Annotated in this window: 48 protein-coding genes, 1 tRNA gene and 2 pseudogenes (2 of these 51 running past the window's edge); 28 read left to right on the plus strand and 23 right to left on the minus strand. The window is 69.2% G+C overall.

Annotation, left to right across the window (positions count from 1 at the left end):
* Positions 1-901 carry the 5' portion of a BCCT family transporter gene (locus tag NHL60_RS10200; protein WP_253442914.1) on the minus strand. It extends 728 nt beyond the left edge of the window, so the window shows 901 of its 1,629 coding nt (coding positions 1-901); its start codon is at positions 899-901; its stop codon lies off the left edge, out of view.
* A gap of 213 nt (positions 902-1,114) precedes the next feature.
* On the opposite strand from NHL60_RS10200, the gene NHL60_RS10205 reads away from it, so the two are divergent.
* Positions 1,115-1,191, plus strand: a tRNA-Pro gene (locus NHL60_RS10205).
* Between the two features lie 471 nt (positions 1,192-1,662).
* Positions 1,663-2,880: an IS256 family transposase gene (locus NHL60_RS10210; RefSeq protein ID WP_253442917.1), complete on the plus strand. Its 1,218-nt coding sequence runs from the start codon at positions 1,663-1,665 to the stop codon at positions 2,878-2,880.
* A gap of 54 nt (positions 2,881-2,934) precedes the next feature.
* Here NHL60_RS10210 and NHL60_RS10215 read toward each other — a convergent pair whose 3' ends face one another.
* Entirely contained in the window at positions 2,935-3,225 is a 291-nt protein-coding gene (locus tag NHL60_RS10215) for a DUF2628 domain-containing protein (protein ID WP_253442919.1), read from the minus strand.
* A 247-nt stretch (positions 3,226-3,472) separates the two neighbouring features.
* On the opposite strand from NHL60_RS10215, the gene NHL60_RS10220 reads away from it, so the two are divergent.
* Positions 3,473-4,150, plus strand: a complete 678-nt coding sequence (locus NHL60_RS10220) for a L,D-transpeptidase (RefSeq protein ID WP_253442922.1) — start codon at positions 3,473-3,475, stop codon at positions 4,148-4,150.
* Between the two features lie 9 nt (positions 4,151-4,159).
* On the opposite strand, the gene NHL60_RS10225 is transcribed toward NHL60_RS10220, so the two are convergent.
* The 3 genes from NHL60_RS10225 to NHL60_RS10235 all read right to left on the minus strand — a co-directional run bounded on the left by NHL60_RS10225 (position 4,160) and on the right by NHL60_RS10235 (position 7,578).
* Positions 4,160-4,630 carry a hypothetical protein gene (locus tag NHL60_RS10225; protein ID WP_253442925.1) on the minus strand — a complete coding sequence of 157 codons (471 nt, stop codon included), beginning with the start codon at positions 4,628-4,630 and terminating at the stop codon, positions 4,160-4,162.
* A gap of 149 nt (positions 4,631-4,779) precedes the next feature.
* Positions 4,780-6,198, minus strand: a complete 1,419-nt coding sequence (gene rmuC, locus NHL60_RS10230; RefSeq protein WP_253442928.1) for a DNA recombination protein RmuC — start codon at positions 6,196-6,198, stop codon at positions 4,780-4,782.
* A gap of 267 nt (positions 6,199-6,465) precedes the next feature.
* Positions 6,466-7,578, minus strand: a complete 1,113-nt coding sequence (locus NHL60_RS10235) for a transposase (protein WP_253442930.1) — start codon at positions 7,576-7,578, stop codon at positions 6,466-6,468.
* Between the two features lie 224 nt (positions 7,579-7,802).
* Between NHL60_RS10235 and NHL60_RS10240 the strand changes: the two genes are divergently transcribed.
* The gene (locus tag NHL60_RS10240; RefSeq protein WP_253442933.1) at positions 7,803-8,414 is read left to right on the plus strand and encodes a superoxide dismutase; all 612 of its coding nucleotides are present in this window, start codon (positions 7,803-7,805) and stop codon (positions 8,412-8,414) included.
* Positions 8,415-8,527: 113 nt separating this feature from the next.
* Here NHL60_RS10240 and NHL60_RS10245 read toward each other — a convergent pair whose 3' ends face one another.
* The 4 genes from NHL60_RS10245 to NHL60_RS10260 form a co-directional block, all read right to left on the minus strand.
* Positions 8,528-9,406 (minus strand): hypothetical protein, encoded by an 879-nt coding sequence (locus tag NHL60_RS10245; RefSeq protein WP_253442936.1) that lies wholly within the window; start codon positions 9,404-9,406, stop codon positions 8,528-8,530.
* Positions 9,407-9,525: 119 nt separating this feature from the next.
* Positions 9,526-10,761, minus strand: coding sequence for a hypothetical protein (locus tag NHL60_RS10250; RefSeq protein WP_253442938.1), 1,236 nt, complete (start codon positions 10,759-10,761; stop codon positions 9,526-9,528).
* Complete coding sequence (locus tag NHL60_RS10255; protein ID WP_367399357.1) at positions 10,758-11,384, minus strand: hypothetical protein; 627 nt, start codon at positions 11,382-11,384, stop codon at positions 10,758-10,760. Before NHL60_RS10255 ends, NHL60_RS10250 begins: the two co-directional genes overlap by 4 nt.
* A gap of 38 nt (positions 11,385-11,422) precedes the next feature.
* Positions 11,423-15,097 carry an ATP-binding protein gene (locus NHL60_RS10260; protein WP_253442957.1) on the minus strand — a complete coding sequence of 1,225 codons (3,675 nt, stop codon included), beginning with the start codon at positions 15,095-15,097 and terminating at the stop codon, positions 11,423-11,425.
* Between the two features lie 544 nt (positions 15,098-15,641).
* On the opposite strand from NHL60_RS10260, the gene NHL60_RS10265 reads away from it, so the two are divergent.
* The gene (locus NHL60_RS10265; protein ID WP_253442959.1) at positions 15,642-16,601 is read left to right on the plus strand and encodes a zinc metalloprotease HtpX; all 960 of its coding nucleotides are present in this window, start codon (positions 15,642-15,644) and stop codon (positions 16,599-16,601) included.
* A gap of 86 nt (positions 16,602-16,687) precedes the next feature.
* Here NHL60_RS10265 and NHL60_RS10270 read toward each other — a convergent pair whose 3' ends face one another.
* Complete coding sequence (locus tag NHL60_RS10270) at positions 16,688-17,161, minus strand: hypothetical protein (RefSeq protein WP_253442961.1); 474 nt, start codon at positions 17,159-17,161, stop codon at positions 16,688-16,690.
* Positions 17,162-17,296: 135 nt separating this feature from the next.
* On the opposite strand from NHL60_RS10270, the gene nfo reads away from it, so the two are divergent.
* The 5 genes and pseudogenes from nfo to NHL60_RS10295 all read left to right on the plus strand — a co-directional run bounded on the left by nfo (position 17,297) and on the right by NHL60_RS10295 (position 21,319).
* Positions 17,297-18,145 (plus strand): deoxyribonuclease IV, encoded by an 849-nt coding sequence (gene nfo, locus NHL60_RS10275; protein ID WP_253442969.1) that lies wholly within the window; start codon positions 17,297-17,299, stop codon positions 18,143-18,145.
* A gap of 62 nt (positions 18,146-18,207) precedes the next feature.
* Positions 18,208-18,549, plus strand: a pseudogene (locus NHL60_RS19585) (N-acetyltransferase family protein); the annotation flags it as partial.
* 69 nt (positions 18,550-18,618) lie between these two features.
* A pseudogene (locus NHL60_RS10285) lies at positions 18,619-19,509 on the plus strand (TRAP transporter substrate-binding protein); the annotation flags it as partial.
* A 62-nt stretch (positions 19,510-19,571) separates the two neighbouring features.
* Positions 19,572-20,060 (plus strand): TRAP transporter small permease, encoded by a 489-nt coding sequence (locus NHL60_RS10290; protein WP_253452128.1) that lies wholly within the window; start codon positions 19,572-19,574, stop codon positions 20,058-20,060.
* Positions 20,057-21,319, plus strand: coding sequence for a TRAP transporter large permease (locus tag NHL60_RS10295; RefSeq protein WP_253442970.1), 1,263 nt, complete (start codon positions 20,057-20,059; stop codon positions 21,317-21,319). The genes NHL60_RS10290 and NHL60_RS10295 overlap by 4 nt, the downstream gene beginning before the upstream one ends.
* 7 nt (positions 21,320-21,326) lie before the next feature.
* Here the strand turns inward: NHL60_RS10295 and NHL60_RS10300 are convergent, their stop codons facing one another.
* On the minus strand, positions 21,327-22,706 hold the full coding sequence (locus tag NHL60_RS10300; protein ID WP_253442972.1) for an FAD-binding oxidoreductase: 1,380 nt from the start codon (positions 22,704-22,706) through the stop codon (positions 21,327-21,329).
* Between the two features lie 138 nt (positions 22,707-22,844).
* Here NHL60_RS10300 and NHL60_RS10305 point away from each other — a divergent pair, with 138 nt between their 5' ends.
* Positions 22,845-23,063 (plus strand): hypothetical protein, encoded by a 219-nt coding sequence (locus NHL60_RS10305; RefSeq protein WP_253442974.1) that lies wholly within the window; start codon positions 22,845-22,847, stop codon positions 23,061-23,063.
* Between the two features lies 1 nt (position 23,064).
* Here NHL60_RS10305 and NHL60_RS10310 read toward each other — a convergent pair whose 3' ends face one another.
* The 3 genes from NHL60_RS10310 to NHL60_RS10320 form a co-directional block, all read right to left on the minus strand.
* Entirely contained in the window at positions 23,065-23,670 is a 606-nt protein-coding gene (locus NHL60_RS10310) for a DUF938 domain-containing protein (RefSeq protein ID WP_253442976.1), read from the minus strand.
* A 9-nt stretch (positions 23,671-23,679) separates the two neighbouring features.
* A complete protein-coding gene (gene rluF, locus NHL60_RS10315; RefSeq protein ID WP_253442986.1) occupies positions 23,680-24,819 on the minus strand; it encodes a 23S rRNA pseudouridine(2604) synthase RluF in 1,140 nt (379 codons plus the stop codon).
* Positions 24,820-24,920: 101 nt separating this feature from the next.
* Positions 24,921-25,379: a YchJ family protein gene (locus tag NHL60_RS10320; protein ID WP_253442988.1), complete on the minus strand. Its 459-nt coding sequence runs from the start codon at positions 25,377-25,379 to the stop codon at positions 24,921-24,923.
* 60 nt (positions 25,380-25,439) lie between these two features.
* On the opposite strand from NHL60_RS10320, the gene NHL60_RS10325 reads away from it, so the two are divergent.
* The 8 genes from NHL60_RS10325 (at position 25,440) to NHL60_RS10360 (ending at position 33,949) form a co-directional block, all read left to right on the plus strand.
* Positions 25,440-25,799: a DUF6482 family protein gene (locus tag NHL60_RS10325; RefSeq protein WP_253442990.1), complete on the plus strand. Its 360-nt coding sequence runs from the start codon at positions 25,440-25,442 to the stop codon at positions 25,797-25,799.
* A gap of 99 nt (positions 25,800-25,898) precedes the next feature.
* The gene (locus NHL60_RS10330; protein WP_253442992.1) at positions 25,899-28,667 is read left to right on the plus strand and encodes a cation-transporting P-type ATPase; all 2,769 of its coding nucleotides are present in this window, start codon (positions 25,899-25,901) and stop codon (positions 28,665-28,667) included.
* Positions 28,667-29,197 carry a Na+/H+ antiporter subunit E gene (locus NHL60_RS10335; protein ID WP_253442996.1) on the plus strand — a complete coding sequence of 177 codons (531 nt, stop codon included), beginning with the start codon at positions 28,667-28,669 and terminating at the stop codon, positions 29,195-29,197. Before NHL60_RS10330 ends, NHL60_RS10335 begins: the two co-directional genes overlap by 1 nt.
* The gene (locus NHL60_RS10340; RefSeq protein WP_253442997.1) at positions 29,197-29,487 is read left to right on the plus strand and encodes a monovalent cation/H+ antiporter complex subunit F; all 291 of its coding nucleotides are present in this window, start codon (positions 29,197-29,199) and stop codon (positions 29,485-29,487) included. Before NHL60_RS10335 ends, NHL60_RS10340 begins: the two co-directional genes overlap by 1 nt.
* On the plus strand, positions 29,480-29,824 hold the full coding sequence (gene mnhG / locus NHL60_RS10345) for a monovalent cation/H(+) antiporter subunit G (protein WP_253442999.1): 345 nt from the start codon (positions 29,480-29,482) through the stop codon (positions 29,822-29,824). The genes NHL60_RS10340 and mnhG overlap by 8 nt, the downstream gene beginning before the upstream one ends.
* A complete protein-coding gene (locus tag NHL60_RS10350) occupies positions 29,821-30,747 on the plus strand; it encodes a hydrogenase subunit MbhD domain-containing protein (protein ID WP_253443001.1) in 927 nt (308 codons plus the stop codon). The genes mnhG and NHL60_RS10350 overlap by 4 nt, the downstream gene beginning before the upstream one ends.
* Complete coding sequence (locus NHL60_RS10355) at positions 30,744-31,028, plus strand: NADH-quinone oxidoreductase subunit K (protein ID WP_253443003.1); 285 nt, start codon at positions 30,744-30,746, stop codon at positions 31,026-31,028. Before NHL60_RS10350 ends, NHL60_RS10355 begins: the two co-directional genes overlap by 4 nt.
* Positions 31,025-33,949, plus strand: a complete 2,925-nt coding sequence (locus tag NHL60_RS10360; RefSeq protein WP_253443005.1) for a proton-conducting transporter membrane subunit — start codon at positions 31,025-31,027, stop codon at positions 33,947-33,949. Before NHL60_RS10355 ends, NHL60_RS10360 begins: the two co-directional genes overlap by 4 nt.
* Before the next feature lie 21 nt (positions 33,950-33,970).
* On the opposite strand, the gene hrpB is transcribed toward NHL60_RS10360, so the two are convergent.
* Positions 33,971-36,409 carry an ATP-dependent helicase HrpB gene (hrpB, locus tag NHL60_RS10365; RefSeq protein ID WP_253443007.1) on the minus strand — a complete coding sequence of 813 codons (2,439 nt, stop codon included), beginning with the start codon at positions 36,407-36,409 and terminating at the stop codon, positions 33,971-33,973.
* 79 nt (positions 36,410-36,488) lie between these two features.
* Here hrpB and NHL60_RS10370 point away from each other — a divergent pair, with 79 nt between their 5' ends.
* The 4 genes from NHL60_RS10370 to NHL60_RS10385 all read left to right on the plus strand — a co-directional run bounded on the left by NHL60_RS10370 (position 36,489) and on the right by NHL60_RS10385 (position 39,388).
* A complete protein-coding gene (locus NHL60_RS10370; protein ID WP_253443008.1) occupies positions 36,489-37,505 on the plus strand; it encodes an ArsJ-associated glyceraldehyde-3-phosphate dehydrogenase in 1,017 nt (338 codons plus the stop codon).
* On the plus strand, positions 37,502-38,719 hold the full coding sequence (arsJ, locus tag NHL60_RS10375) for an organoarsenical effux MFS transporter ArsJ (RefSeq protein ID WP_253443010.1): 1,218 nt from the start codon (positions 37,502-37,504) through the stop codon (positions 38,717-38,719). Before NHL60_RS10370 ends, arsJ begins: the two co-directional genes overlap by 4 nt.
* A 72-nt stretch (positions 38,720-38,791) precedes the next feature.
* Positions 38,792-39,073, plus strand: coding sequence for a type II toxin-antitoxin system RelE/ParE family toxin (locus NHL60_RS10380; RefSeq protein WP_253443012.1), 282 nt, complete (start codon positions 38,792-38,794; stop codon positions 39,071-39,073).
* Between the two features lie 18 nt (positions 39,074-39,091).
* Positions 39,092-39,388 (plus strand): HigA family addiction module antitoxin, encoded by a 297-nt coding sequence (locus tag NHL60_RS10385; RefSeq protein WP_253443014.1) that lies wholly within the window; start codon positions 39,092-39,094, stop codon positions 39,386-39,388.
* Here the strand turns inward: NHL60_RS10385 and NHL60_RS10390 are convergent.
* Entirely contained in the window at positions 39,369-40,043 is a 675-nt protein-coding gene (locus tag NHL60_RS10390) for a TetR/AcrR family transcriptional regulator (protein WP_253443016.1), read from the minus strand. The genes NHL60_RS10385 and NHL60_RS10390 overlap by 20 nt on opposite strands.
* A gap of 247 nt (positions 40,044-40,290) precedes the next feature.
* Here NHL60_RS10390 and xdhA point away from each other — a divergent pair, with 247 nt between their 5' ends.
* From xdhA to guaD, 4 genes are all read left to right on the plus strand, one after another.
* On the plus strand, positions 40,291-41,772 hold the full coding sequence (xdhA, locus tag NHL60_RS10395; protein WP_253443018.1) for a xanthine dehydrogenase small subunit: 1,482 nt from the start codon (positions 40,291-40,293) through the stop codon (positions 41,770-41,772).
* Positions 41,756-44,311 (plus strand): xanthine dehydrogenase molybdopterin binding subunit, encoded by a 2,556-nt coding sequence (gene xdhB, locus NHL60_RS10400; RefSeq protein WP_253443020.1) that lies wholly within the window; start codon positions 41,756-41,758, stop codon positions 44,309-44,311. Before xdhA ends, xdhB begins: the two co-directional genes overlap by 17 nt.
* The gene (gene xdhC, locus NHL60_RS10405; RefSeq protein ID WP_253443021.1) at positions 44,308-45,195 is read left to right on the plus strand and encodes a xanthine dehydrogenase accessory protein XdhC; all 888 of its coding nucleotides are present in this window, start codon (positions 44,308-44,310) and stop codon (positions 45,193-45,195) included. Before xdhB ends, xdhC begins: the two co-directional genes overlap by 4 nt.
* An 85-nt stretch (positions 45,196-45,280) precedes the next feature.
* Positions 45,281-46,600: a guanine deaminase gene (gene guaD / locus NHL60_RS10410; protein WP_253443022.1), complete on the plus strand. Its 1,320-nt coding sequence runs from the start codon at positions 45,281-45,283 to the stop codon at positions 46,598-46,600.
* Positions 46,601-46,606: 6 nt separating this feature from the next.
* Here the strand turns inward: guaD and NHL60_RS10415 are convergent, their stop codons facing one another.
* The gene (locus NHL60_RS10415) at positions 46,607-47,209 is read right to left on the minus strand and encodes a sulfite oxidase heme-binding subunit YedZ (protein WP_253443024.1); all 603 of its coding nucleotides are present in this window, start codon (positions 47,207-47,209) and stop codon (positions 46,607-46,609) included.
* Positions 47,210-47,226: 17 nt separating this feature from the next.
* Positions 47,227-48,192 carry a protein-methionine-sulfoxide reductase catalytic subunit MsrP gene (msrP, locus tag NHL60_RS10420; protein WP_253443026.1) on the minus strand — a complete coding sequence of 322 codons (966 nt, stop codon included), beginning with the start codon at positions 48,190-48,192 and terminating at the stop codon, positions 47,227-47,229.
* A gap of 232 nt (positions 48,193-48,424) precedes the next feature.
* Here msrP and NHL60_RS10425 point away from each other — a divergent pair, with 232 nt between their 5' ends.
* Entirely contained in the window at positions 48,425-49,414 is a 990-nt protein-coding gene (locus NHL60_RS10425; protein WP_253443028.1) for a cytochrome-c peroxidase, read from the plus strand.
* Between the two features lie 103 nt (positions 49,415-49,517).
* Here the strand turns inward: NHL60_RS10425 and NHL60_RS10430 are convergent, their stop codons facing one another.
* The 5 genes from NHL60_RS10430 to NHL60_RS10450 all read right to left on the minus strand — a co-directional run.
* The gene (locus NHL60_RS10430; RefSeq protein ID WP_253443030.1) at positions 49,518-50,513 is read right to left on the minus strand and encodes an adenosine deaminase; all 996 of its coding nucleotides are present in this window, start codon (positions 50,511-50,513) and stop codon (positions 49,518-49,520) included.
* Positions 50,514-50,585: 72 nt separating this feature from the next.
* On the minus strand, positions 50,586-52,307 hold the full coding sequence (gene cydC, locus NHL60_RS10435; protein WP_253443034.1) for a thiol reductant ABC exporter subunit CydC: 1,722 nt from the start codon (positions 52,305-52,307) through the stop codon (positions 50,586-50,588).
* Positions 52,291-53,985 carry a thiol reductant ABC exporter subunit CydD gene (gene cydD / locus NHL60_RS10440; protein ID WP_253443037.1) on the minus strand — a complete coding sequence of 565 codons (1,695 nt, stop codon included), beginning with the start codon at positions 53,983-53,985 and terminating at the stop codon, positions 52,291-52,293. The genes cydC and cydD overlap by 17 nt, the downstream gene beginning before the upstream one ends.
* 3 nt (positions 53,986-53,988) lie before the next feature.
* Positions 53,989-54,990, minus strand: a complete 1,002-nt coding sequence (gene cydB, locus NHL60_RS10445) for a cytochrome d ubiquinol oxidase subunit II (RefSeq protein ID WP_253443040.1) — start codon at positions 54,988-54,990, stop codon at positions 53,989-53,991.
* A gap of 3 nt (positions 54,991-54,993) precedes the next feature.
* Positions 54,994-55,672 carry the final stretch of a cytochrome ubiquinol oxidase subunit I gene (locus tag NHL60_RS10450; protein ID WP_253443043.1) on the minus strand. It continues 734 nt past the right edge of the window, so only the last 679 of its 1,413 coding nucleotides appear in the window; its start codon lies off the right edge, out of view; it ends in the stop codon at positions 54,994-54,996.

Raw genomic sequence — 55,672 nt, forward strand, 5'->3', positions numbered from 1 at the left:
TCAGGTTCTGGATGTAATCCCCCGCCGACTCCACGGTGATGGCGACCAGATACTGGGTGGGGCCGAACAGCAGCAGGAACACCACCACCGCGATGCTCAGCCAGAAGTTGGCCTCGGAGAGCAGACGCACCCCCCTCTTGACCCCGGAGACCACCGACAGGGTCGCCACCGTCATGATCGCCGCGGTCACCGTCAGCTGCAGCCAGGTGGAACTGGGCCATCCGAACAGCGCCCCCAGCCCCGCGTTCATCTGCTGTACGCCGAGCCCCAGGGTGGTGGCGATACCGAAGACGGTACCGAACACCGCCAGCACGTCCACCGCATCCCCCAGACGCCCCTCGACCCGCTTGCCCAGCAAAGGCTGCAGCGCCGAGCGAATCGTCAGCGGCAGGTTCCAGCGGTAGGAAAAGTAGGCCAGCACCAGAGCCACAAACGAGAAGATCGCCCAGCCGTTGAGCCCCCAGTGAAAATAGGTCAGGCGCATCGCTACCCGCGCCGCATCCGGCGTCATCCCCTCGGCGATAAAGGGGTTATCCTGAAACTGCAGGATCGGCTGGGCCACCGCCCAGAACAGGATCCCCACCCCGGTGCCGGCGGCAAACAGCATCGACACCCAGGAGAAGAAGGTGAACTCCGGCTGCTCGAAGTCGCCCCCCAGGCGCACGTTCTTGTAGCGCCCCACGCCTAGCCACACCATGAAGAGCAGCAGGAAGGCCACCAGCAGCACGTAGTACCACTCCAGGAAGGGGTCCAGCACCAGGCGTGCCGCCGCCAGGCCGTGGGCCAACCGCTCGGTGTAGAAGGCCCCGTAGATCAGGGATATTGCCACCACCACCACTGTCACCAGGGTGATGCGGGGATTCATGCCCTTGAGCGGCCCGCGCTCCGCCTGTCCGTACATGCCGAGATCCTTGTTGCCTGAGGCTGGATGGGTGTCGCGGACGCGCCGCCACTAGCCCATGATAGAGCAAAGCCCGCAGGACTTCAGAGGCGAGCCGAGCCAACCACCTGAAAAAGAAGTGCAAAAGGGGCTTTTCATTCGCCTGCGAACGCGCTAGTATACGCCTCGTCCTAAGGGGAGAGGCCAAACGGTCAGGAACCCGAAAGACAGAGTCGGAGCGTGGCGCAGCTTGGTAGCGCGTTGCAATGGGGTTGCAAAGGTCGCAGGTTCGAATCCTGTCGCTCCGACCACTTATTCAAGACAAAACAGCCGCTTACGGGTCATGCCGGGCGGCTGTTTTGCTGTGCACTCAATACTTTCCCAAAACGTGCAGGCGTTTTTGGCGCTATCACGCGCAACGAACGGAGGCCGGCGATTGCCGGCCTTTTTAAAGCATCACAAATAGCGGCTTAGGGTCATCACTGAGCGGTCGTTTTTCGTTGTGTGCCAATAGAAAACCACGGTGATCCTTGTGGGTTCCTGCTGTCAGATGACAAGCCTCCGCTCAGCCAACTATCCGGCGGAGGTTTGACTATTCACCCGCATTCCGCCCTTTGATGAAGATCGCTATCGCTCCGTCGGGATTCGATGCCGAGACGGTACCCACATGTTCAGGTAACGTCCCGGGAAGAGGTGTAATTCAGACGGGAGGATGAGGTCACCATGGGCCTTCGATAAAGTTGCAAGTCGCCAAACACGCAACCAACCGAAGGAACCCCACGATGACCAACAAGAGCATGGCACTGACGGAGCTGCTTGAAAAGCGAGCGGTGGCACCGGACTTCCTGCGTGAGACGCTGGCCTTCATGCTCCAGGAGCTGATGGAGCACGAGGTGGCCGAGCTGTGCGGGGCCGATCGCCACGAGCGCTCCGAGGAGCGGGTCAACCGGCGCAATGGCTACCGGGAGCGGCCGTTGGAGACGCGTATGGGCCGAGTGGATCTCAAGGTCCCCAAGCTCCGCCAGGGCAGCTACTTCCCCGGCTTCCTCGAGCCGCGGCGGATGAGCGAGCAAGCGCTCACGGCGGTGGTGCAGGAGGCCTACGTGCAGGGCATCTCCACTCGTAAGGTCGACGAGCTGGTCCAGGCCATGGGGATGACCGGGATCTCCAAGTCGCAGGTCTCCCGACTGTGCGCCTCGATCGATGAGCGCGTCCAAAGCTTCCTGGAGCGGCCGCTGGAGGGGCACTGGCCCTACGTATGGCTCGACGCGACCTATATCAAGAGTCGAGAGCACGGCCCGGTAGCGAGCCAGGCGGTGGTGGTGGCCACGGTGGTGAATCAGGACGGCTACCGTGAGGTGCTGGGCCTCTCCGCAGGTCCGGCTGAGACGGAGGGCTTCTGGACGGCGTTCCTACGCTCGCTGGTGGCCCGGGGGCTGAAGGGCACTCGCCTGGTCATCTCCGACGCTCACGAGGGGCTGAAAAAGGCGATCGCGACGGTACTGACTGGGGCGGGCTGGCAACGCTGTCGAGTGCACTTCATGCGCAACGTGCTCTCGCAGGTCCCTAAGGCCCACCAGCCAGCGATCTCGGCGGCGGTGCGCACGGCCTTTGCCCAGCCGGATCAAGCCGCAGCGACGCGCCAGTGGCGGCAGGTGGCCGACAGCCTGCGTGAGCGTTTCGCCAAGGCGGCGGACTGCATGGATAGCGCCGAGGAGGACGTGCTGGCGTTCATGGCCTTCCCGAAAGATCACTGGCCGAAGTTGGCGTCCACGAACTGCTTGGAGCGGCTGAACAAGGAGATCAAACGGCGCAGCAACGTCGTCGGGATCTTCCCCAACAACGCGTCGGTGACGCGCCTGGTCGGAGCGGTACTGCTGGAGCAGAACGATGAATGGCAAGTCAGCCGCCGGTACCTGAGCCTGGAGAGCCTGGCCCCGGTGCTCAAGGAGCCGACTGAGGCAGGCGCCGAACAATTGATTCACGAGGAGGCGGCGTAACAGTCAGCGAAGGCCGCGGTGGCCTCACCCGCTGTTACACCACTTGACGGGACACTACCCATGTTCATAGCCACGGCTGGAGAGATGCTTCTCACGCCAGCGGTTGCCGTTGATACCGCAGGCAACATAGATCCCCAACGAGATTAGCGTCGCCAGCAGGCCTATAGCGCTTTCTACGGGGAACATAGCCAACACTATCACGGCAACAAGCAGGCCCGCACCCAGGCCCCACATCTTCTTGACCAAGGCCCAGATGGGGCCGAAGAAGAACCCGGGCCATGACCAGCCCTGCTTGACGGCTTCATGTCGACCTTCGGGGTACTGGTAGATCTTAAACTCTTTCATGAGAACCTCCCTGGACGGCAGGACACAGCGCTCCCGCAGTGCCCCCTGCCATATTACAGCTCTCCGCTACGCTTAGCGGTTGAGCCATGTGTCGAGTTTGCTGGCTTTTCACAGGCCCTCTCCGCATCATTCAGTTTCTCTTCTGCTTTTTGGTAGCGTTAATGGAATGTATCGTAAGCCCCTGCCGGCCGGGACCGGGGCGTGGTAGATTCCCCCATCATCGCTCACAGCCGACCCTGATACCCCCATGCCGCCGCCCAAGCCCTCCCGCTACCTCAAGCTGTTCGCCCTCACTTCCCTGGCCCTGCTGCTGGCCGCCGGCCCTGCCAGCGCCTCGCTGATCGACTCGCCGGAGCCGCCGTCGAGCCCCGTGACGAGCTCGCCTGGCCAGCACTTCCTGGAGGATGTAAAGACGGGGATCAGCCTGCTGCCGGTGGAGGACGGGGTGGTCTGGCTGCATATCAGCGTGAAGGATCGCCGCCTCTCCGTGGTGCGCGGCCGGCACGTGATCCACGAGATCCCCCACTTCGCCATCGGCATCAACGGCGCCGAGAATCTGCGTACCCGCGGCAGCGCCATGACGCCGAAGGGAGAGTTCCGCGTCGAGCGGATCAACCCCAGAAGCCAGTATGCTACCTTCATCGGCATCAACTACCCGAACCCGCGGGTAGCGGATCAGGCCCTGGCGGAGGGGCTGATCACTCCGGAGGAGGCGGAGCAGATTCGCCGCCACTACCAGCGCCACCGCCTCTCCTACCCCAACACCTCCCTCGGGGGCCATATCGGCATCCACGGCCTGGGGAACCGCGATCCCTTCCTCAACCAGCGGGTCGACTGGACCGAGGGGTGTCTGGCCGTGGAGAACGATCAGGTCCGCGCCCTCGCCTCCCTGGTGGGGGTCGACACCCCGATACTGATCCAGTAGCGCCTGGGCTCAGCCTGCCGCGGCGTGAGTCACCGCATGCAGGCGCCCGGCACTCTCCTCCAGCTCCTGGACGACGCCCTCCATCACGGCGATTCTCGCGTCCAGGTAGTCCTGGGCCTCATCGTCGCTGGCGTGCCTTCGATCCAGCACGGCCTGGCTTCTGCTGCTTTTCAGCGCAGTGGCCATGGCGCGCAGCACATCGGCAATACGATGCACCTGGGCGGCGTTCTCCAGCTCGGCATCGGCAGCATGGCGGAAGAAGATCGGCACCACGCTGTCGTCGGCATCGAAGGCGATGGCATCGCGCAGTGCGATGATCGGAGAGTCGTAGCCGCAGCCGGCATCGCTGCCGTTGCCGGCGCTGTCGCGCACCACGTGGCCGGCATGGTCGAGGATGCGCCACTCGAAGGGCTCATCGCCGTAGACTTCGATGCAGCCGGCCTCATAGGGGCGGTCGATGCGGTGCTGGATGTTCATCATGGGTTCCCTCCTGGGTAACAACTAAGGCGCCGCTGGCTGTCGCGGCGCCGCTCGATCAGGCTGCCTCCATCATACGCCCTCTGGGGCGCCGGGACCTTGACCTGGGGACTTACACCAGCGTGAACGGCTCGATATCACAGCAAATTCCATCATAGATCGGTATCAAAAGCGGTGGCGTCACCGGCCGAGGCTCCCACCTCCAGCCTGGCACGCTCGACGATCTCGGTCGGCAGCTCTTTCTTTACTGCCACCCCCAGTTCCTTGAACTCGTTGGCCTGCTTGACCAGATTGCCACGGCCGTTCACCAGCTGCCCCAGCGCCCTGTCGTAACTCTCCCGGGCGCCATCGAGCTTCCTGCCCACGTCCTGCATGCTCTCCAGGAAGGTGGCCAGCTTGTGGTAGAAGCGCTCCGCCCGCCTGGCCAGTTCGGCGCTGTGGCGGCTCTGGTTCTCGAAGCGCCACAGCTGGGCGACGATGTTCAAGCTGGTCAGCAGGGTGGTGGGGGTGGCCACCAGGACGCTGCGCTCGATGGCCCGCTGATAGAGGGTGGCGTCGTGGCGCAGCGCCTCGATATAGGCCGACTCCACCGGGATGAACATCACCACCACCTCCGGGGAGTTGAGGCCCGGCAGGTCATAGTAGTGCTTGTCGGCCAGCTCCTCGATGCGCGCGCCCACCGCCCGGGCGTGGTCGGCCAGTGCCCGCTGGCGGGTCAGCTCATCCTCGGCGTTGACGTACTCCAGGTAGGCGGCCAGCGACGTCTTGGCGTCGATCACCAGGTGGCGCCCCTGGGGCAGGTAGACCAGCGCATCCGGGCGCCGCTTGCCCTCCTCCGTGGCGAAGCTCTTTTCGCGCACATAGTCTTCACCGGGGCGCAGGCCGGCGCTGTCGAGGACATTCTCCAGCATCAGCTCGCCCCAGTTGCCCTGCACCTTCTTCTGGCCCTTGAGCGCCTCGGTGAGCCGGGCGGCCTGGTCGGTGATGTCGCGGTTGAGCTGCTGGAGGTGCTTGAGCTCGGTGGTGAGACTCGCCCGCTGGGCGGTCTCCTGGGTGTGAAGAGCCTCGACCTTCTCGCGAAAGCCCTTGATCTCGTTCTGGAAGGGCTGCAGCAGCGTCTGCAGGTTGCGCTCGGAGAGCGACGAGAAGGCCCGGCCCTTCTGCTCCAGCAGCTCGTTGGCCAGGTTCTCGAACTCCACCTTGAGCTGCTGCTTGCTCTCCTCCATCCACGCCAGCTGGCGGCGAAAGCTCGCCTCCTTCTCCTCCAGTCGGGTGGCGAGCTCGCCGTGGCTCTGCCGGAGGGCATAGTAGTCGTCACGCAGCCGCGACAGGGCCTGGGCCTGCTCCCGAACGGCCTCCCGCTGGGTCTCCACCTCGCCCTCCGCCACCTGCAGCGCCACCATCTGCTCCCGGGCCTCCAGCTGATGGGCATGGAGGGCGTCGCGGGTCGCCTCGAGCTCGCGGCGGGCCGTGCCGAGCCGCCGGGACTGCAGCAGGCAGAGCACAAGCACAAGGGCCAGCGAACCGGCAAACAGCGACAGGGCAGTGGCGACAGGCGGCGCGGCGAACATGACGACTCTCCTGGTGGTTGGCGGCCTGCTTGAGGGCGCGCAGCGGGCATGGCAAGCCGTGAGTCACCATACCGAAGCGCCCCGGGATGGTATATAACCTGTTGACATCCTCCCCACCCTTCAGCGCTGGCGCGCTTCAGGATGAGGATTCCCAGGTCGTCACCTTCCTGGTTCCTGCTTCACTGTCCGTTGCCTCAATGCCTTAGCATTGTCGGTCTTACACAAACTCCACAGGCGTCGCTTCCCGAGTGCCCCTCGGTAGTCGCTTCAACTGTCGGCACCGGCCAATAGCGCAGCGCCAGCTTGTAGGATATTGCGGGCGGCGTTGATGTCCCGGTCGATGCCCTGGGTGCCGCATCCCGGACAATCCCAGACGCGCACATCAAGCGGTAGCGCTTCCAGCACATACCCGCAACCATGGCAGCGTTTGCTGCTGGGATACCAGCGGTCGATCTGGATGAATTGACGCCCTGCCCATTCAGCTTTGTAGGCCAATTGCCGGGCAAGCTCGCCCCAGCCAGCATCGCTGATAGCTTTGGAAAGACGCCGGTTCTTGACCATATGTTTCACCGCGAGGCTTTCAAGACAGATCACTTGGTTCTCGTTAACGATCTGCCGGGTGAGTTTATGGAGATGGTCAAGGCGGGTATCGGCGATTTTCGCGTGGCACCGCGCCACTTTCTGTCTGGCCGCGGCGCGATTGGCCGAGCCTTTCTTTTTGCGAGACAGCTTTCGCTGTGCCCGCGCCAGCTTACGCTCGTAGCGTGCCGTATGGCGCGGGTTGTTGACCTTGGTACCATCGCTGGTCACGAACAAGTCTTTCAGCCCGAGGTCAATACCGATCATCTTGGGTGTGACCGTTAAGGTATCCGTTTCCACCTTGCACAGGCAACTGATGAAATAACGACCGGCACAATCTTTAGAAACGGTAACGGTGCTGGGTGCCGAAGGCAGCGATTGACTCCAGCGGATGTTGAGCGGTTCGCGGCACTTGGCCAGCGTGAGCTGGCCATCACGATACGCAAACGCCGAGCTGGCAAAGGTGGCTGACTGGCGGTGCTTTTTGGATTTAAAGCGGGGATACCGCGCGCGCTTGGCAAAGAAGTTCTTGAAGGCGGTCTGCTGGTGACGCAGGCATTGCTGCAACGGCACCGAACTGACCTCCGCCAGAAACGCGGTATCCGGCTGCTTTTTCAGCTGCGTGAGAAACGCGCTGGCGTCGGTGTAGCCAATCTTCTCCTGGCGTTCGTAAAAGGCATCCGTGCGATAGCGAAGCACGGCATTCCACACAAACCGGACGCACCCGAATGTCCGCGCCAGCAGGGCTTCCTGCTCAGGCGTCGGATAGAAACGGTATTTGTAGGCGCGTTGGGTTTGCATAGGTTACAGGATAGGGTGTCTTTTGTAAGACCTCAAGCACCCATAAGGCACCCTGCCGGGTGCCGCGCTTGTATCCCCTCCCTTCGCGCTTCGCGACTCAGGAAGAGGTTTTACGCGCTTTTGGATAACGATTGTGATTTGTCACCTCGCCCCGCCTCTGCCATCATGGCGGGTGCAAACGAGGAACGCTTTTCTCGGCAATCAGAAAAACAGGAGGTTTGATCATGCCGCATACCCTGCCCGATCTTCCGTACGCCTACGATGCCCTCGAGCCGCATATCGATGCGCTCACCATGGAGATTCACCACTCCCGGCACCATCAGACCTACGTCAACAACCTCAACGCCGCCCTCGAGGGTACTGGCCTTGAGGAGGTGCCGGTCGACGAGCTGCTGGCCGACCTGGACAAGGTCCCGGCCGACAAGCGTCAGGCGGTCATCAACAACGGCGGCGGCCACTCCAACCACACCATGTTCTGGCAGATGATGTCACCCAACGGCGGCGGTGCGCCCAAGGGCAAGGTGGCCGAGGCCATCGACAGCGAGCTGGGCGGCTTCGACGCCTTCAAGGACGCCTTCACCAAGGCGGCCCTGGGTCGCTTCGGCAGCGGCTGGGCCTGGCTCTCCGTCACCCCGCAGAAGACGCTGGTGGTGGAGAACTCCCTGAACCAGGACAGCCCGATCTCCAACGGCAACACCCCGGTGCTGGGCCTGGACGTCTGGGAGCACGCCTACTACCTCAAGTTCCAGAACAAGCGCCCGGACTACATCGCCGAGTTCTTCAACGTGATCGACTGGGACGAGGTCGAGCGTCGCTACCAGGCCGCCACTGCCTGATAGCCGCCGGCTTAGAGCCAGCAGGCGGCCCGCCGCCCGCTGGCACTACCCCAACGCCGCACCTCCGGGTGCGGCGTTGTCGTTTCCGGGGCTCCTCTCGGGACAGAGGCACCTCAGGACAGGGGCACCGGCTCCAGCGCCGCCAGGTCGCCGAACCACTGCTGGCGCAGGCCGCGCTGCTCCCCCAGCAGGAGCTCAAGATAACCCGCCAATGGGTGCCCCTCGGCAAGCCCGGCGGCGTGGTCGCGCAGGGCCGGGTGATAGTCCTGCTGCCCCGGCGGCTGGTGCTCGCCGTTGGCGTGGCGACCAAGAAACGCCAGGGGCGGCAGCAGCAGGTGGGTGGCGCCGCTCTCCAGGGCGAGGCCCACGCCCCGGGCGTCGAAGTCGCCGAGATAGAGATGCGGCCGCCCGCTGGCGGCCCAGTCGAGGGCCAGGTCGGCGAAGCCGCCGCCGTAATGCCTGTCGCCCCGATAGAGGAGCAGCGGCCGCGCCCAGCTTGCCAGGGCCGGAAGCTCGCCGGGCAGCGCATAGAAGCTGTCGAGGTTCTCGACCTGCACCAGGGCATCGAAGGCGGCGAGATCAAGCCGGCGCCGGTCCAGGTCGAGCACCTCCCGCGCATCACCGGCAATGCCCGGCCGCGGGGCACCGGCGGGCAGGCTGGCCAGCACCCGATGCGCCCGGGGCTTCGCGCGGCCGCCCTTCTCCTCGCGGTTGCCGTGGCGGGCCTGCTCGAGAGAACTCATGCCGCCGAGGTTCACGGCAAGCGGGGCCTCCCCGGCAAGCATAAGGGCCTCGTCGATCTGCGCCAGCAGCTCGCGGTCGAGGCGCAGCCAGGCGTGGGAGAGGCGCGGGCCGGGGTCGAGATGGTGCTCGTCGAGCCAGGCGACGATCTCGTCGACCGCCCTGCCCCGGCGTTTCTCCACCATGGGCTCGCGGCGGAGCCTTTCGACGGCGCCGCGAAGCAGGCGGCGGGCGCTTGTGGTCAGGTGCATGGGGTCTCCTCGCTATATCGGGCGCCTGCGGCGCCATCGCGCAGGATCTGCGCTCCTGCATTTAATCAGCAGGCCTCCCGCCCGTGGGAGCGCGATCTGTCGGCGATCGAGGCCGTCCGTCAGGCCAGCTGCAGCACCACATCGTGGATCAGGTAGAGCTGGTTGTAGGGGCCGGCCTGGCTCTCCTGCTGGCGCAGGCGGAAGGCGCGCTGCTCGCTCCTGGGCAGGCCCTGGTACTCGGCGATGACCTGGAAGAGCCAGATCTCCGGGCTCCAGTCGTGGCCGGCCGCCTCCAGGTACTCGAGGGCGCTTCGGGGCTCGCCGCCGAGATCCACCACGCCGAGGTAGAAGCGCTCCACGTCCTCCTTGAGGGCCTGCTGGCGGGCGGCCACCAGGGTATCGTCCTGGAGCGCGGCGGCCCCGGCGGCGGTAACGGGCTCCGGGCGATGGGCGGGCCTCGGCAGGCGGTGGAGCAGCTCGGTGAGCGTCCGGGCGTCGGCGTCGCGGTCGAGCGCCAGGGCCCCTGCGGCGTGCAGAGGAGCGGCGCGGTTGACCAGCCCCGGCACCTCGCCGCGCATGGCGTAGTTGCCCGGCACGAAGCCCGGATGCTCGCGCAGGAAGCCAGCCATGCCGGCCACCAGACGGCTGCGCGCCTGCTGTTGGCGAAAGCGCGCCATCAGCTCGACCAGGCGCCGCTGCACCTCGCGCAGGCTGGTGAAGTGCTGGGTGAGCTGCTGCTGCAGGCCGCTGACCAGCAGCTTGCGCAGGGCGCCGTCGCTGCCCACCAGGTCGATCAGCTCATCGAAGTCGATCAGTGAGAGGCCGTCGAGGAGGCGCTCGATCTGCTTCTGGGCGCGCTCGTTCTCGCGGATCTTGTCGCCTAGGCGGCTGACGAAGCCGAAGTCGCTGTTCAGCCGCCGCCACAGGCTGTCGATGGCGTCGGCGAAGCGCCCGTTGAGGTCGTCGACCTCCTGGCGCAGGCGCAAGAGCTGCTGCTCCTGGCGCCAGTACTCCCCGGCGTCTCGCGCCTCCCGGTAGCTCTGCACCAGGCTGCGCAGGAGCTCCAGGGTCTCGGCCACGTCGGCGTTGACGTGGCGACGGGTCTCGTCGGCGAGCATCTCGGCGATCAGCTCGCGCACCTTGGGGGCGAGCTTCACCCCGCCCTGCTCGTCGGGGCGCCACAGGATCCGCGCCGCCAGCAGGCGGTTGAGGGCCGTGGTGCTGAGCCCCTCCAGGGGCACCTCCTCCCGGGCATAGCCCGCCATCAGCGCCTCGGCGTGCTTGCCGAGCAGCGCCAGGCGCTCGACCCCGGTGCTCACCAGGCGACTCTCCAGGGCGTGGGGGTCGGCGCTCACAGCAGGCTCTCCTGGGCGGCCGGCGCCTGGTCGTCCACGGGCAGGTTCTCCTCGTCGCGGATGAAACGCACCAGGTCGATCAGATAGTCGATCTTGCCGGTCACCACGAAGTACTGGCGGTCGGCGTGGGGCTGGACCAGGTAGCCGTGCTCGCGCAGGCGCTTGAAGACCTGCTTGAGCTGGGCATCGAGCTGGTCGCTCTGGGAGCCGAAGAAGGGGTCGGTGGCCAGCCGCTCGAGGCGCTCGCGCAGGCCCTGGTTGTCCTCGCAGCGGGAGCTGAAGTCGGCGGGCTTGAGCACGTCCCCCGGGGCGGCCAGGCCGTCGCGGCCCAGGGCCTCCTGCACCAGCTGCAGCCACTCCAGCAGCGGCAGCAGGCTGCCCACCGTCTCGGCCAGCTGGCGAGAGAGCTGCTCCCGAGCGCCCTCGTCCAGGGCGCGCCAGGCCAGGAAGTGGACGCTGCCGTCGGCGTTGCTGGCGAGCCGCCGGTTGAGGGGCCTCAGGTAGGCGTCGATCCGCTCCCGGGTCGCCTCCTCCTGGAGGTGGCGGAAGGCCGCCTCGTCGCTCACCGCGCAGATGAAGCCGCCGGCCAGCAGCTTCTCCAGCAGAGGCCCCAGCTCCACCAGGGAGCGCTCGGCCTGGATCTCACTCATCGATGCTTCGCTCATGAGGCCACCTCCTCGGCGCGGGCCTGGAGGCGCTGGGCCAGGCGGCTCAGCCGCGGCTCGATGCGCTTGAGACGGCGCTTCTCAGGATGTTGCTCGTCGCGGTCGATCAGGTAGCGGTTGTGGAACAGCAGCAGCACGTCCGACTCCGGGTTGGGGAAGGCGCCGACGATATGGATGCGGTTGTTGTCGCAGGCGTCGAAGAGCTTCTCGACGTTGTGGTAGGCCAGGGTGCCGATCTCGTCGATGGGCCAGTGGATCGCCACCTGCGCCTGGCCGCGCAGCAGCCGGGTGAAGGCGAGCAGGAACTTGCAGAGGATCAGGTAGGCCATGCCGTGGCTGGAGGACTCCAGCAGCTGGCGGTCGTTCTTGATCACCAGGTCCGTGCCCCCCTCGTTGAGGTGCAGCTCCAGGCGCAGCAGGCTCTCGAAGCTGTACTGCTGGTCGCTGCGCAGGAGCTCCACCACGTCGGCCAGGGCGTCGAGGTAGTCGTCGCCGGGCAGCGGCCGGCCGGAGTCGCGCCACTCCCGGTAGCGCTGGGCGAAGCGCTTGAGCGGCTCCCAGAAGCCCAGCTCGTCGATGGTGGACTGGATCCTCACCTCGGCGCGGCCGATCCCCTCGAGCCTCAGGTCGTCGGCCACCTCGTCGGAGAGGCGCCGGCTCTGGGCGTTGATGCGCCGGTTGAGGTCACGGAAGACGGTGAAGAACTTGTCGAGGTCGTCGGAGAGGTTGCGCCCCTCCTGGAGGAGCTGCTGCTGCTGGCCCTCGAGGAGCGTCAGCATGCCGGCCAGCACGCCGAGCAGCCGTCGGGGGCTGGGGTCCTCGAGCCGGCCGCGCTCCGCCTCCAGGGTAGCCTGGAAGTCGGCGCTGGCGCCCTTGATGAGGTCGGACTCCACCTTCTCGCAGCCGCGACGCAGCTCATCGAGGCGCCTGGCGTGGTCGCTCAGGGCCTGGCGCACCCGCTCGATGCGCTCCTCGGCGTCTCCCGGCGCCTCGGCCAGAGGCGCCGGGGCGTCGTCGAGGGGCAACGCCTCCAGCTTGGCGAGCAGCGGGGCCAGGGTCTCGAGGCGCTGCTGCTCGACGCCGCGCTTCGCCTTGAGCTCGCCCACCGCCGCCTGATGCTCACGACGAGCGGCCTGGAACTGCTGCTTCAGGGTCTCGCGCTGGCGCTCGGCGGCCTGGAGCTCCCGGGAGAGCTCGGCCTCCCGGGCCACCAGGCGGGGCTTGCGCTCGCCCCACTCCACCCGCATAAAGCGGCGATACTCATCCAGCTGATCCTGGCGATCGGCCGTCTGGCGAATGCGCTGCTCCAGCGCCTTGAGGCGCCGCCGGGTCTCGCCCAGGCTGACGGTATCCACCCCCTGCTCGGCCAGCTCGCGGTCGTAGGCGGCCTCCAGCTCCTCGCGCTGGCGGCGGTGCTCCTCCTTGAGCTCGGCCAGCTGGCCGCGGTGCCGGGCGATCTGCTGGTCGAAGCCGTCGATACGGCCCTGGAAGTCGGCGGCGAGCTCCAGGCGCTGGGCACGATGGGTATCGGCCAGGGCCTCCAGGGCCTGCTGCTGCTCGTCGCGCAGCGCCTGCTGCAGCGCCTGCTGCTCCTCCAGGGCCTCCCGGGCGGTAGCCTGGCGGGCCTGGCGGGCGGCGTCGTGGCGCTGCTGACACTGGCTGCGGGCCTGGAGGGCGTAGTCCACCTCCTCGGCGGCGCGGCGCCGCGCCGCCCGGGCCCGCTCGAGCCGGGCATCGGCCTCCTGCACCCTGTCGTGGCGCGCCTTGAGGGCCTTCTCGGCGGCCTTCTCGCCCTCCTCCGCCTGGGCCAGCGCCTGGTCGGCGGCCTCGATCTCGGCCAGCAGGCTCGCCTCGTCCTGGGCGTGATCGGGCAGCGCGATGGCGGAAAGGTCCAGCGCCAGGCCGAAGAGGTCCTCGCTGGCGTCGTCGTTGAACTGGGGGGCGAGGTCGCGGCGCTCCAGGAGCTCCGGGGCGAGCACCTTGCCGAGCCCCTGCTCCCAGCCGGGACGGTGGTGGCGCAGGAAGTGGCGCAGGCTGCCCTGGGCGGGGTCGCGCTGGACCCGCAGCTCCTCCAGGCGCCCGCGGACCCGGGAGAGCTGGGTGCGGGCCAGTTCCAGGTCGCGCTCGGCGAGCTCACGGGACTTGCGGCACTCGTCGAGCTCACCGCGCAGGGTCTCCAGCGTGCCGGCGGCCGCGCTCTGCTCGCTCTGGGCCTGGTCGACCCGGGCCTGGGCCTGCTCGGCCTCCCGGGCCTCCTCCGGGGTCGGCCCCGAGTGGGCGAGCCGGGCCTTCAGCTCGGAGAGCCGGGCGGTGCCCTCCTCCAGGCGGCTGCGGTAGCCGTCATCCAGGGCCTGGCGGCGGGCCTGGTAGTCGGCCTCCAGGCGGCGCTCCTCCTCGCTTCTGGCCTCGCGGCAGGCCTCCTTCTCCTCGCCGAGGGCGTCGATCAGCGCCTGGGTCTCCTCGCCCTGGCGCTCCAGCAGGTCGCCAAGCTCCACTAGCCGGGCATCCAGGCGGGCCTTGCTCGCCTGGGCCACCTGCTGCAGCTGCTCGAGGTGCTCGCGCATCTGCTGCTGCTGCTCGCGCCACTGGGGCAGCGCCTTGAGGTCGCGCTCGAGCCCCGGCATGTCGGCCTCCTCGAAGGCCTCGAACTGGCGCTGCAGGTCATCAAGCACCCGGCGAGCCTGGTCGAGCTCGCTGTCGAGCTCGCTGATCCGGGCGTTGAGCTCGCCCCGGGCCTCCTCGTGGGCCTGCTCCCGGGCCTGGAAGTCGCGCTGGCGCTCGCCCAGCCGCGCCTCGAGGTCGGCCGACTCCCGCTCGGCACGGTGGCGGTCGGCCTCGAGCTGGGGCCTGAGCTGCCAGAGCCTGGCCTCCAGGTCGGCGATCTCGCCGTCGAGGCGCTGTAGGGCCTCGACGGCGTGCTGCAGGGGCTCCAGGCGCATGGACTGGCGCATGCGGGCGATCCACTCCCGGGCCTTGGTGTTGCGGATGCGGGTCACCGGCAGCTCGACCCCATCCTCCTCGAAGATCGCCGCCAGCATGGTCTTGAGGGTGTCCATCTTGCCCTCCTTGGCGTGCACCGCCGAGACCAGTTTCTCCATGTGGCGAATGCGCTGTCCAGGGCGCACCAGGCTAAAGCGGGCGGCGACCTGACGCAGGCGCAGGCCGTCGCGACGACCGCCGGGGCCGCTGCCCTGCTGGGTGAAGTCGTTCTGGATCACCGCGCGATACTCGGAGGTGGCGCCGAGCTTGTGGGAGGTGGCGATGCCCTGGCGGCGCAGGCCGCTGAACCACTGGGCATAGTCGAGGGCGGCGACGCCGCCCTCGCTCTGTACCAGATAGTCTTCCGGCCGGTAGGGGGCGGCGACGAAGCGGTACTCCACGCCCCCTTCGCTCTTGCGGGTCAGCACCGCCTGGCAGATGTCGCCCTCCTCCCGGCGGTACTCGTAGACCAGGTAGCTGTTGCGGTGCGGGAGGTAGAAGGCATCGAACTTGAGGCGGGTCTTCGGTACCACCCGGTTGGGCAGCTCACCGTAGAAGACCGGCACCAGTCGCTGCAGGGTGGTCTTGCCCGAGGCGTTGGTGCCGCAGATATTGGTGTGGCCATCCACGCTGAGTTCCACCACGCCTTCGAGGTGGCCGTGGATCATCACGATGCGTAGCAGGTGAGCCATGTCGCGTCCTTGGTCCTTGATCCTTGCCGTTGCGCTCACCGGGCCGCCGTTGGGCGCCGGGCGCTGCCGTGCCTGTCGGTAGATGGCAGAGTATGCTGCAAAGCAGGGAGGGACACAAAAGGGGCGGGGAGAGACGAAACGAGCGGGGAGCGGGCCTTCCCTGGCCTCAGGAGCAATGATGATCGCCTGGGCGATCCGCGTGGCGGTCGGCGGCGGATGGAACCGCGCGGCTGGCTGTCACGCCGATCAGGCGATATAGCGACGCAGCGCCTCGCTGGCGGCCTGCTGGGCCAGGGCATGGCTTGCCCAGTGCTCGAGGACTTCGCTGTCCAGGTTGAGGGTATGGAGGGAAGTGGACATGGCGTGTCTCCTTAGTAGTGGAAGTACTACTAAACCCCAGCCAAAACGAAATTTCAATACATGGGATCAATTTCCATCATAGCTTCCAGCGTGCCGGTTCGCCTTTGCGTTCAGCCATTTACGCTAAATTCTTCGGCATGACAACAAGTTATCTTGCTTATATTGACACTGCTCCGGAGTCAAAATGTCGCACCGATTCGCCGCCCAGCGGCTAAAAAATGCCTTGCAGCACCTGCTGATCCTGGCGGGGCTGGCGCTGCTGCTGGCGGTACCCGGCTACCTGCTGGCGGGGAGCTTCGGGGTGATCTGGGCCTTCGGGCTGGTAGCGCTGACGCTCTACCTGGGCGGACGCCTGCCGCCGCGCCTGGCCCTGGCCCGCACCCGGGCGGGACTTCTGCAGCGCTATCAGGCGCCGGAGCTCTATCGGGTGCTGGATATCCTCTACTACCGGGCCGGCCTCAAGGGCGAACCCCAGCTCTTCCTGGTGCCCACCGCTGATCTCAACGCCTTCGCGGTCGGTGACGCCCGTGAGGGCGGCATCGCCATCACCGCCGGGCTGACCCGCACCCTGGACCTGCGCCAGCTGGCCGGGGTGCTGGCTCACGAGGTCAGCCATCTGCGCCACGGCGATACCCGGGTGATGTCCATGGCGGCCACCATGACGCGGCTGACCATCTGGGGGGCCTTCCTGGTGCAGCTGGGGCTTCTGCTGATGCTGCCGATGGTGCTGGCCGGGGAGCTGCGCATGCCTTGGCTGGAGCTGCTGCTGGTCGCCTTCGCTCCCTCCACCAGCACCCTGCTGCAGCTGGCGCTGTCGCGAAACCGGGAGTTTACCGCCGACCTGGAGGCCGCCGCCCTGACCCGGGACCCGGCCAGCCTGGCGTCGGCCCTACAGGTGCTCGAGCACCATCAGGGGCTGTGGCTCACCTCCCTGCTGCTCGGCCAGAGGCCACCGAGCTGGTTCCGACTGCTGCAGACCCACCCGCCCACCGAGGAGCGCATCCGCCGCCTGCTGGCCCTGGCCGAGCGTCAGCCGCCAAGGCGCCCCTCGCCTCGCCCCTATGTGCCGGACGACCCGCTGAGGCTCCAGCCCCCGGAGCCCCTGAGCCACCGCGACTGGCTCTGGCGACGCCCCAGGCGCTGACGCAAGAGGCGGCCCCGAAGGGCCGCCTCTCGACTGGCTCCGGGGCCGGGCCCCGAAGCTGAGCTGGGAGTCTCCCCCCGGCGATATTACTGCGGCTGTTGCTGCTGCATCTGCTCCTGCATCTGGCGCATCTGCTGCTCCTGCTCCTGGGCCAGGCGCTCGAGCTCGTCGCGCTGCTCCTGGCTCAGGGTGTCCTGGATCCGCGCCTGCATCAGGGCGCTCTCGGCGGTCATGTCGCCGGTTAGCTGGCCGAGACGCTCGGCGTCGCGGCGGATAGCGGACTCGTCATAGCCCGGGCCGATCTGCTCGTGGATCTGCATCTGCACGGTCTGGGCCTCGGCCTGCAGCGACTGCAGCCGCTCCTGGCCATCGGTCAGCAGCGCGACCAGCTCCTGCTCCTGTCCGGCGTCCAGGTCAACCAGCTGGTCGAGCTGGGCCACCTGCTGTTCGGCGCTGGGCGCACCCTGGGGCATCTGCTGGGCAATGGCCGGGGCGGCCAGGGCGAAGGTCAGGGCGAGGGCGCTGCTGCCGATCACGGCGAGGGGCTTGGCAAATGTCATGCAATCTCCTGGAAAATCATGGGTATCCAAGGACCCTAGCACGCCGCCGTCGGGGATGACACCCCGCGCCGAGCGGCGACTTGCGCTAGAATCTCGAGCCTCTAGCGTGACACCACAGGAGCCAGGCCGTTCACCATGAAGTATCTCGGAGCCCACGTCAGCGCCGCGGGCGGCGTCGATCAGGCGGTGCAGCGTGCCGTTGCGATCGGCGCCAACGCCTTCGCCCTCTTCACCAAGAATCAGCGCCAGTGGAAGGCCAAGCCGCTGGATGACGCCACCGTCGAGGCCTTTCGCTCGGCCTGCCGGCGCCACGGTTTCGGTCCGGGGCAGATCCTTCCCCACGACAGCTACCTGATCAATCTCGGCCATCCCGAAGCGGAGGGGCTGGCCAAGTCCCGGGCCGCCTTCCTCGACGAGGTGCAGCGCTGCGAGCAGCTCGGCATCGACCGGCTCAATTTCCACCCGGGCAGCCACCTCAGGAAGATCAGCGAAAGCGACTGCCTGGCCCGCATCGCCGAGTCCCTCAACGAGACCCTGAGTCGCACCCGGGGCGTGATCGCCGTGCTCGAGAACACCGCCGGCCAGGGCAGCAACCTGGGCTGGCGCTTCGAGCACCTGGCCGAGGTGATCGAGCGGGTGGAGGACAAGAGCCGCGTCGGCGTCTGCCTCGACACCTGCCACGCCTTCGCCGCCGGCTACGATCTGCGCACCGCCGAGGCCACCACCGCCATGCTCGACGAATTCGACGCCGTGGTGGGCATCGAGTATCTCAAGGGGATGCACCTGAACGATGCCAAGAGCGAGCTGGGCAGCCGAGTCGACCGCCACCATAGCCTCGGCCAGGGCAATATCGGCCTGGCGTGCTTTACCACCCTGATGCGCGACCCGCGCACCGACGGCATGCCCCTGGTGCTGGAGACCATCGAGCCCGCCATCTGGGCCGAGGAGATCGCCTGGCTGCGCGCCCAGCAGGAGGCCCCATGAGCGGCTCACCCCAGATCGGCGTGCGCGCCTATGACCCCGCCGACTGGCCCGCGGTCTGGGCGATGCTCGAGCCGGTGTTCCGGGCCGGCGAGACCTACGCCATCTCCCGCGACATCACCGAACAGGAGGCCCACAGGATGTGGATCGAGCTGCCCAGGGCGGTGCGGGTGGCGGTGGACGCACAGGGCACCCTACTCGGCACCTACTACCTCAAGGCCAACCAGGCCGGCCCCGGCGACCACGTGGCCAACTGCGGCTATATCGTCGCCGCACAGGCCCGCGGCCTGGGGGTGGCGGGAGAGATGTGCGAGCACTCCCTGGCGCTCGCCCGGGAGCTCGGCTTCAGCGCCATGCAGTACAACCTGGTGGTAGCCACCAACGAGGTGGCGGTGAGGCTGTGGCAGAAGCACGGCTTCGCCATCGCCGGCACCCTGCCCCGGGCCTTTCGCCACCCCGAGCAGGGCCCGGTGGACGCCCACGTGGTCAACGAACAGGACGGCTTCCATATCGCCGCCGTGAAGTTCCAGGAGCTGGTACAGGAGCGCACCGAGGGTGCGGTCTCCGTGGATCTCTACCCCAACGCCAGCCTGGGCGACGAACGCACCCTACTCGAGGGGATGCAGATCGGCACCGTGGACATGGGGGTGATCACCAACGGGCCGGTGGCCAACTTCGTCGAAGAGATGGCGGTCTTCGAGCTGCCCTTCCTCTTCCCGAGCCCCGAGGCCGCCTATGAGGTGCTGGATGGCGAGATCGGCCAGGAGCTCCTCGACAAGCTCGCCGAGGTCAACCTCAAGGGCCTGGCCTACGCCGAGCGTGGCTTTCGCAACCTGACCAACAGCGAGCGCCCGGTATCGAACCCCGATGACCTCGACGGCCTGCGCATCCGCGTGATGGAGAACCCGGTCTACACCGACACCTTCCGCGAGCTCGGCGCCAACGCCATCCCCATGGCCTGGACCGAGGCGCTGACCGCCATGCAGCAGGGCACCATCGATGGCCAGGAGAACCCGGTCAACGTCATCCACTCCTTCAAGCTCAACGAGACCCAGGCGCACATGACGCTGACCCGGCACACCTATGCGCCGGCAATCTTCGTAATGGGCATGCCGAGCTGGAACCAGCTGCCGGAGGCGGCACAGCAGGTGCTAGTCGAGGCCGCCCAGGAGGCCGCTGAACATGAGCGGCGAGTGAACGCAGAGATGGAGGCCGACCAGCTGGCCGAGCTGCGCGCTGCCGGCATGCAGGTCATCGAGGAGCCAGACCTCGAGGCCTTCCAGACCGCCGTGGCGCCGGTCTACGAGAAGTACGGCGAGCAGTTCGGCGACTACCTCGAGCGTATCCAGGAGGCGCTTGACCAGTGAGCCTGACCGCGCGCTTCCTGCTGCGACCCCTGCAGTGGAGTGAGCGCGCCCTCGACGCCGTCATGCAGCCCGTGGTCTTCGCGGGCATGGCGGCGTTGATCGGCGTGATCACCCTGCAGATCGTCTCGCGGGTCTTTTTCACCGCCGTGGGCTGGACCGAGGAGGTCGCCCGCTTCCTGCTGGTGTGGATCACCTTCCTCGCCGCCACCCTGGCCTTCCAGCGCGGGCGCCATATCGCCGTGACCTTCGTGGTGGACGCCCTGCCGCTGCGCCTGCGTCAGCTTGCGCGCATCGCCGCGGTGCTGGTGACGCTGGGCTTCATGGTGGCGCTGGTGGTGATCGGCCATCGCTACATGCAGGTGCAGAGCTTCCAGAAGTCGGCCTCGCTGCGCCTATCCATGACTTATGTCTACGCCGTCATCCCGCTCTCGGCGGCGATCATGACCTGGTACGCCCTGGTCGACCTGCTGGAGCTGCTGATCCAGGGGCCGGATGCCGCCCGGGACGATGACAAGGGTGGCAGCGGCACTGCCGAGGAGCCTCTCCCATGACCGGTGTGCTGTTTCTTCTGTTCCTCGTCTTCATGCTGCTGGGGGTCCCCATCGCCCTGGCCATCGGCGCCAGCACCCTGCTGGCCTTGAATGCCCAGGGCGTGCCCCTGATGGTGGTCACCCAGCAGATGTTCCAGGGCATCAACTCCTTCGCCCTGGTGGCGGTGCCCATGTTCATCCTCGCCGGCGACCTGATGGCCCAGGGCAAGGTGAGCGAAAAGTTGGTCGACTTCGCCGATGCCCTCTTCGGCTTTCTGAAGGGCGGACTCTCCCTAGTCTCGGTGGGCGCCGGCATGTTCTTCGCCGCCATCTCCGGCTCCGGCGCCGCTACCACCGCCGCGGTGGGCTCGAGCCTGGTGCCGGAGCTGCGCAAGAAGGGCTACGACCCGGCCTCGGCGGCCAGCCTGATCGCCGCCAGCGGCACCATCGGCGTGGTGATTCCGCCCTCGGTGCCGATGATCATCTACGCAGTGATCGCCCAGCAGTCGGTCTCCAAGCTGTTCCTGAGCGGCATCGTGCCGGGTATCGCCATGGGGCTGGGGCTCGGCGCCATCGCCATCGTCCAGGCCTACCGGCGCAACTACCCGCGGGGCACCGAGCTCTCGCTGGCCACCATCTGGCGCACCTTCCTGAGCGCCAGCTGGGGGCTGATGACCCCAGTGATCATCCTGGGCGGCATCTTCTCGGGTATCTTCACGCCCAGCGAGGCGGCGGTAGTAGCGGTCAACTACGCCCTGCTGGTGTCGCTGTTCGTCTACCGCGACCTCAGCCTTGCCGACGTCTACCGCATCCTGATCCGCTCGGCGATCACCACCTCGGTGATCATGCTGGTGATCGCCACCTCGGCGGTACTGAGCTGGACCCTCTCCAGCTGGCAGGTGCCCGGCGCCATCGCCAGTGCGGTACTCTCCCTCTCCACCGACCCGCTAGTGATCATGCTGCTGGTGGTGGCGGTGATCCTGCTCACCGGGGTCTTCATCGAGACGGCCAGCGCTCTGATCATCCTCACCCCTGTGCTCCTGCCCCTGGTGACCCAGCTCGGCATCGATCCGATCCACTTCGGCATCATCATCGTGATGGGGCTCGCCATCGGCATGATCACCCCGCCGGTAGCGATCAACCTCTACGTGGCCTCCTCAGTGACCCAGCTTCCGCTGGAGCGTATCACCCGAGCGATCCTCCCCTACTTGGTAGGGCTGATCACGGTGCTGCTGCTGGTGGTCTACGTGCCGATACTCGCGGGCTGGTCCGGCGCCTGAGCGGCGCCTAACCCAGCACCTTGCCGGGATTGAGCAGCCCCTTGGGATCGAGGGCCTGCTTGAGCAGGCGCATGGTAGCGATCTCCTCCTCGCTGCGACTGAAGTGCAGGTAGTCACGCTTCTCCAGGCCGATGCCGTGCTCGGCGGAGACGGAGCCGCCGATCTCGGCCAGGGGCGCATAGACCAGCTGCTCCACCGCCCGCCGGCACTCGGCGGCGGCGTCGCGCACGGTCACCATGATATGCAGGTTGCCGTCCCCCAGGTGGCCGAAGGCGACCAGCCGCGCGACCCCGGGAAAGGCCTCGGCCAGGCGCTGCTCGAGCCCCTCCACATAAGTCTCCATGGCGGGAATCGGCAGACTGATATCGAAGGAGAACATCGGCTTCAGGGTGCGCACCAGCGCCTCGATGTCCTCGCGGATCGCCCAGATCGCCTGGCGCTGGGCCTCGGAGCTTGCCAGCACCGCGTCGGTGATCAGCTCCGCCTCGAAGGCCTCCTCCAGCAGCGCCTGGAACTGCTCGGCGTCGCGCTCGGTATCCATGCCCTGGCTCTCGAGGATGGCGTAGAAGGGCGAATCGGTGGCCAGCGGCGGGGTGTGGGCGCCGCTCTCCTCGGTCATCAGCCGGTAGTGGCTGTTCCAGAGCGCCTCGAAGGCGCTCAGCCCGATGCGCCGGGGCGCCAGGTTGAGCAGCCTGGTCAAGGCCTCGAAGGAGGGCACCGACACCAGGGCGCACTGCTCGCTGGGCAGGGCCGGCTGCAGGCGCAGCACGGCGCGGGTGACGATGCCGAGCGTCCCCTCGCTGCCGATGAAGAGCTGCTTGAGGTCGTAACCGGCGTTGTTCTTGAGCATGGTATTCATGGAGCTGATGACGCGACCGTCGGCCAGCACCGCCTCGAGTCCCAGCACCTGCTGGCGCATCATGCCGTAGCGGATCACCCGGATGCCGCCGGCATTGGTGGCGATATTGCCGCCAATGGTGCAGGAGCCCCGGGCGCCCAGGTCGACGGGGAACTGCATGCCGATCTCGACGGCGGCCTCCTGGACCCGCTGCAGCGGGACCCCGGCCTGAGCGGTGAGGGTGCCGCCCACCGGGTCGACCGCCTCGATCGCCGTCATGCGCTCCAGGGAGACGGCCAGCTCGTTGGGCGCCGCCACGGCCCCGTGGACCACGCCGGTGAGCCCGCCATGGGTCACCACCGGCTGACCGGCCGCGTGGCAGAGCGCCATGACGCGACTGAGCTGCTCGGTATTGGCGGGACGCACGATCGCCGCGGCCTCGCAGGGAGAGTGAGTGAACCAGTCGGCGTTGCGCTGGCGCACGGCTTCACCGGTCAGGAGGTGGTCGCGGCCGACGATCTCGGCGATGTGGTCAAGCAGCTGCTGCATGGTCGGGCTCCCGGGGAGAAGGTAAAGGCACCATTCTCTCCCATTCCCCCTTCCCAGGGCGATAGCGTCTGGGTAAGGTCGACAGGCCCGGGCCCCCGGGCACCCGACTCCACCACAAGATGCCACCAAGGATGCCGCATGCTCGCCAAGCGCTCGACCCTGCTGACCACCCTGCTGTTCGGCCCTCTGCTGCTCACCGGCTGCACCACCTACACCTTTCCCGACGGTAGCCAGGAGACCCTGTGGGGCGTCCCCGCCGAGGACGAGACCCTGACCCGGGAGGAGCGCCAGCAGCAGGCGCCCCGCTATCGGGTGCCCGGGGAGATACCGGAGCGCGAAGCGGCGCCGGCGGAGTGAGTCACGGCCGAACGAAGAGCACGCTGAGGTTGTTGGCGGGCATCTCGGCGACGCGCTGGAGGGCCAGGCCGTGGCGCTCGGCCTCGGCGGCGACCGCCTCCAGGTCGCGCACGCCCCAGCGCGGATCGCGTCGCCTCAGGTCGGCGTCGAAGGCGGCGTTGCTCGCAGAGGTATGCGCGCCGCCCCGTCGATAGGGGCCGTAGAGGTAGAGGACGCCTCCCGGCACCAGGCGCTCCCCGGCGCGGGCCATCAGCGCCTCGGCCACCGCCCAGGGCGAGATATGGATCAGGTTGATGGCGACGACGGCATCGAAGGGGCCCTGCGGCCAGTCGCCGGGAGCGGTGACATCGAGGCGTATCGGCGCGGCCAGGTTGGGCAGCGCCGCCGCTTCCCGCCAGGCGGCGATGGAGGCCAGGGCCGGCTCGGCAGGGTCGCTGGGCTGCCACTGCCAGCCGGGCATGGCGGTGGCGAAGGCCAGGGCGTGCTCCCCGCTACCGCTGGCAAGTTCCAGCACCCGGGCCCGCTCGGGCAGCCGCTGCTTCAGCACCTCGAGAATCGGCCGGCAGTTGCGGGCCACGGCGGGGCTCTGTCGACGAAGATCGTGCATGGGCTCTCCCTATTTCCGATTCTTGCGCCCGCCGGGCTTGCCGGGCGTCGGCTTGCCCCGGGCTCCCGGTGCGCCGGACCTGGCCTGGCGAGTCCCCGGCTTGCCCGAACGGCTCGCCTTGCCGGCAGAGGCCCCTTTGCCCGCCGCGGCCCCTTTTCCCGCCGCCCCCCCTTTACCCGCCGCGGCACTCTTGCCGCCGCGGGCCTTCTCGGCGCCACCCTTGCGCGCCTGGGCCTTGCCGCCGGCCGTCTTGCCACCCGCACTTCTGCCAGCGGCCGCCTTGCCGCCCTCACTTCTGCCGGCGGCAGGCTTGCCCCCGGCCCCCTGGCGTGAGCCACCGCGGGGCTTTGCGGCCGCCTTGCCAGGCCCCGCTCTGCTCCCCTGGCGCCGCGCCTTGCGTCGACCGTCGCCTCCCGCCTCGGAGGAGGAGCCCTCGGTCATGGCGAGGATGGTCGACACCTCGGCGGGCGTCAGGTCCCGCCAGTCGCCCTCGGCGAGCCCCTTGAGGGTGACGTTCATGATCCGCAGCCGCTCCAGCTTGACCACCTCGTAGCCGAACACCTCGCACATGCGGCGAATCTGGCGATTCAGCCCCTGGACCAGGGTGATATTGAAGACGAAGCGGGACTCCTTGACCACCGGGCACTTCTTCGTCACTTCGCCCAGGATCGGCACGCCGCCCCCCATGCCCTGGATGAAGTCGTCGGTGATCGGCTTGTTGACGGTGACCCGGTACTCCTTCTCGTGCTGGTTGCTCGCCCGCAGGATGCGGTTGACCAGGTCGCCGTTGTTGGTCAGGAAGATAAGCCCCTGGGAGTCCTTGTCGAGCCGCCCGATGGGGAAGATCCGCGTACCGTGGCCGACGAAATCGACGATATTGGCCTTCTCGCTCGGCTCGGTGGTGCTGACGATGCCCACCGGCTTGTTGAGGGCGATGAACACCAGGTCCTCGTCCTCCAGGGCCAGGGGCTCGATGACCTGGCCGTTGACCTTGACCACGCTGCCCGGATAGACCTGATCGCCGGGGGTGGCGCGGCGGCCGTCGATCCGGACATTGCCCTGCTCGATATAGCGGTCCGCCTCGCGCCGGGAGCAGATACCGCTCTCGCTGATGTACTTGTTGATGCGCTTGGAGAGGGTCTGGGCCATGGGACGCGTCCGGAACGTGAAATGGGTGGTGCCGAGGGGATACGGCGTGCTGGCGGGCAGTGTAAGGGCTGGTCCGCCCGACGGCCAGCCGGTCCGGGGTCTCAACCCGCGCCGCAGCACTGCTTGAGCTTGCGCCCGCTGCCGCAGGGGCAGGGGTCGTTGCGGCCCGGCTTGAGCCGCGACACCGACGGCGTACCGTCCAGGTAGGCCCAGCGGCCCGCCTCGCGTCGAAAGCGCGACGCCTCCTCCAGCACGCCGAAGCGGCGTCCCTCCCGGAAGACGGCCCGGAAGTGCACCCGCCCCTCGTCACCCTGCTCGCCGCTCTCCAGCACTTCCAGGCGCAGCCAGCGGGTGGCATCGTCCGGCGCCAGCTCGGCGGGGCGGGTCGCGGAGTGCCAGCTGGCCAGCAGGTAATCGGCAAGGCCCAGGGCGAAGGCGCTGTAGCGTGAACGCATCAGGGCCTCCGGGCTGGGGGCAGGCTCGCCGGCGTGGTAGCGGGCACAGCACTGGGCCAGTGGGATGCCGCTGCCGCAGGGGCAGCGATCGGCGCGGTGGGGCATGACAACTCCTGTACAGGTCGCGCTAAGATGAACGCTCATGTCCAACTATTGGAGAGTCCCATGATACCCCTGAACGCCCCCGCCCTGCCCGCCACTCTGACGCTGGAGGACCTGGCCCGCCGCCTGGATCCCGCAGCGCTGCCGCTGGTGGAAGTCCACTCCCTCGACATGGGCTACTATCTGGTGCGCCTTCACCATGCCGGCGGTGATAGCCGCCTGGTGGACGGAAACGGCGAGACCCGCCGCTTCACCGGCACCCAGTGGATCAGCCGCGCCCTGGCGCCGCTGGGCCTGACCCACGGCATCCTGACCTGGGCCGAGGTGACCGACGAGATGGTCGGCCTGCCCCCGTCGGCCCCGATGGATCGCGACGCCCGCCTCGCCCACGGCACCCGTATCGCCTTCAGAACCCAGGGGTAGCGAAGAGTTGGCGGCGGTTCTTGCCCTGGATCACTGCACTACAACATGCTGTATGCTAGTTCTCTGGAAGTACCCGCCCACCAGCGCCGGAGGTAGAGGATGACCGACCCAAAACGCAGCGAGACCACCGCCTGGCACGCCCTGGCCGCCGACGAGGCTCTCGAGCGCCTCGACAGCTCGACCGATGGGCTTGCCGCCAGCGACGCCGAGCGGCGCCTCAAGGAGTATGGCCCCAACGAGCTCAAGCAGGCGGAGGCACGGCCCTGGTGGAAGCGGCTGCTGGAGCAGTTCAACAATATCCTGATGCTGGTGCTGATCGTGGCGGCCATCGCCAGCCTCGCCCTGGGCCACACCCTGGATGCCGGGGCGATCTTCGGGGTGGTGCTGATCATCGCCCTGATCGGCTTCATCCAGGAGGGCAAGGCGGAGCAGGCCCTGGAGAGCATCCGCCAGATGCTCTCCCCCCAGGCCAGCGTGCTGCGTGACGGCAAGCGCCAGACCATTCCCGCCGAGGAACTGGTGCCCGGTGATATCGTGCTGGTGGAGAGCGGCGACCGGGTGCCGGCGGACCTGCGCCTGCTGGAGGCGCGGCGCTTTCGCACCGAGGAGGCGTCGCTGACCGGCGAGTCCACCCCGGTGGACAAGAACACCGAGGCGACCGCGGAGGACGCCGACCTGGGCGACCGCACCAGCATGGCCTTTGCCAGCACCATCGTGGTCCAGGGCAACGCCCGAGGCCTGGTGGTGGAAACCGCCGCCAACACCGAGATCGGCCGCATCTCGGAGATGCTGCGCGGGGTGGAGCAGCTCAAGACCCCGCTGCTGCGCCAGATCGACCGCGCCGGCCAGGTGCTGGCCGTCTGCATCCTGGCCGCCGCGGCGCTGACCGGCGCCTTCGGCATGCTGATCCACGGCCAGCCCCTGGGCGACATGTTCATGGCCGCGGTGGGCCTGGCGGTGGCAGCCATTCCGGAAGGCCTGCCGGCCATCGTCACCATCGGCTTGGCTCTGGGCGTGCAGGTCATGGCGAAGAAGAACGCCATCATCCGCCGCCTGCCGGCGGTGGAGACCCTGGGCTCCATCTCCACCATCTTCTCCGACAAGACCGGCACTCTTACCCGCAACGAGATGACCGCCCAGGCGATCTGGCTGCCCGAGGGAGAAGTGCGCATCGAAGGCATCGGCTTCGCCCCGGAGGGCAGCTTCCACCGGGTGAGTAACGGCGAAGCGGAAAAGGCGGCTCTGGACCTGGACGAGCACCATGCCCTGCGCCACTTCCTCAAGGTGGGGGTGCTCTGCAACGACGCCGAGCTCGCCGATGATAAGGGCCGCTGGAAGATCCAGGGCGACCCCACCGAAGGTGCGCTGGTGGTCGCCGCGGCCAAGGCGGGGCTGACCACCGAGGCGCTGCGCGGCGACCACGGCCGCCAGGACGCCATTCCCTTCGAGTCCGAACGCAAGTACATGGCCACCCTGCATGAGGTGGAGGACGAGCAGCTGCTGCTGGTAAAAGGCGCGCCGGACCGCCTGCTGGAGATGTGCCAACGGGTGCGCGACGGTGACGGGGAGAGCGAGCTCGACGTGGCGCTCTGGGAAGAGCGGATTCACGACCTCTCGTCCCGAGGGCTGCGGGTGCTGGCCCTGGCCGAGAAGCGGGTGAAGGATGTCCACGAGCTGACCGACGACCAAGCCGAGCAGGAGCTGGTGCTGCTGGGCCTGGTGGGGCTGCTCGACCCGCCCCGGGACGAGGCCATCGAAGCGGTCAAGGAGTGCCTGGCCGCGGGTATCCGCCCGGTGATGATCACCGGCGACCACGCGGTCACCGCCCTGGCGATCGCGAAACAGCTCGGCTTTGCCCACACCGAGCGCGCCATCACCGGCCGCGAGGTGGAGGCGATGTCCGATGCCGAGCTGGAGGAGGTGATCCTGGAGGTGGACGTCTTCGCCCGCGCCGCGCCGGAGCACAAGCTGCGCCTGGTGAAGGCGATGCAGGCGCGAGGCGGCATCTGCGCCATGACCGGCGACGGGGTCAATGACGGCCCGGCGCTCAAGCGCGCCGACGTCGGCGTGGCCATGGGGATCCAGGGCACCGAGGCCGCCAAGGAGGCCGCCGAGATGGTGCTCGCCGATGACAACTTCGCCACCATCGTCGGCGCCATCCGCGAGGGCCGCAAGGTCTACGACAATATCCGCAAGACCATCACCTTCATCCTGCCCACCAACGGCGGCCAGGGCATGGCGATCATGCTCGCCGTGCTGGCCGGCTCCACCCTGCCGGTGACCCCGCTCCAGGCGCTGTGGGTCAACATGGTGGTGGCCGTGACCCTGGGCCTGGCGCTCGCCTTCGAGAACGCCGAGCAGGACATCATGACCCGCAGGCCCCGGGACCCCAGCGCCTCGCTGCTCGACCTCTTCCTGCTGTGGCGGGTGGTGTTCGTCTCGCTGCTGCTGCTGGCCGGCGTGTTCGGCATGTTCAGCTGGATCCAGGCCCAGGGAGGCAGCGTGGAGCTTGCCCGCACCGCCGCGGTCAACATGCTGGTGATGGGCTGCGCCGCCTACCTGATCAACAGCCGCTACCTGCTGCGCAGCACGCTGTCTGCCGAGGGCATCTTCGGCAGCCGCCCGGTGTGGGGCTCCATCGGCACCATCGTGGTGCTGCAGCTGGCCTGGACCTACCTGCCCTTCATGCAGCTGATCTTCGCCAGCGAGGGGCTGGCGCTGAGCCACTGGGTCGTGATCCTGGCCGGCAGCCTGGCGATCTATCTGATCGTCGAGGGCGAGAAGCACGTGCTGCGGGCGCGCGGCGTGAGCAGCCAGCCCACCGCCAGCGGCGGCCATAGTGGCCACTCCGAGCCCGAGGCGCCCTGATGCCCGGCCGCCTGGCCCGGCGCTTTCTGCCGCTGGCCCTGCTCTGGTGGGCCATCAGCGGCGGCGGCAGCGCCTGGGCCTGGGGGGTGCCCGCCATTCTGATCGCGGCTCTGGCAATGCCGCAGAGCGGAGCCTCACGGCTGCGCCCCCTGGCGCTGCTGGCCTTCCTGCCGGTCGCCCTCTGGCTCGCCCTGCGCGGTGGCCTGCAGGTGGCGGCCCTGGCCTGCCGGCCGCGGCCGCGCCTGGAGAGCCGCGTCATCGACCACCCCTGGCACTGCCTGCCCGAGGGGCCGGGGCGCCTGCTGATGGCCAGCCTGGTCAATCTGATCCCCGGCACCCTGACGCTGCGCCTGACGCCTGATAGACTCCGGGTGCATGTCCTCAAGCCGAATACCGACACTCCCGCGGAGCTCGTTCGGCTGGAAACCCGCGTGGCTCGCCTCTATCGCCATGGCAACGCCGGTGGCGAAAACGAGAGCCGTGGCGAAAACGAGAACCGTGGCGAAAACGAGGAGAAGGAGCTCCGCTGATGTTTCATGCGGCCATCGCCGCCCTGCTGCTGCTCAACCTCGGCGTGGCCCTGTGGCGGCTGCGACGGGGCCCCACCAGCGCCGACCGCATGCTCGCCGCCGAGCTTGTCAGCGCCTCGGCCATCGCCGTGCTGCTGCTGCTCGCCGCGGGCCTCGCCCAGCCCGCCCTGGTAGATGTGGCGCTGCTCGTCGCCCTGCTGGCCGCCGTGGCCACCGCCAACTTCGTGACCCGTACCTGGACACTGCTCCATGAGGAGAGCGGCAGCCGCGAGGAGGCGGGGCGTGACTGAGTGGCTCCACCCGCTGGGCTACGCTCTGATCGCTGCCGGCACGGGGTTCTTCGTGGCCGGCAACCTCGGCCTGATCCGCTTTCCCGATCTCTATGCCCGTCTGCACGCCCTGACCAAGGCCGACAACCTCGGCCTTGGGCTGATCTGCCTAGGGCTCGCCTGCCAGGCACCGAGCCTGGCCGCCGCTGCCAAGTTCCTGCTGGTCTGGGCCCTGATGCTGGTGGCCTCAAGCATCGGCGCCACCCTGATCGCTTCCACCGCCCTGGCCTGCGGCCTCAGACCCCGGCAGCAGCGCCCCGGAAGCATGGAAGACGACGAGCGGGAGGATACGCCGTGAGCGCCCTGGCGCTGGCCTTCGACCTGCTGCTCGTCGCGGCCCTGCTCTGGCTGGCCTGGCAGGCGCTCTTCGATGCCCATCGTTTCTCCGCGGTCGCCCACTTCATGGTCTTCGGCCTGGTGATGTCGCTCGCCTGGGTGCGACTCGACGCCCTGGATATCGCCCTGGCCGAGGCGGCCATCGGCGCCGGCGTCACCGGGGCTCTGCTGCTCGCCGCCCTGGGCCGTCTGCCCGCCAAGGCGGGCCACGCCCCGGCCTGGCGCCGCGCCCAGCGCCCGCTGGTCTGGGCCGCCGTGGCCACGGTCGTGAGCGCCACGCTGGCACTGGCCTGGGTCGCCTGGCAGCTGCCGCGACCGGGGCTCGCCGGCCCGGTGGCCGAGGTGCTGCCCCACAGCGGCGTGGACCACGCCGTCACCGCCGTGCTGCTCAACCTGCGCGCCTGGGACACCCTGCTCGAGATCACCGTGATGCTGGCCGCCGTCTGCCTGGTCTGGTCCCTCGGGCCGGCGCTCTCCCCCTACGCGCCCGCCACCGCCCTGCCCGGCCTGCCGGCCCTGACCCGGCTGCTGCATCCGCTCTTTGTGCTGGTGCCCGCCTACCTGCTGTGGCGAGGCAGCCACGCTCCGGGGGGCGCCTTCCCTGCCGGCGCGGTGCTGGGCGCCGGCGGCGTACTGATGGTGCTCGCCGGCGCCGTGCACTGGGTGCACGATGCTCGCCGCCAGCCGCTGCTGCGCCTGCTGCTGGCGGCAGGCGTGCTGCTGTTTCTTGCCGTGGGCCTCGCCGGCCTGGGTCTGGCGGGCACTTTCCTGGCCCTGCCGGACGCCCTGGCCGGGCCGCTGATTCTCGCCGTGGAAGTGGCCGCGGCGCTCTCCATCGCCCTGATGCTGATGGCCTTCTACCTCTACGGGGAGCCCGGCCGATGAGCGCGCTCTACCTGCTGCTGGCGGCGGCGCTCGCCGGCATGGCGCTGGTCGGCCTCTTTCGCGCCGCCGACCTGCTGCGCCGGGTGCTGGCGCTCAACGTGCTGGCCAGCGCCATCTTCCTGCTGCTGGTGGCCCTGGCCCGCACCACCGAGGGTATCGATCCCCTGCCCCACGCCATGGTGCTCACCGGCATCGTGGTGGCGGTCAGCACCACCGCCGCCGTGCTGGCGCTGACGGTGCAGGCCCAGGAGCGGCGTCGCCACCGCGAGGAGGAGCCGTGACGCCGGAGGACCTCCTGCTGCCCCTGCTGGTGGTACTGCCGCTGGCACTCGCAATGAGCGCCTTTCTTGGCGCGCTACCGGTGCGATCTCAGGTGGTCATCGCCCTGGGCGGGCTGACCCTGACCGGCGCCGGGCTGGCCGCTACCCTCGAAACGCTCGATAGCGAGCTCTGGCTGGGCGGCTGGGCCCCACCGCTGGGCATCGCCTGGGGGTTCGACGCCCCCGCCGCGGCCCTGATCGCCATGGTCGGTGCGCTGATGGCACTGGCCAGCCTGGCGCTGGCGGCGGAGCCGAGCCATCACGATGACCGCTACCTCTGGAGCCTCTGGTGGCTGCTCTGGGCGGCCCTCAACGCCCTGCTGCTCTCTGGCGATCTCTTCAACCTCTATGTCACCCTGGAGCTGCTGGCGCTCGCCGCGGTGGGGCTGGTCAGCCGCTCCCGGGACGACCCCTTTCACGTGGCCGCCCTGCGCTACCTGATGGCCTCGCTGCTGGCGTCGCTGCTCTATCTGCTCGGGGTGGCGCTGCTCTACGGCCAGACCGGCCGGCTGGATCTGGCGCTGGTGGCCGCCACCCTCGAGGATGGCCCGGCGGCCCGGCTGGCGGCGCTTGCCATCACCCTGGGGCTGATGATCAAGGCGGCCATGGTGCCCCTGCACGGCTGGCTGCCGGCGGCCCACTCCCGGGCCCTGGCTCCGGTCAGCGCCCTGCTCTCCGGCGCCGTGGTGGCAGCGGCCCTGATGGTGCTGTGGCGGCTCTGGCTCGGCCCCTTCGCCGAGCTCGGCAGCCTGATGCGCCAGGCGCTGGCCGGGCTTGGCGCCCTGGCGCTGATGTGGGGTGGCCTCCAGGCCCTGCTGCAGAGCCGCCTCAAGCTGGTGATCGCCTGGTCGACCCTCTCCCAGAGCGGCTATGCCCTGATGCTGCCGGCGCTCGCCGGCAGCGACGCCTGGCAGGGCATCGGTGCCTGGGGCGCGCTCTGGCTGCTGGTGGCCCACGGCCTGGCCAAGGGCGGGCTCTTCCTGGCCGCCGGCGCCCTGAAGCACCGCCATGGCCACGACCGCCTGGCGGGACTGGCCGGCAGCGCTCGCCGCCAGCCGCTCGCCTGGGCGGTGATCGCCATCGGCGGGCTCTCCCTGGTGGGCATTCCGCCAAGCGGCGGCTTCGTCGGCAAGTGGTGGCTGCTGCGCGCCGCCCTGGAGGCGGAGCTCTGGCCCCTGGCCGGGGTGATGCTCACCGGCACTCTGCTCACCGCCGCCTGGCTGTGGCGGATTCTGTCGATTGCCCTGGCGCCGGCCGAGGGGCCGACGGCGCACGGCGCCGGCGGCTCCCGGGAGCCCGACACGCTGCCGGCCCTGGCGCTCGGGGCGCTGGCCTGGCTGACGGGACTGGCGGCTCTGGCAGGCGCCGCCGGCCTGACCCTGGCGGCGCCGAGCCTCGACGCCGCCCGGCTGCCCTGGCTGCTGCCGGCGCTGCTGCTCTGGCCCCTGGTACTGCTCACTTCCCGTTCGACCACGCCAGCCGGCCGGGCCACCGGCTCCCCCCCGGGGCTCACGGCGCTGCTGATCTTCACCGCCGCGGCGCATCTTGTCACTCTCACCGCCGGCGACCTGCTCCTCTTCTACCTGGGCACCGCCTGGCTGGGTCTGGCCGGCTGGGGGCTGGTCTGGCTGGGCGGCAGCCCGGGGGCTCGGAGCGCCGCCGCCGTTTACCTGGCCATGATGCTGATCGCCGAGGTGAGCCTGCTGCTGGGCCTGACCCTGGCCTGGCAGGCCTCGCCGTCGCTGGCCTTTGCCGACCTGGCCGAGGCGGAGCTGCCGGGCGTGGCCCTGGCGGCGCTGGGACTGGGGCTTGCCATCAAGGCGGGGGCCATCGGCGTCCATGGCTGGCTGCCGCTGGCCCATCCGGTAGCGCCGCCGGTGGCCAGCGCCGTGCTCTCGGGACTGATGATCAAGGTGGGGCTGCTGGGGGCTGTACTGCTGCTGGGCGACGGCGCCGCGGGCGCCGGGGGGCTTCTGGTAGCGGCAGGCCTGGCCGGCGCCCTCTATGGCGCCGGCCGCGGCCTGGCTCAGACCGGACCCAAGCCGCTGCTGGCGTGGTCCAGCGTCAGCCAGATGGGCCTAGCCACGGCGCTGCTGGGCCTGCACCTGCTGGGCAGCCCCGCCGCCCTGCCGGCCCTGCTGGGGCTGGTGGCCGCCCACGCCCTGGCCAAGGCGGCGCTCTTTATCGGCGCAGGACTGTTCATGCGCTCAGGGCCGTTCATGCGCTCAGGGCTGTTCATGCGCTCAGGGCTGTTCATGCGCTCAGGGCTGTTCGCCCGCAGCGCAAGCGGGCGCGCCCTGCTGCTGGGCGCCCTGGCGCTGCCCGCCCTGACCCTGGCGGGGCTGCCGCCCTCAAGCGGCCTGGCGGTGAAAGCGGGCATGGAGACGGCGCTGAACGAGGCGTCGCTGGCCGCCTGGCCGGTGACCCTGAGCGGGGTGATGACGAGCCTGGTGATGCTCCGGCTGGGCTGGCTGCTATGGCGACTCGAGCCCCGCGCGGAAGGCAGCGCGATGCCGACCTGGCTGGCGGCATCGCTCTGGGGGCTGGGCGCGCTGGCGGCCCTGCTGCCCTGGGTCTGGTCCGGCGTCCCGCTGGCCTATCTGGCCGCGCCGGAGGCCTGGCTCAAGGCGCTGATGCCAGCCCTGCTGGCCGTGGCGCTGGGTATGGCATTGAGAGTCGCCACTCCGCTGCAGCGGCGACTGACGACACTGGGCTGGCGCCGTGAGGTGCGCGCCAGGGCACGCCGCATGGGTGCAAGGCGCGGGACACGCCGCTGGCGCTGGAGGCTGCGCCGCGCCGACGCCTGGCTGATGCCCTGGCCCGCCTTCGGCGTCTGCCTGGGACTCACCGCCCTGCTGCTGGGGCTGGCCGGGCTGGCGTAGGCGCACGGCCGCCGGCCCGGCTCAGCCGCGCCGCTTGGTGCGCGCGGTGGCCTCGGCGGTGGTAGGGTCTTCCGGCCAGGGGTGCTTGGGGTAGCGGCCGCGCATCTCCTTGCGCACCTCCGCGTAGCCATTGGCCCAGAAGCTCGCCAGGTCGGCGGTGACCTGCAGCGGGCGGCGCGCCGGCGAGAGCAGGTGCAGCAGCACCGCCTCGCGGCCGTCGGCGACGCGCGGCGAGGCCTGCCAGCCGAAGCACTCCTGCAGCTTCACCGCCAGCACCGGCGGCTTGCCCTCGAGGCAGGGCGCATAGTCCACCCGGTGGCTGGCGCCGCTGGGCACCGCCAGGCGCAGCGGCGCCAGCGAATCGAGCCGCGAGCGCAAAGGCCAGTCGAGGGTATCGAGCAGCAGGCGCGCCAGGAGCAGGCGCTCCACGGCGTCGAGGCGAGTGATGCCCTCCAGATGGGGCTCCAGCCAGGTCTCCAGGGTCTCCAGCAGCGCCGCCTCCGAGACATCGGGCCACTCATCGCCCAGCGTGCGGCGCAGCAGCGCCAACCGGCCGCGAAGCTGGGTCAGGGCGTCGTCCCGTGGCAGCCCCCGGCGGCGCAGCGCCTCGAGCAGCGCCGACCTCACCGCCTCGGCCGGCGGCTTGGCCAGGGGCTTTCGCGCCAGCACCACCGCCCCCAGGCCGCGCACCTGCTCGCCGAGCAAACGGCCTTCGGCGTCGGACCACTCGAGGCTCGCCCGCCACTGGCCGCACTCGGGGTAGAGCGCCTCCAGCCGCTCGCGGCCCAGCGCCACGGCGCGAAAAATCCGCGCCCCGCTCGCCTCGCCGTCGAGCTCCACCGCCACCAGCAGCTCGGCATGGGCCAGGGGGTGGGTCTCGGGCAGGGTCGCCAGCCCCCCGCTAGACAGGCGAAAGCGGCCCGGGGCATCCAGGCGCTGGGCGATGCGCTCCGGATAGGCCAGCGCCAGCAGCTCCCCCAGCGGCGAGAGGCTCGTGACCTCCAGCGATGCCCCAGCAATGCGCGCCAACCGTTCGGCGTCCCGCTGCCACTGGCGGTGCTCCCGGGGCGCCTTGAGCCGCGACTGCAGGGCCCGCTCCAAATCCCGCTCGTCGTCCAGGCCGCGCCCTTCGAGCAGCGCCACCAGGACGCAGGCGAGCGGCAGCGCATCGAGCGTTCGGGCGCGCTCCAGCATGGCCGCCAGGCGCGGGTGGGTGGGCCAGCGCCCCGCTCGCCGTCCCAGCTCGGTAAGGTGATGCTCGGTATCCAGCAGCTCCAGGCGCCGAAGCAGCTCGCGCCCGGCACAGAGCGCCCCAGCGGGGGGCGGGGTGACCCAGGCGAGGCGACCCGGGTCGGTGACGCCCCAGCGCGCCAGTTCGAAGGCCAGCGGGGCGAGATCGGCCTGGCGCATCTCCGGCTCGCCATGGGGGATAAGCGGCTGCTCCTCGGCCCACAGCCGCAGGCAGAGGCCGGGACCCTGGCGGCCGGCGCGGCCCCGGCGCTGGTCGGCGCTGGCGCGGTTGACGCGACGCGTCGCCAGCCGGGTCAGGCCGCTTCGCGGCTGGAAGACCGGCACCCGCTCCAGGCCTGCGTCCACCACCAGGCGCACGCCGTCCACGGTGACGCTGGACTCGGCGATGGCGGTGGCGAGCACGACGCGGCGGCGCCCTTCGGGGTCGGGGCGCAGGGCGCGGCGCTGGTCTTCCAGGGGTAGGCGGCCGTGGAGCTCCATGACGGCAAGCTCGGGCGACCGGTGCGAGAGCTCCCGGGCCAGGCGGCGGATCTCCGCCACCCCGGGTAGGATCACCAGGGCATCGCCCGCCTGCTGCCCCATGGCGTCGAGCAGCGCCCGGGCCTGCTGGGGGGCGGCCTCCTCCCGGGCAGTGAGGGCGCGGTAGCGGGTCTCGACCGGAAAGGTGCGCCCCGGGCAGTCGATCACCGGGGTGCCCTCGCCCAGCACGCCGAGCAGGGCCTCGACGTCCAGGGTCGCCGACATCACCAGCAGACGCAGGTCGTCGCGCACCGACTGGGCGTCCAGGGCCAGCGCCAGGCCGAGATCCGCCTCCAGGCTGCGCTCGTGAAACTCGTCGAAGAGGATGCCGGCCACCCCCTCCAGCAGCGGGTCCTCCTGGAGCATGCGGGTGAGCACCCCCTGGGTGACCACCTCGAGGCGGGTGTGCGGGCCAGCACGGCTCTCGCCGCGCATCCGGTAGCCGACGGTTTCCCCCACGCGCTCACCCAAGGTATCTGCCATAAAGCCGGCGGCAAGCCGTGCCGCCACCCGCCGCGGCTCCAGCAGCAGCAGCCGACCCTCGGCGGCCCAGGGGGCCTCGAGCAGCGCCAGGGGCACCCGGGTGGTCTTGCCGGCGCCGGGCTCGGCCACCAGCAGCGCGCGCGAGTGTGCCGCCAGGGCGGCCTGGATGGCGTCGAGCCGCGCCTCGATGGGCAGGCCGGCTGTCATCGAACTGTCACCTGACTTCATATACGATTCGCCATATATGCTCGTTCTCCACTTCCCCTGATACCCAAGGAGCCTTCCCATGGCGATACGCATCGGCATCAATGGCTTCGGCCGCATCGGCCGCCTGGCGCTGCGCGCCGGCTGGACGAACCCGGACCTCGCGTTCGTGCAGATCAACGACCCGGGCGGCGACGCCGCCACCTTCGCCCACCTGCTGCAGTTCGACTCAGTGCACGGCCAGTGGACCGGCGGCGGCGATGATATCACGGCGGACGACTCCTCCCTGACCGTGGCCGGCCGGCGCATCGCGTTCAGTGCCAACCGCGAGATCGAGGCCACCGACTGGTCCCGCTGCGACCTGGTGATCGAGGCCTCCGGCAAGATGAAGACCACCGACAGGCTCCAGGCCTACCTGGACCAGGGGGTCAAGCGCGTAGTGGTGAGCGCCCCGGTGAAGGACGAAGGTGCGCTCAACCTGGTAGTGGGGGTCAACGACCACCTCTTCGACCCGGCCCGGCACCGCATCGTCACGGCGGCCAGCTGCACCACCAACTGCCTGGCGCCGGTGGTCAAGGTGATCCACGAGAACCTCGGCATCCGCCACGGCTCCATGACCACCATCCACGACATTACCAATACGCAGACGATTCTAGATGCCCCCCACAAGGACCTCAGACGCGCCCGGGCCTGCGGCATGAGCCTGATACCGACGACCACCGGCTCGGCGAAGGCGATCACCGCCATCTTCCCGGAGCTCGAAGGCAAGCTCAACGGCCACGCCGTGCGCGTGCCGCTTGCCAACGCCTCGCTCACCGATATGGTCTTCGAGGTCGCCCGCGAGACCACCGAGGAGGAGGTCAACGCCCTGCTGAAGGAGGCCGCCGAGGGCGAGCTCGCCGGCATCCTCGGCTACGAGGAACGCCCGCTGGTCTCCATCGACTATCGCACCGACCCGCGCAGCGCCATCGTCGATGCCCTCTCCACCATGGTGGTGGCCGGCACCCAGGTGAAGCTCTACGCCTGGTACGACAACGAGTATGGCTACGCCTGCCGCACCGCGGAACTGGCCGCCAAGGTGGGGATGGCGGACGCATGATCGCCCGCGTCGCCGCCCTGCCCCGGGAGATCCGCCAGTACCTGCTGGTCACCGGCAACTACTGGGCCTTCACCCTCACCGACGGCGCCCTGCGCATGCTGGTGGTGCTCTACTTCTACGGGCTCGGCTACTCGGCCCTGGAAGTGGCGCTGCTGTTCCTCTTCTACGAGTTCTTCGGGGTGGTGACCAACCTGGTGGGGGGCTGGCTGGGGGCGCGACTGGGACTCAACCGCACCATGAACCTGGGGCTCGGCCTGCAGGTGGTGGCGCTTGCCATGCTGCTGGTGCCGGTGGCCTGGCTCTCGGTGCCCTGGGTGATGGCCGCCCAGGCGCTCTCGGGCATCGCCAAGGACCTCAACAAGATGAGCGCCAAGAGCGCCATCAAGACCCTGGTGCCCCAGGGGACGGAGGGCCATGAGGCGCTCTACCGCTGGGTGGCGCTGCTCACCGGCTCCAAGAACGCGCTCAAGGGCGTGGGCTTCTTCCTGGGGGGCCTGCTGCTGACCCTGATCGGCTTCCAGGGGGCGATACTCGCCATGGCGGTGATGCTCACCGGGGTGCTGGCGCTGTCGCTCATGCGCCTCGACGGCGACCTGGGCCGGGCCAAGGCCAAGCCGAAGTTTCGCGAGATGCTCTCCAAGAGCCGCGCCATCAATATCCTCTCGGCGGCGCGGATGTGCCTCTTCGGCGCCCGGGACGTCTGGTTCGTGGTCGCCCTGCCGGTCTTTCTGGCCACCCAGTTCGGCTGGGACAGCTGGCGGGTGGGGGGCTTCCTGGCCCTCTGGGTGATCGGCTACGGGGCGGTGCAGGCGGTCGCCCCCAGGATCACCGGGCGCACGGCGGGCCGCGGCGCCGCCATCGCCTGGGCCGCGGCGCTTACCGCCCTGCCGGCGCTGATCGCCCTGGGTCTTGAAGGACAGCTACTGGCGGCGCAGCCGCAGATGGTGCTGCTCGGGGGGCTGATGCTGTTCGGCGCGGTCTTCGCGGTGAACTCCAGCCTGCACAGCTTCCTGATCGTGCGCATGGCGCGCTCGGACGGGGTCTCGCTGGACGTGGGCTTCTACTACATGGCCAACGCCATGGGGCGGCTGATCGGCACCCTGCTCTCCGGCTGGCTCTACCTCGCCGGCGGCCTCACCGCCACGCTGTGGGTGTCGAGTGCGATGCTCGCGGCAACGGTGGCGATCAGCCTGGCGCTGCCGAAGGAGGAATGAGCCCAGACAAAACGCCTTGCGTCATATAACGCCTTGCGTTATTTTTCATCAAAAGCTTTGTATGCACCGACCATGATCGCTTCCTTCAAGGACAAGCAGACTGCCCTGGTTGCTCAGGGCCGGGTCGCGAAACGCCTCCCGCATGACATGCAGCGCAATGCATTGAAGAAGCTGCGCCAGCTCGGTGCCGCTGCCACGCTTGACGACCTTCGCATTCCACCCGGCAATCGCCTCGAGGCACTGCAGGGGGACCGAGCCGGCCAGCACAGTATCCGGATCAATGCCCAATGGCGAATCTGCTTTCGTTTCGAAGACGGCAACGCCTGGGATGTGGAGATCGTCGACTATCACTGAATCACTGAGGAGGCCGCCATGACGCAACCCAACGAGCGCCTGCCCAACGTGCATCCTGGTGAGATCCTGCTGGAGGACTTCATCGAGCCACTGGGTCTGACCAAGAACGGGCTAGCCAGCGCCATCGGCGTACCGGCCACGCGAATCGGCGAAATCACACGCGGCAAGCGCGCCATCACGGCCGATACCGACCTGCGCCTCTCCCGCTTTTTCGGCACCAGCGAGGGCTACTGGCTGCGGCTGCAGAACGCCTACGACCTGGAGGAAGCCCGCCGCAAGGGCGACTTCCGCGGTATCAAGCCTCGCGCGGCGTGACCCCGCACCCCTTGAGGATTACCCGGGTGAGGAAGGCGGTGATCTGTTCGACATCGGCGTCGCTGAGCTCCCCCTTGCCGGTGATGCCGAGCACCTGAGCCTCGAAGTCGGCATAGTGCTGGGTGGCGGACCAGATCAGGAAAATCAGCCAGACCGGCTCCACCGGATCCATCAGGCCGCGCTCGGCCCACTGGCGGAAGATCCTCGCCCGCTCCTCCACCCAGCCGCGCAGCTCGCCGCTCAGGTACTCCTGCAGGAAGGGGGCGCCGGCGAGGATCTCGGCGGCGAAGAGCCGCGAGCCCTCCGGATGGCGCCGGGAGAGCGCCATCTTGCTGCGGATGAACGCCTCCAGCACCTCGGCGGGGTCATCGTCCACCGAGATATCGTCCAGGAGCGCATTCCAGCGCGCCATCATCCGCTCCAGCAGGCGCACATAGAGCCCGCGCTTGCTGCCCACGTAGTAGAGCACGTTGGACTTGGGCAGCCCCGCCGCCTCGGCAATGGCCTGAACGCTGGCGCCGCGGTAGCCGTGAGCGGCGAAGATCTTCTCTGCCGCGGCGAGGATCTCACGCTCGTTGCGCTCGCGGGTCGCGCCGCCGGCTTCCCCCCTCTCTCGCGCACGGCGTATCGCCGCCGGACTCGCGACTTCTGTCATCTACCGGTTCCCTGTGCCAGTGGTCTCAGCCGAGAGTGCCGCACTGCGGCGGTGCATGCAACGGCGGCAGGGCTTTCCCAGGGCTATCGCAGTAACCGGTGCCGCGTCAGCGAAAGGCGCCTTGCGCCTCCCACGCTTGCAAAGTCGGCCAGCGTTGGCCATGCTGAAAACAACCTGACCAGATGGTCAACAAGCTCGCTACCCTGACGGGACGCGACACTCGGCGATCAATAATAGAGACAACGCCATGATCGACTTCCTGCTCAACGGGCAGCCCCGCCGGTGCGAGGCCACGCCCGACACCAGCGTGCTCGAGCTGCTGCGCGAGACCCTGGGCCAGACCGGCACCAAGGAGGGCTGCGCCTCCGGCGACTGCGGCGCCTGCACCGTGGCCATCGGCGAGGCCGGCCCCGACGGCCGGGTTCGCTATCACAGCGCTAACGCCTGCATCACCCCCGCCCACCAGCTCCAGGGCCGCTCGCTGGTCACCGTGGAGGGGCTCGCCCAGGGCGAGGCGCTGCATCCCGCCCAGGCGGCCATGGTGGCCTGCCACGCCAGCCAGTGCGGCTTCTGCACCCCGGGCATCGTGATGTCGCTCTTCACCCTGCACGAGGAGCAGCAGCAGAGGCCCGCTCCGCTGACCCCCGAGCGACTCGAAGCGGCGCTGGGCGGCAACCTCTGCCGCTGCACCGGCTATCGCCCGATCCGCGACGCGGCACTCTCCATGGGGGAGCCCCCCTGGCCGCGCCCCGGGTGGCTGGATCGTGCCGTGGATGCCAGCGCACAGCACCAGGAGCCAGGAGCCGATAGCGCCTTTGTGCAGCCCGCGACCCTGGCCGAGCTGGTCGAGGAGCGACGCCGCCACCCCGAGGCGCCCATCGTCGCCGGCGGCACCGACCTCTGGCTGGAGGTGACCCAGCGCCTGCGCCGGTTCGAGCGTCTGGTGGACGTGACCCGGGTGGCCGAGCTCACCACCATCGAGGAGGCCACCCTGGACGACGGCCGCGAAGGCTGGTGGATCGGCGGTGCCGTGACCTACGCGCGCCTCGAACCGCTGCTCGAGGCGCACTACCCCGCCTTCGCCCACCTGCTGCACCGCCTGGGCTCCGCTCAGGTGCGCAACCGCGGCACCCTGGGCGGCAATATCGCCAACGCCTCCCCCATCGGCGACACCCCGCCGGTGCTGCTGGCACTAGGCGGGCGGCTCTGGCTGGCCGGGCCCGGCGATGCTGCTGAAGAGGCAGAGCGGGAGCTGCCACTCGGCGACGTCTTCCTCGACTACAAGAAGACTGCCCTACGCGAGGGCGAGGTGATCCGCGCCATCTTCCTGCCGCGCCCCGAACCGGGGCGACACCTCAAGGTGTGGAAGCTATCCAAGCGTCGTGAGGATGATATCTCGGCGGTGCTGGGCGCCTTCGCCTGGCGCCTGGAGGACGGCGTACTGCGCGACGTGCGCCTCGCCTTCGGCGGCATGGCGGCCATACCGAAGCGGGCAGCCGCCGCCGAGGCGGCCCTGGAGGGTCAGCCGCCCACGGTGGCCTGCTTCCAGGCGGCCCGTGCGGCGCTGCAGAACGATTTTCAGCCGATGAGCGACGTGCGCGGCAGCGCCCATTACCGCGCGCTCTCCGCCGCCAACCTGCTGGAGCGGCTGCGCCTTGTCATTGGGCAGCAACAAGCACCTACACAAGACCGCGACCGGGAGGTGATGCTCCATGCGTACGCTCACTAAGCTTTCCAAGGCGCCCGGTGCCGCGCCGGATCAGACGATCGGTGCCGAAACGTCCCAGTCGCCGGATGCCGATATCGGCGCCGACTCCGTCGAGGCGAGACGCGAGCTCGAGGGGCGCATTCAGGGCGCGAGCCCCTTGGCTCGCAACACCCAGACACCGGGCAGCGCCGGCCACTCCCAGGCCTACGAGAGCGCGGTCAAGCACGTCACCGGCCGCGCCGCCTATATCGACGACCTCAAGGTACCGGCGGACTGCCTGCACGTCGCCCTGGCGCTCTCGCCGGTGGCCCACGGCCGGCTGACCGGCGTGGCCCTCGACCAGGTCCGGGCGCTGCCCGGGGTGGTGGACGCGGTCGGCATCGAGGAGGTGCCCGGCCACACCGATATCGGCCCGGTCTTTCCCGGCGACCCGATCTTCGTCGAAGACGAGATCAGCTACGCAGGCCAGGTGCTCTTCGCCGTGGCCGCCGAGAGCCACCGCGCCGCCCGGGAGGCGGTGAAGGCGGCCTTCGATGCCGGCCTGGTCACGATCGACGAGCGGCCGGCGAGTCTCGATGCGGTGGTCGCCGCCGAGCGCGGCGAGTTCGTGAGGCCCACCCACATCCAGCAGCGCGGCGACTGGGAGGCGGCGCTGGGAGGCGCCAGCCAGGTCGTCGAGGGCGAGCAGTTCGTGGGCGGCCAGGAGCACTTCTATCTCGAGGGCCAGGCCTGCCTGGTCACGCCCACCGAGGACGAGGGGGTGGTGGTCCACACCTCCAACCAGCACCCGAGCGAGACCCAGAAGCTGGTGGCCGAAGTGCTGGGCATACCCTTCCATGCGGTGACCGTGGAGGTACGGCGCATGGGCGGCGGCTTCGGCGGCAAGGAGACCCAGGCCTCACCCTGGGCCTGCATCGCCGCGCTGGTCGCTCGGCGCACCGGCCGCGCGGCCAGGCTGCGCCTGCCCCGGGGCGACGACATGCGGGTCACCGGCAAGCGCCACCCCTTCCACAACCGCTACCGGCTGGGCGTAGATGACAAGGGCGTGATTCAGGGCGGCGAGATCACCGTGATCGGCGACTGCGGCTACTCGCCGGACCTGTCGGATGCCATCGTCGACCGCGCCATGTTCCACGCCGACAACGCCTACTCCCTGGGCGCGGCCCGGGTGACCGGTCATCGCGCCCGCACCCATACCGCCTCCAACACCGCCTTCCGCGGCTTCGGCGGCCCCCAGGGGATGATGGTGATCGAGGCGGCCATGGACGATATCGCCCGCCGGGTGGGAGAGGACCCGCTCACCGTGCGCAAGCGCAATCTCTATCGCCACGAGAGCGACGGCACCCAGGGGGATGCCCTCCCCCGCGACGTGACACATTACGGCCAGACCGTTGACCAGGTCGGCCTGCTGCATGAGCTGATCGAGCGCCTGGAGGCGAGCAGCGACTACTGGGCCCGGCGCGAGGCCATCACCGCCTTCAACGCGGACAGCCCCGTGATCAAGCGCGGCCTGGCACTGACCCCGGTGAAGTTCGGCATCTCCTTTACCGCCAAGCACCTCAACCAGGCCGGCGCCCTGCTCCACGTCTATACCGACGGCAGCGTGCAGATCAACCACGGCGGCACCGAGATGGGCCAGGGGCTGCATACCAAGATCTGCCAGGTGGTGGCCCGGGAGCTAGCACTGGACCTCGCGAGCGTCCGCATCACCGCCACCCGCACCGACAAGGTGCCCAACACCTCCCCCACCGCCGCCTCCAGCGGCGCGGACCTCAACGGCATGGCGGCCCGGGACGCCTGCCTGACCCTCAAGGCGCGGCTCTTCGACTTCGCCGCCGAGCACTATGCCCTCGACCGCGAGGCGATGCGCCTGGAGGCCGGCCATCTGGTGGCAGGCGTTGGTGAGAGCGAGCGGCGCATCCCCTGGGGCGAGCTGGTGCAGACGGCCTATCTGGGCCGCGTCTCGCTCTCCGAGAAGGGCTTCTATGCCACGCCGCTGATCCACTACGACCGCGGCACCGGCCAGGGGCGCCCCTTCTACTACTACGCCTTCGGGGCCGCCGTGGCCGAGGTGGGCGTGGACACCCTGAGCGGCGAGTACCAGGTGAACCGGGTCGACATCCTGCACGACGTGGGCGACTCCCTGAACCCGGCCATCGATATCGGCCAGGTGGAGGGCGGCTTCATCCAGGGCATGGGCTGGCTGACCAGCGAGGAACTCAAGTGGAACGAGGCCGGCCGGCTGATCTCCGACGGGCCGGCCACCTACAAGATCCCCACCTACGGCGACCTGCCCCCGGTATTCAACGTCGCGCTGATGGAGGGACATCCCAACTCCATGGCCAGCATCTACCGCTCCAAGGCGGTGGGCGAGCCGCCCTTCATGCTGGGCATCTCGGCATGGTCGGCGCTGCGTGACGCCCTGGCGAGCCTCGCCGACTACCGCGAGGCCCCGCGGCTCGACACCCCGGCCACGCCGGAACGGGTGCTGCTGGCCGCCGAGGCGCTGCGTTCACGCCACAGCGACTGGCCGCCGGCCTTCGAGGAGGCGACGCCATGATCACCGCAGGCGGCCAACGCCCCGAAAGCTGGCACGCCGCCCTGCATCGCCTGCAGCGCGACGGCCTGCCCCACGCCCTGGCCACCCAGGTGACCAGCGCCGGCTCCACGCCCCGGGAGCCCGGGGCGCGCATGGTGATTACCGCCGATGCCGTCTTCGACACCCTGGGCGGCGGCACCTTCGAATACCAGGTGATCGAGGCCGCCCGGGCGCGGCTCGTAGGCAACGATGGCCGTCCCGAGGGGGGCCTGAGCCTCGAGGCCTTCTCCCTGGGCGGGCGCAGCGGCCAGTGCTGCGGCGGCTTCGTCAACGTGCTGATCGAGGTCTTCCCGGGCAGCGCCACCACCCTGGCGCTGTTCGGCGCCGGCCACGTGGGTACCGAGCTCGTGCGCCTGGCCGCCCCGCTGCCCTGGCAGGTGCGCTGGCACGACAGCCGCCCGGGGGCCTTCCCCGACTGGGCGGCAAAGCAGCCGCGGCTCGCCTGCCGCCACGCCCCCGACCCGGCCGCCGCCGTGGCCGCGCTGCCGCCCGGCGCCCATGCCCTGGTGCTGACCCACGACCACGCCGAGGATCTCACCCTGGTGGATGCCCTGCTCGCCCGTGGCGACGTCGCCTCCCTCGGCCTGATCGGCTCGACCAGCAAGTGGGCCAGCTTTCGCTCGCGGCTGGGCAAGGCCGGTCATGACGAGGCGACGCTTGCCCGGGTGCGCTGCCCCATCGGCATGGCGGCGGGTGGCACCGGGGGTGACAAGACCCCCTACGCCATTGCGCTTGCCACCCTCGCCGAGCTCCTGCCGCTGACGGCAAGCGTCGAACGCCCCGACCAGCGCGGCCTGGATCCCGCCGTGCTCAGAGCCGCCTTCAACACCACCACCGTAACCTAGGGGCGCCGGGGGCAGGCCGAAGAGGGGAAAGGAGGCCTGTCGACGGATCAGCCCCGGTGACACCAAATCGATGAGCTCGACCATAATGACGACGAACGACTCGCGCCTGCTGCGCGCCGAACTGCTGAGCTTCGATGCCGACCCCGGCGACGCCGATACCCCCGCCCCGGGCAGCGTCACCCACCATCGTGATGGTGCCCTCTGGCTCGAGAACGGGCGGATCCGGGCCATCGGCGACTACGCCACCCTGGCCCCCGAGCTGCCCCCGGGCCTCGAGGTGATCGATCACCGCGGCAAGCTGATCACCCCCGGCTTCATCGACAGCCACGTCCACTACGTGCAGCTGGAGATCATGGCCTCCTACGGGCGTCAGCTGCTCGACTGGCTCAACGACTACACCTTCCCGGAGGAGCTAAGGTTCGCCAGCCGCGAGCACGCAGACGCCCTCTCGGAGGCTTTTCTGGATGAGATGCTCAGGGTCGGCACCACCACCGCCCAGGTGTTCTGCTCGAGCCACCCGGTCTCGGTGGACGCCTTCTTCGCGGCGAGCCAGCGGCGTGGGCTCTGCATGCTGGCCGGCAAGGTGCTGATGGACCGCCACGCGCCCGAAGGGCTCACCGACGACACCCTGGGCGGCATCCGCGACAGCGAGCGGCTGATTGGCGACTGGCACGGCAAGGGGCGGCTCGGCTACAGCCTCACCCCGCGCTTCGCGCCCACCTCCACCCGGGCCCAGCTCGACGCCACCGGCGCCATCCTGAGAAACGACCCGAGCCTCTGGCTGCAGACCCACCTGGCCGAGAACACTGGCGAGCTGGACTGGGTGGCGGAGCTCTTCCCCGGCAGCCGCGACTACCTCGCGGTGTATGAAGCGTCTGGCCTGGTGGGGCCGCGCAGCACCTTCGCCCACGGCATCCACCTGGACCAGGAGATGCGCGCACGCCTGGCCGAGCGCGGCGCCAACCTCGCCTTCTGCCCCAGCTCCAATCTCTTCCTGGGCAGCGGCCTCTTCGACCGCCAGGCGGCACGCGAGGTGGGGCTGGGCGTCACCTTCGCCAGCGACGTGGGCGGCGGCACCGACCTCTCGGGGCTTGCCACCCTGAAGGCCGCCTACCAGGTCGGCCAGCTGCGCGGCCAGCCCCTCACCGCCTGGCAGGGCTTCTTTGGGCTGACCCTGGGCAACGCCCGGGCCCTGTCCTTGAGCGATCGCATCGGCCGCCTGGCGCCGGGCATGGACGCCGACTTCGTGGTGCTCGACCCCGCAGCGACCCCGCTGCTGGCCCGGCGCACGGCGCGCTGCCGCACCCTAGGCGAGACCCTCTTCGCGCTCATGATGCTGGGCGACGACCGCGCCGTGGCCGAGACCTGGGCAAATGGACGCCTGCAGCACCGCCGCGAAGGATGATATCGGCTAGCGACGAGAAATGACCGCGTCAATGACCCGGAACAGCGCCAGGGCGGCCACGACGACCGCAAAACCCGTGGCCATCAGGTAGTCGGCGCGGGTGAGCACCCAGAGGTGGACCGCCCCCAGGGCCGCCGACACATAGATCAGCCGGTGCAGCCAGTGCCAGGCAGTGTAGCCCATGGCCTTCTGCGTATGGCGAAAAGAGGTGAGCGCCAGAGGGACCAGCAGCAGCAGCGCGGCCGCCCCGTAGCGGATATAGGGAAGGTCGACCATCTCGCGGCGAATCCAGGGCCAGTCCCAGTACTGGTCGAGGCCCATCCAGGCCAGCATGTGGGCGAGCAGCCAGAAGAAGGCCCACAGGCCGATCTGGCGGCGGGCGATCATGAAGCCGACCCAGCCGGTAAAGCGAAAGGCGGGGCTGAAGGCGATGGTGGCCACCAGCAGGGTGAAGCCGGTGCGGCCGGTGAAGTGCACCACGGCCTCCCCCGGCACCACGCCCAGGGCATCGCTGGCCCAGAGCCAGGCGAGCCACAGGGCGGGCAGCGACCCGGCGGCCAGCACCAGCAGGCGAAAGGCCAGGATCCGTGCGGCAGGCGTCATCAGCATGGAGGGACTCGCTCGCGTCAGAAGTGCTTGTTCAGGTCCATCCCGGCATAGAGCTCGGCGACCTCATCGGCATAGCCGTTGAACATCAGGGTCTCGCGACGCCCGCTCTCGCCGATGCGCCGCTCCCGGGCCTGGGACCAGCGCGGATGGTCCACCTCGGGATTGACGTTGGCATAGAAGCCGTACTCGCTGGGGTTCTGGTCGATCCAGGAGGTGCTGGGCTGCTCCTCCACCAGGCGGATCTTCACTACCGACTTGATGCTCTTGAAGCCATACTTCCAGGGCACCACCAGCCGTATCGGGGCGCCGTTCTGATTGGGCATCACCTCGCCATACATCCCCACGGAGAGCAGGGTCAGGGGGTGCATCGCCTCGTCGATGCGCAACCCCTCACGATAGGGCCACTCGATGATGGAACGCCGCTGGCCGCGCAGGTTATCGGGGTCGAGGATCGACTCGAAGACCACGTACTTCGCCCGGGAGGTGGGCCCATGGCGCTTGAGCAGGTCGGCCAGGGGAAAGCCGATCCAGGGAATCACCATGGACCAGGCCTCGACGCAGCGCATGCGATAGATGCGCTCCTCCAGGGACTGACCGGCGAGGATATCCTCCAGGGCAAAGGTGCCGGGCTTCTCCACCTCACCCTCGATGGTCACCGACCAGGGGTCGGTACGCAGCTGGTGGGCATAGACCTCGGGGTCGCTCTTGCGGGTACCAAGCTCATAGAAGTTGTTGTAGGTAGTGGCATCGCGAAACGCGGTCAGCGACTCATCGCCAGCCAGCGACTGGCTGGGCAGCTCGCCTGCGAGTCGCTCCTCCAGGCCCCCACGCCAGGCGTGAGCCGCCGGCGAGAGCAGCAGACCCGGGGCCAGGGCGGCCGCCCCCAGGGCGGCACCCGCCTTGATAAAGCGGCGCCGCTGGCGGAACAGCTCGCGAGGGGTGACCTCCGACTCGGGAATGGCGGGGTAGCGATAGCGAGACATCTGGACTCTCTCCGGTACAGGGACGGGGCGTCGACAGTTTCAAGGATAATGCCGATACCGTCTAGAAACATTGCATCACTAGATCGAAAAATTGACACAACTCAAGACTGGTCCTTTTCCGACAGTTTTACTAGGTTGATTAGCGACAGGCGACACCGCTACTGTTGAAACAGAAGGTTAAGGACGGGTTAACCGTTACTGACCCATATCAACATCCCGAGGGGGAATCATCATGACCACCAAGCGCCTGCTGGCCTCCGCCATTGCCATGGGCTCCGCGCTCGCCATCGCCGCGCCGGCCATGGCCGACGACGGGCTCGGCAACTACCGCGACCGCTTCGAGCCACTGCCCCACTTCCCGCCGATCCCGGCCCACAACTCCCTGACCCCGGAGAAGGTCGAGCTCGGCAACATGCTCTTCTTCGAGCCGCGCATCTCCTCCAGCGGCGTGATCAGCTGCGCCACCTGCCACAACCCCGCGCTGGGCTGGGCGGACCGTATTCCGCGCGCCACCGGCCACGACGGCCAGATCGGCGAGCGCAACACCCCCACCGTGCTCAACTCCGGCTTCTTGGGCTCCCAGTTCTGGGACGGCCGCGAGCCGGACCTGGAAGGCCAGGCCCTCGGCCCCATCGAGGCCGATGTGGAAATGGCCATGGACCTCGACAGCGCCCTGGAGCGCCTGAACGAGTTCGACCTCTACCAGAAGAAGTTCGCCGAGGCCTTCCCCGGCGACGAGGACCCGATCAACGCCGACAACCTGGCCAAGGCACTCGCCAGCTTCCAGCGCACCCTCAACACGCCGAACTCGCCCTTCGACCGCTACCTGCGCGGCGATATCGACGCCCTGAACCAGCAGGAGAAGGACGGCATGGTGGCCTTCGTGGACACCGGCTGCATCGCCTGCCACCGCGGCCCGGCGCTGACCGACAGCATGTTCCACCGCATCCAGGTGCCGGGCTCCACCGACGTGGGCCGCTTTGAAGTGACCGGTGACGAGGCGGATATGTACCGCTTCCGCACCCCGACTCTGCGCAACGTGGGCGTCACCTACCCCTACATGAACAATGGCGCCACCGAGACCCTGGAGGAGGCCGTTGCCATCATGGGCCAGGAGATGCTGGGTCGCGAGTATGACGATGAGACCATCGCCAACATCACTGCCTTCCTGCACACCCTGACCGGCGAGATGCCCGACTTCGAGGTCCCGGCCCTGCCGTAACCTCGCCAGGGCGGCTCGAGCCTGCCGCCCCTCGTTCTCGCTAACGGCGCCCCCTGACGGGGGCGCCGTTTTCGTGTGCCGTGCCGCCGGACAGCGACGGATGTCAGTAACAGGCCGCCAGCCGGTGACGCAGCTCGGTGCGCCGGGCGTCACTGATGAAGGCCGCCTCGATGGCCGTACCGGCCAGCTGGATGAAGGTGGCCTCGTCCCAGCCGAAGGCACGCTGGCACGCCTCGAAGTTGGCCAGCATGCCGCCGCCGAAATAGGCCGGATCGTCGGAGTTGAGGGTGACCCTCAGGCCCGCCTCCAGCAACTGAGGCAGCGGGTGCGCCTCGATGCGCTCCACCACCTTGAGGCGCACGTTGGAGAGCGGGCAGACCGTGAGCACCACCCCCTCGTCGCGCAGCCGCGCCACCAGGTCGGGATCCTCCAGGCAGCGCACGCCGTGGTCGATGCGGCAGACGTCGAGCCGATCCAGGGCCTGGCGAATATAGTCGGGGGGCCCCTCCTCGCCGGCGTGGGCCACCCGGGGAATGCCCAGCCGGGCGGCGCGCTCGAACACCTCGACGAACTTCTCGGGGGGGTTGCCGCGCTCGGCGCTGTCCAGGCCTACCGCATCCAGCATCTCCCAGTAGGGAGCGGCCTCCTCCAGCACCGCCATGGCCTCCTCGGCATCGCGGTCGCGCAGGAAGGCCATGATCAGCGCCGTGCTGAGCCCCAGCTCTCGCTCGGCCTCGCGCCGAGCGAGCGACAGCCCCTCCATCACCACCGGCAGCTCGATGCCGCGTATCCGATGGGCCTGGGGGTCGAAGTGCATCTCCACGTGCACCACTCCCTCGGCATGGGCGCGGCGGAAGTAGTCCATGGCCAGGTCGTGGAAATCCTCGGCGGTGCGCAGCACGCTCATGCCCTGGTAGTAGAGGTCGAGGAAGGACTGCAGATCGCTGAAGTCATAGGCGGCGCGCGCCTCCTCCACCGAGGCATAGGGCAGCGCGACGCCGTTACGCTCGGCCAGGGCAAACATCAGCTCGGGCTCCAGGGAGCCCTCGATATGCAGGTGAAGCTCGGCCTTGGGCAGGCGCTTAAGGAAATCACGCATGGCGGGTCTCTCTCGTCGAGGGCGCTTTCCCCCATCCTGATCGAAACCCCGCCATCGCGCAAAGCGCGGCGATTAAACCCGCGGGTCACGGCGCCCCTCGACCAGCGTCACGCGCCGGTCGATACCCGGCGGGTCGAAGGCGCCGCCATCCAACTGGTGCACCAGATAGAGCACGCTGCGCCCCTGCAGCCAAACGTCCAGGCGCGCCCCAAGCGCCGCGGCCGTGTCGGCATCGAGCCCGGCGAAGGGCTCGTCCAGGATCACCAGGTCGGGGTCGCGCAGGTAGAGCCTCGCCAGTGCCAGGCGCCGGGCCTGGCCGCCGGAGAGCTGGCCACCGCCCTCGCCCACCCGGGTCTGCAGGCCACGGGGCAGCGACTCCGCCCAGGCGTCGAGCCCGACCCAGGCCAGCGCTGCCCAGAGCTCGGCCTCCCCCGCCTCCGGGCGGGCAATGCGCAGGTTGGCGGCAAGGCTGTCATCGAGCAGGTCGGCGCGCTGGGTCAGGGCCGCCACCCGGCGGCGCAGGTCGTCCCCGGGCCACTGTGCCGGCGCCATGCCGCCCAGGCGCACCGCGCCCCGCTGAGCCTCGAGCTGCCCCAGCAGCAGGCCCGCCACGCTGGACTTCCCCGCCCCGGAGGCCCCGCAGAGGGCCAGGCGCTCGCCGGGGGCGAGACGCAGGGTCAGATCCGTCAGGGCCGGGGTCAGGGCGCCGGCATAGTGCAGGGTCACCGCCTCCAGCTCGGCGCCGAGTGGTCCTGCAGGCGGCGCCGCGACGGGCATCTTCTCCGCGCGGGCACCGGCCCTCGCCTCCAGCTCATTGAGGCGTCCGGCGGCGCCCCGGGTGGCCCCCAGCCAGGTGAAGGCCGCCGGCAGCGCGGCCAGGGCCTCGCTCATGGCCAGCATGGCGATGGGCATCATCACCATGAGGGGACCGGAGAGCCGGCCGGCCTCCCAGGCGCCGGCGGCAAGCCACAGGGCCAGCACCATGGCGAGCCCCACCAGCAGGCCAGCCAGGGCGTTGCCCAGCGCCACCAGGGCCCCCAGGGCAAGCTGACCCCGATAGAGCCGCGCCTCGATCTCGTGCAGTTCGCGACGCTGGCGGGCCAGGCTGCCGTAGGCCTCGAGCTCGGCCATGCCCTGCAGCGCCTCGACCGTTCGCCCGCGCAGGGCCTCGAGCTCACCCACCTGGGCGCGGCTCTCGGCTAGCCCTAGGCGCGCCTGACCCAGGGTCAACCAGAGCCAGCCCAGCAGGAGCAGCGCACCGCCGGCCAGACCCACACGGGGTGAGAAGAGCGCCAGGAAGGCCGAGAGCCCGAGGATCGCCAGCAGGCCCACGCCGGCGGGAGCCAGCAGCCGCAGATAGAGGCTATCCAGGGTGTCGATATCGGCGGTAAGTCGGTTGAGCCAGTCGCTGGCCCGGCGCCGGGCCAGGGCCTGGCCGTCGAGGCTTGCCAGCACGCCGAAGAGCCGCCCGCGCAGGTCGGCCAGCAGGCGCAGCACGGTATCGTGGTTGTAGAGCCGCTCCAGGTAGCGCGCCACGGTGCGACTGACCGCAAAGAAGCGGATGCCGCCGCCCGGCACATAGACATCCAGGCTGGCGGCGATGCCCGCGGCCAGCAGCAGCCCGGTGAGCCCGGTCGCGGTGATGAACCAGCCGGAGAGCGCCAGCAGGCCGATGGCCGACAGCAGCGTCAGGGCGATCAGCGCCGCGCCGGCCAGCAGGCGGCCGCGGCGCCGATCCAGCTGCCGAAGCCAGGGTCGCAGTTCTCTCAACAGGGTGTCAGGGCGATGCGTCATGGTGCACCTCCGTGAGCCGGCCCGCGTCGAGCCGCAGCCGGCGACTTGCCATGGCGATCAGCGCCGGGTGGTGGGTCGCGATCACAAGGGTACGGCCCTGGGCGGCCAGGGCCTCCAGGGCACTGATCACCACCGCCTCGGTATCGGCATCGAGGCTGGCCGTGGGCTCGTCCAGCAGAACCAGGGGCGCCTCGACCAGAAAGATCCTGGCCAGGGCCAGGCGCTGGGCCTGCCCCCCGGAGAGGCCTGCCCCCCGTTCGCCCAGTGGCGTCTCGAGCCCAGCAGGCAGGCGTGCCAGCAGCTCTCCCAGCCCCGCCCGCTCCAGGGCCTGCGCCATGGCCTCGGCCGAAGCATCCGGCGCCGCCAGACGCAGGTTGTCGGCCAGGCTGCCCTGGATCAGCAGCGGGCGCTGGTCCATCCAGGCCAGGGCAAGCCCCGGCGCCAGGCGACGCTCCCCGGCACCGGAGCCGACGAAGCCGGCCAGCAGCTGCAGCAGGGTCGACTTGCCGGACCCCGAGGGGCCGATCAGCGCCACCACCTCGCCCCGCGCCAGGCGCAGGTCACAGGGAGCCAGCACCTGGCCGCGCCCGGGCCGGGTCACTTCCGCCCCGGCCAGCTCGACCAGTACCTCCGGGTCTGCCGGCGCCTCGGGACGGTCATGGCGCACCGGATCGGGACGCTCGGCGAGCAGCGCCATCAGGCCGTCGGCGGCCCCCAGGGCCGCGGCACGGTCGTGGTAGTGCTGGGCCAGGGTGCGCAGCGGCTGGAAGAACTCCGGCGCCAGCAGCAGCACCAGCAGGCCGCTGAACAGGGTGAGCTCGGGAGAGGGGCCGTAGGTGATATAGCCCAGCAGCCCGAAGCCCACATAGATGGCCACCACGGCGATGGCCACCGAGGCGAAGAACTCCAGCACCGCCGAGGAGAGAAAGGCCAGCCGCAGGGTGCGCATGCTGCGACGCCGATAGTCGTCGGCGGCAGCGTGCACCTCCAGGGTGGCGGCCCGGGTATGGCCGAAGAGCTGCAGGGTGGTAATGGCGCGCACCCGATCGATGAAGTGGCCGGAGAGCCGGGCCACCGCTTCGAACTGGTCGCGGTTGAGGCGCTCCGCCCCCATGCCCACCAGGGCCATGAAGAGCGGAATCAGCGGCGCTGCCAGCAGCAGGAATAGCGCGGCCAGCCAGTCCAGCCAGAGCGCCACCCCCAGTATCAGCGCGGGGCCGATCACCGATAGCATGAGCTGGGGGCGAAAGCGGGCGAAGTAGCCGTCCAGCGACTCGACCTGCTCCACCAGCTGGCTGGCCAGGCTCGCCGAATGACGCCCGGAGAGCCAGCCCGGACCGAGCCGCGCCAGCTGATCGAACAGCTCGGACCTCACCGCCGCGCGGATGCGCAGACTGGCCCGCTGGCCGAGCCGCTCCTGGGCGTAGAGGGCCAGGGCCCGCACCGCCAGCAGCAGGGCCATGGCGCCGAGTGCCGGCAGCAGCGCGCCCAGAGCCGCCCCCTCGACCAGCAGGGCGCTGACCACCCAGGCCAGCAGGCCGAGCTGTGCGATGGTGGCCAGGGTGGCCACGACGCCGGCGACCACCGCCAGGCCCAGTGAACGGCGCTCGCGGGCCGCCAGGGTGACAAGCCAGCGGCGGGCATCGCGCCCGCCGCCGGTGGTCTCAGGAGTGGCCATGGCTCAGTGGTAGCCCTCGCCCACCTTGACCTTGCCGCGGAAGACCCAGTAGGTCCAGGCGGTATAGGTCATCACGATGGGGATCACGAACAGCGTACCGATGAGCAGGAAGAGCTGAGCTTCCGGCGCGGAGGCCGCATCCCAGATGGTGTAGTTGGGCGGCACGATCACCGGCCACTTGCTGACGATCAGCCCCAGGTAGGTGAAGATGAAGATCCCCAGGGTCGCCACGAAGGGCAGCCCCTCGCGGCGCTTCTGCACGCTGCGATACACCAGGAAGGCACAGGCCAGGGCCAGGGCCGGGAAGATCCAGATCAGCTGGATATTGGAGAACCAGCGCGCCCAGACGTCGGGATTGACGAAAGGCGTCCAGAGGCTCACGGCCATGAAGACCGCCAGCACCGCCGCCAGCAGGATCGGGGTGATGCGATAGGCCCACTCCTGCACATGGCCTTCCGACTTCATGATCAGCCAGGTGGAGCCGAGCAGCGCATAGCCGCACATCAGGCCGAGGCCGGTCATGACGGTGAACGGCGTCAGCCAGTCCAGGGCGCCACCGACGTAGGTGAAGTCCTCCACGGCGAAGCCCTGAATATAGGCGCCCACCACGGCGCCCTGGGCGAAGGCGGCCACTGCCGAGCCCCAGCAGAAGGCGCGGTTCCACCAGCGGCGATTCTTGCGGGCCTTGAAGCGGAACTCGAAGGCCACGCCCCGGAAGATCAGCCCGGCCAGCATCAGGAAGACCCCGATATAGAGCGCCGGCAGAAACACCGAGTAGACCAGGGGGAAGGCGCCGAGCAGGCCAGCCCCGCCCAGCACCAGCCAGGTCTCGTTGCCGTCCCAGACCGGGGCGACCGAGTTCATCATGACGTCGCGGGACTCCTCGTCCGGGGCGAAGGGGTAGAGGATCCCCAGGCCCAGGTCGAAGCCGTCCATGATCACATACATGATGACGCCAAAGCCGATGATCAGCGCCCAGATCAAGGTGAGATCAAACATTTCCATGGGTCAGCTCCTCGCCGAATCGGCATCATCGAAGGGGGTATGGGCAGCGGACAGAGGGCGTGCAGGCCGCTCGGTTTCACCCTTGATCTCGTCGCGCTGCTCCTCGGGGAGCATGCCGTTACGCACCACCTTGGTGAGGTAGTAGATACCCGCCCAGAACACCGCGGCATAGACCGCCACATAGCCGATCAGCGTGAAGAGCGCCATGCCGCCGGTCAGCGAGGGCGTGACGGACTCCGCCTGGGTCATCAGGCCGTAGACCAGCCAGGGCGCGCGCCCCACCTCGGTGACGATCCAGCCGGCCAGTACCGCCACGAAGGGCGTGACGATCATGCCCACCAGGGTCTTGAGAAACAGCGGGTTGGTATAGAGGGTACCGCGCTTGCGCAGGACGGCACCGGCGATGGCCACGCCGATCATCAGGAAGCCAAGGCCCACCATGATCCGGAAGGACCAGAAAACGATCCATACCGGGGGCTGCTCATCGCGCGGCACCTCGCTGATACCCGGCACGACCCCTGCCGGATCATGCTTGAGAATGATGCTGGCGAGGCTCGGGATACCGATCTCGAAGCGGTTGGTCTGGGCCTCCTGGTCGGGAATCGCGAAGAGCAGCAGCGGCACATGGCTGCGCGTCTCCCAGTTGCCCTCCATGGCCGCCACCTTGGTAGGCTGGTGCTCC

Source organism: Halomonas sp. Y3, from assembly GCF_024137965.1.
In the GTDB taxonomy this organism is placed as follows: domain Bacteria; phylum Pseudomonadota; class Gammaproteobacteria; order Pseudomonadales; family Halomonadaceae; genus Halomonas; species Halomonas mongoliensis.

What these genes read in the sequence shown, in the direction of transcription:
- NHL60_RS10210 (WP_253442917.1), top strand. Translation starts at nt 1,663, where the DNA reads ATGACCAACAAGAGCATGGCACTGACGGAGCTGCTTGAAAAGCGAGCG.
- NHL60_RS10215 (WP_253442919.1), bottom strand. Translation starts at nt 3,225, where the DNA reads ATGAAAGAGTTTAAGATCTACCAGTACCCCGAAGGTCGACATGAAGCC.
- NHL60_RS10220 (WP_253442922.1), top strand. Translation starts at nt 3,473, where the DNA reads ATGCCGCCGCCCAAGCCCTCCCGCTACCTCAAGCTGTTCGCCCTCACT.
- NHL60_RS10225 (WP_253442925.1), bottom strand. Translation starts at nt 4,630, where the DNA reads ATGATGAACATCCAGCACCGCATCGACCGCCCCTATGAGGCCGGCTGC.
- rmuC (WP_253442928.1), bottom strand. Translation starts at nt 6,198, where the DNA reads ATGTTCGCCGCGCCGCCTGTCGCCACTGCCCTGTCGCTGTTTGCCGGT.
- NHL60_RS10235 (WP_253442930.1), bottom strand. Translation starts at nt 7,578, where the DNA reads ATGCAAACCCAACGCGCCTACAAATACCGTTTCTATCCGACGCCTGAG.
- NHL60_RS10240 (WP_253442933.1), top strand. Translation starts at nt 7,803, where the DNA reads ATGCCGCATACCCTGCCCGATCTTCCGTACGCCTACGATGCCCTCGAG.
- NHL60_RS10245 (WP_253442936.1), bottom strand. Translation starts at nt 9,406, where the DNA reads ATGCACCTGACCACAAGCGCCCGCCGCCTGCTTCGCGGCGCCGTCGAA.
- NHL60_RS10260 (WP_253442957.1), bottom strand. Translation starts at nt 15,097, where the DNA reads ATGGCTCACCTGCTACGCATCGTGATGATCCACGGCCACCTCGAAGGC.
- NHL60_RS10265 (WP_253442959.1), top strand. Translation starts at nt 15,642, where the DNA reads ATGTCGCACCGATTCGCCGCCCAGCGGCTAAAAAATGCCTTGCAGCAC.
- NHL60_RS10270 (WP_253442961.1), bottom strand. Translation starts at nt 17,161, where the DNA reads ATGACATTTGCCAAGCCCCTCGCCGTGATCGGCAGCAGCGCCCTCGCC.
- nfo (WP_253442969.1), top strand. Translation starts at nt 17,297, where the DNA reads ATGAAGTATCTCGGAGCCCACGTCAGCGCCGCGGGCGGCGTCGATCAG.
- NHL60_RS10290 (WP_253452128.1), top strand. Translation starts at nt 19,572, where the DNA reads ATGCAGCCCGTGGTCTTCGCGGGCATGGCGGCGTTGATCGGCGTGATC.
- NHL60_RS10295 (WP_253442970.1), top strand. Translation starts at nt 20,057, where the DNA reads ATGACCGGTGTGCTGTTTCTTCTGTTCCTCGTCTTCATGCTGCTGGGG.
- NHL60_RS10300 (WP_253442972.1), bottom strand. Translation starts at nt 22,706, where the DNA reads ATGCAGCAGCTGCTTGACCACATCGCCGAGATCGTCGGCCGCGACCAC.
- NHL60_RS10305 (WP_253442974.1), top strand. Translation starts at nt 22,845, where the DNA reads ATGCTCGCCAAGCGCTCGACCCTGCTGACCACCCTGCTGTTCGGCCCT.
- NHL60_RS10310 (WP_253442976.1), bottom strand. Translation starts at nt 23,670, where the DNA reads ATGCACGATCTTCGTCGACAGAGCCCCGCCGTGGCCCGCAACTGCCGG.
- rluF (WP_253442986.1), bottom strand. Translation starts at nt 24,819, where the DNA reads ATGGCCCAGACCCTCTCCAAGCGCATCAACAAGTACATCAGCGAGAGC.
- NHL60_RS10320 (WP_253442988.1), bottom strand. Translation starts at nt 25,379, where the DNA reads ATGCCCCACCGCGCCGATCGCTGCCCCTGCGGCAGCGGCATCCCACTG.
- NHL60_RS10325 (WP_253442990.1), top strand. Translation starts at nt 25,440, where the DNA reads ATGATACCCCTGAACGCCCCCGCCCTGCCCGCCACTCTGACGCTGGAG.
- NHL60_RS10330 (WP_253442992.1), top strand. Translation starts at nt 25,899, where the DNA reads ATGACCGACCCAAAACGCAGCGAGACCACCGCCTGGCACGCCCTGGCC.
- NHL60_RS10335 (WP_253442996.1), top strand. Translation starts at nt 28,667, where the DNA reads ATGCCCGGCCGCCTGGCCCGGCGCTTTCTGCCGCTGGCCCTGCTCTGG.
- NHL60_RS10340 (WP_253442997.1), top strand. Translation starts at nt 29,197, where the DNA reads ATGTTTCATGCGGCCATCGCCGCCCTGCTGCTGCTCAACCTCGGCGTG.
- NHL60_RS10355 (WP_253443003.1), top strand. Translation starts at nt 30,744, where the DNA reads ATGAGCGCGCTCTACCTGCTGCTGGCGGCGGCGCTCGCCGGCATGGCG.
- hrpB (WP_253443007.1), bottom strand. Translation starts at nt 36,409, where the DNA reads ATGACAGCCGGCCTGCCCATCGAGGCGCGGCTCGACGCCATCCAGGCC.
- NHL60_RS10370 (WP_253443008.1), top strand. Translation starts at nt 36,489, where the DNA reads ATGGCGATACGCATCGGCATCAATGGCTTCGGCCGCATCGGCCGCCTG.
- arsJ (WP_253443010.1), top strand. Translation starts at nt 37,502, where the DNA reads ATGATCGCCCGCGTCGCCGCCCTGCCCCGGGAGATCCGCCAGTACCTG.
- NHL60_RS10380 (WP_253443012.1), top strand. Translation starts at nt 38,792, where the DNA reads ATGATCGCTTCCTTCAAGGACAAGCAGACTGCCCTGGTTGCTCAGGGC.
- NHL60_RS10385 (WP_253443014.1), top strand. Translation starts at nt 39,092, where the DNA reads ATGACGCAACCCAACGAGCGCCTGCCCAACGTGCATCCTGGTGAGATC.
- NHL60_RS10390 (WP_253443016.1), bottom strand. Translation starts at nt 40,043, where the DNA reads ATGACAGAAGTCGCGAGTCCGGCGGCGATACGCCGTGCGCGAGAGAGG.
- xdhA (WP_253443018.1), top strand. Translation starts at nt 40,291, where the DNA reads ATGATCGACTTCCTGCTCAACGGGCAGCCCCGCCGGTGCGAGGCCACG.
- xdhB (WP_253443020.1), top strand. Translation starts at nt 41,756, where the DNA reads ATGCGTACGCTCACTAAGCTTTCCAAGGCGCCCGGTGCCGCGCCGGAT.
- xdhC (WP_253443021.1), top strand. Translation starts at nt 44,308, where the DNA reads ATGATCACCGCAGGCGGCCAACGCCCCGAAAGCTGGCACGCCGCCCTG.
- guaD (WP_253443022.1), top strand. Translation starts at nt 45,281, where the DNA reads ATGACGACGAACGACTCGCGCCTGCTGCGCGCCGAACTGCTGAGCTTC.
- NHL60_RS10415 (WP_253443024.1), bottom strand. Translation starts at nt 47,209, where the DNA reads ATGCTGATGACGCCTGCCGCACGGATCCTGGCCTTTCGCCTGCTGGTG.
- msrP (WP_253443026.1), bottom strand. Translation starts at nt 48,192, where the DNA reads ATGTCTCGCTATCGCTACCCCGCCATTCCCGAGTCGGAGGTCACCCCT.
- NHL60_RS10425 (WP_253443028.1), top strand. Translation starts at nt 48,425, where the DNA reads ATGACCACCAAGCGCCTGCTGGCCTCCGCCATTGCCATGGGCTCCGCG.
- NHL60_RS10430 (WP_253443030.1), bottom strand. Translation starts at nt 50,513, where the DNA reads ATGCGTGATTTCCTTAAGCGCCTGCCCAAGGCCGAGCTTCACCTGCAT.
- cydC (WP_253443034.1), bottom strand. Translation starts at nt 52,307, where the DNA reads ATGACGCATCGCCCTGACACCCTGTTGAGAGAACTGCGACCCTGGCTT.
- cydD (WP_253443037.1), bottom strand. Translation starts at nt 53,985, where the DNA reads ATGGCCACTCCTGAGACCACCGGCGGCGGGCGCGATGCCCGCCGCTGG.
- cydB (WP_253443040.1), bottom strand. Translation starts at nt 54,990, where the DNA reads ATGGAAATGTTTGATCTCACCTTGATCTGGGCGCTGATCATCGGCTTT.